This window comes from Candidimonas nitroreducens (assembly GCF_002209565.1).
Taxonomy (GTDB): domain Bacteria; phylum Pseudomonadota; class Gammaproteobacteria; order Burkholderiales; family Burkholderiaceae_B; genus Candidimonas; species Candidimonas nitroreducens.
The window spans coordinates 279,230-336,900 of sequence record NZ_NJIH01000008.1; the positions used below are offsets into that span (position 1 = coordinate 279,230).

45 protein-coding genes, 1 tRNA gene and 4 pseudogenes (2 of these 50 running past the window's edge) are annotated in these 57,671 nt (G+C 64.0%); 36 read left to right on the forward strand and 14 right to left on the reverse strand.

The features are described 5' to 3' along the window. Nucleotides 1–1,166 carry the 5' portion of an aspartate aminotransferase family protein gene (locus CEY11_RS15320; protein ID WP_198958909.1) on the reverse strand. The gene continues 160 nt to the left of window position 1, outside the view, so only the first 1,166 of its 1,326 coding nucleotides appear in the window; its start codon is at nucleotides 1,164–1,166; its stop codon lies beyond the left edge, outside the window. Between the two features lie 384 nt (nucleotides 1,167–1,550). Here CEY11_RS15320 and CEY11_RS15325 point away from each other — a divergent pair, with 384 nt between their 5' ends. Then, the gene (locus CEY11_RS15325) at nucleotides 1,551–2,966 is read left to right on the forward strand and encodes an aminotransferase-like domain-containing protein (RefSeq protein WP_088604374.1); all 1,416 of its coding nucleotides are present in this window, start codon (nucleotides 1,551–1,553) and stop codon (nucleotides 2,964–2,966) included. Nucleotides 2,967–3,104: 138 nt separating this feature from the next. On the opposite strand, the gene CEY11_RS15330 is transcribed toward CEY11_RS15325, so the two are convergent. The 3 genes from CEY11_RS15330 to CEY11_RS15340 all read right to left on the reverse strand — a co-directional run bounded on the left by CEY11_RS15330 (nucleotide 3,105) and on the right by CEY11_RS15340 (nucleotide 4,939). Continuing rightward, entirely contained in the window at nucleotides 3,105–3,599 is a 495-nt protein-coding gene (locus CEY11_RS15330) for a dihydrofolate reductase (protein ID WP_088604261.1), read from the reverse strand. Nucleotides 3,600–3,713: 114 nt separating this feature from the next. After that, entirely contained in the window at nucleotides 3,714–4,508 is a 795-nt protein-coding gene (locus CEY11_RS15335; protein WP_088604262.1) for a thymidylate synthase, read from the reverse strand. A gap of 8 nt (nucleotides 4,509–4,516) precedes the next feature. After that, nucleotides 4,517–4,939, reverse strand: a complete 423-nt coding sequence (locus CEY11_RS15340) for an OsmC family protein (RefSeq protein ID WP_088604263.1) — start codon at nucleotides 4,937–4,939, stop codon at nucleotides 4,517–4,519. Between the two features lie 295 nt (nucleotides 4,940–5,234). On the opposite strand from CEY11_RS15340, the gene CEY11_RS15345 reads away from it, so the two are divergent. From CEY11_RS15345 to CEY11_RS26010, 15 genes and pseudogenes are all read left to right on the forward strand, one after another. Then, nucleotides 5,235–6,893, forward strand: a complete 1,659-nt coding sequence (locus CEY11_RS15345) for a cbb3-type cytochrome c oxidase subunit I (RefSeq protein ID WP_088604375.1) — start codon at nucleotides 5,235–5,237, stop codon at nucleotides 6,891–6,893. Nucleotides 6,894–6,895: 2 nt separating this feature from the next. After that, nucleotides 6,896–7,492: a cbb3-type cytochrome c oxidase subunit II gene (locus CEY11_RS15350; protein ID WP_088604264.1), complete on the forward strand. Its 597-nt coding sequence runs from the start codon at nucleotides 6,896–6,898 to the stop codon at nucleotides 7,490–7,492. 87 nt (nucleotides 7,493–7,579) lie between these two features. Continuing rightward, complete coding sequence (locus CEY11_RS15355; RefSeq protein WP_088604376.1) at nucleotides 7,580–8,131, forward strand: c-type cytochrome; 552 nt, start codon at nucleotides 7,580–7,582, stop codon at nucleotides 8,129–8,131. Nucleotides 8,132–8,239: 108 nt separating this feature from the next. Further along, on the forward strand, nucleotides 8,240–8,983 hold the full coding sequence (locus tag CEY11_RS15360; RefSeq protein ID WP_088604265.1) for an SCO family protein: 744 nt from the start codon (nucleotides 8,240–8,242) through the stop codon (nucleotides 8,981–8,983). Continuing rightward, nucleotides 8,980–9,615 carry a hypothetical protein gene (locus tag CEY11_RS15365; protein ID WP_088604266.1) on the forward strand — a complete coding sequence of 212 codons (636 nt, stop codon included), beginning with the start codon at nucleotides 8,980–8,982 and terminating at the stop codon, nucleotides 9,613–9,615. The genes CEY11_RS15360 and CEY11_RS15365 overlap by 4 nt, the downstream gene beginning before the upstream one ends. A gap of 38 nt (nucleotides 9,616–9,653) precedes the next feature. After that, nucleotides 9,654–10,343, forward strand: coding sequence for a 2-polyprenyl-3-methyl-6-methoxy-1,4-benzoquinone monooxygenase (gene coq7 / locus CEY11_RS15370; protein WP_088604267.1), 690 nt, complete (start codon nucleotides 9,654–9,656; stop codon nucleotides 10,341–10,343). A 609-nt stretch (nucleotides 10,344–10,952) separates the two neighbouring features. Continuing rightward, on the forward strand, nucleotides 10,953–12,098 hold the full coding sequence (locus tag CEY11_RS15375; RefSeq protein ID WP_088604268.1) for an MraY family glycosyltransferase: 1,146 nt from the start codon (nucleotides 10,953–10,955) through the stop codon (nucleotides 12,096–12,098). Nucleotides 12,099–12,289: 191 nt separating this feature from the next. Next, on the forward strand, nucleotides 12,290–13,564 hold the full coding sequence (tviB, locus tag CEY11_RS15380; protein ID WP_269845288.1) for a Vi polysaccharide biosynthesis UDP-N-acetylglucosamine C-6 dehydrogenase TviB: 1,275 nt from the start codon (nucleotides 12,290–12,292) through the stop codon (nucleotides 13,562–13,564). Between the two features lie 68 nt (nucleotides 13,565–13,632). Next, the gene (locus CEY11_RS15385) at nucleotides 13,633–14,658 is read left to right on the forward strand and encodes an NAD-dependent epimerase/dehydratase family protein (RefSeq protein ID WP_088604270.1); all 1,026 of its coding nucleotides are present in this window, start codon (nucleotides 13,633–13,635) and stop codon (nucleotides 14,656–14,658) included. 3 nt (nucleotides 14,659–14,661) lie between these two features. Next, complete coding sequence (murJ, locus tag CEY11_RS15390) at nucleotides 14,662–16,011, forward strand: murein biosynthesis integral membrane protein MurJ (protein ID WP_088604271.1); 1,350 nt, start codon at nucleotides 14,662–14,664, stop codon at nucleotides 16,009–16,011. Nucleotides 16,012–16,098: 87 nt separating this feature from the next. Beyond that, nucleotides 16,099–17,205 (forward strand): glycosyltransferase family 4 protein, encoded by a 1,107-nt coding sequence (locus tag CEY11_RS15395; RefSeq protein WP_088604272.1) that lies wholly within the window; start codon nucleotides 16,099–16,101, stop codon nucleotides 17,203–17,205. 10 nt (nucleotides 17,206–17,215) lie between these two features. Further along, nucleotides 17,216–19,135: an asparagine synthase (glutamine-hydrolyzing) gene (gene asnB / locus CEY11_RS15400; RefSeq protein ID WP_088604273.1), complete on the forward strand. Its 1,920-nt coding sequence runs from the start codon at nucleotides 17,216–17,218 to the stop codon at nucleotides 19,133–19,135. Then, a pseudogene (locus CEY11_RS15405) lies at nucleotides 19,132–20,238 on the forward strand (glycosyltransferase family 4 protein); the annotation flags it as partial. The gene asnB and the pseudogene CEY11_RS15405, both read left to right, overlap by 4 nt. Nucleotides 20,239–20,562: 324 nt before the next feature. Continuing rightward, nucleotides 20,563–21,510: pseudogene (locus tag CEY11_RS26005) on the forward strand (glycosyltransferase); the annotation flags it as partial. Nucleotides 21,511–21,684: 174 nt separating this feature from the next. Then, nucleotides 21,685–22,839 (forward strand): glycosyltransferase family 4 protein, encoded by a 1,155-nt coding sequence (locus CEY11_RS26010; RefSeq protein ID WP_332888371.1) that lies wholly within the window; start codon nucleotides 21,685–21,687, stop codon nucleotides 22,837–22,839. 141 nt (nucleotides 22,840–22,980) lie between these two features. On the opposite strand, the gene CEY11_RS15415 is transcribed toward CEY11_RS26010, so the two are convergent. Further along, on the reverse strand, nucleotides 22,981–24,507 hold the full coding sequence (locus CEY11_RS15415; RefSeq protein WP_233154905.1) for a phosphomannomutase/phosphoglucomutase: 1,527 nt from the start codon (nucleotides 24,505–24,507) through the stop codon (nucleotides 22,981–22,983). A 202-nt stretch (nucleotides 24,508–24,709) separates the two neighbouring features. Between CEY11_RS15415 and CEY11_RS15420 the strand changes: the two genes are divergently transcribed. Then, nucleotides 24,710–26,125, forward strand: a complete 1,416-nt coding sequence (locus CEY11_RS15420) for an FAD-binding oxidoreductase (RefSeq protein ID WP_088604274.1) — start codon at nucleotides 24,710–24,712, stop codon at nucleotides 26,123–26,125. 69 nt (nucleotides 26,126–26,194) lie between these two features. Here the strand turns inward: CEY11_RS15420 and fahA are convergent, their stop codons facing one another. From fahA to mutM, 6 genes are all read right to left on the reverse strand, one after another. Then, nucleotides 26,195–27,514 (reverse strand): fumarylacetoacetase, encoded by a 1,320-nt coding sequence (fahA, locus tag CEY11_RS15425; protein ID WP_088604275.1) that lies wholly within the window; start codon nucleotides 27,512–27,514, stop codon nucleotides 26,195–26,197. A 38-nt stretch (nucleotides 27,515–27,552) separates the two neighbouring features. Beyond that, nucleotides 27,553–28,854, reverse strand: a complete 1,302-nt coding sequence (gene hmgA / locus CEY11_RS15430) for a homogentisate 1,2-dioxygenase (RefSeq protein ID WP_088604276.1) — start codon at nucleotides 28,852–28,854, stop codon at nucleotides 27,553–27,555. Between the two features lie 20 nt (nucleotides 28,855–28,874). Beyond that, a complete protein-coding gene (locus CEY11_RS15435) occupies nucleotides 28,875–29,081 on the reverse strand; it encodes a DUF2783 domain-containing protein (protein WP_088604277.1) in 207 nt (68 codons plus the stop codon). Beyond that, nucleotides 29,078–30,763 carry an FAD-dependent oxidoreductase gene (locus tag CEY11_RS15440; RefSeq protein WP_088604278.1) on the reverse strand — a complete coding sequence of 562 codons (1,686 nt, stop codon included), beginning with the start codon at nucleotides 30,761–30,763 and terminating at the stop codon, nucleotides 29,078–29,080. Before CEY11_RS15440 ends, CEY11_RS15435 begins: the two co-directional genes overlap by 4 nt. Nucleotides 30,764–30,823: 60 nt before the next feature. Then, nucleotides 30,824–31,780 (reverse strand): MBL fold metallo-hydrolase, encoded by a 957-nt coding sequence (locus tag CEY11_RS15445; protein WP_088604279.1) that lies wholly within the window; start codon nucleotides 31,778–31,780, stop codon nucleotides 30,824–30,826. A 264-nt stretch (nucleotides 31,781–32,044) separates the two neighbouring features. After that, on the reverse strand, nucleotides 32,045–32,875 hold the full coding sequence (gene mutM, locus CEY11_RS15450; protein WP_088604280.1) for a bifunctional DNA-formamidopyrimidine glycosylase/DNA-(apurinic or apyrimidinic site) lyase: 831 nt from the start codon (nucleotides 32,873–32,875) through the stop codon (nucleotides 32,045–32,047). Nucleotides 32,876–32,973: 98 nt separating this feature from the next. Between mutM and CEY11_RS15455 the strand changes: the two genes are divergently transcribed. From CEY11_RS15455 to CEY11_RS15490, 8 genes are all read left to right on the forward strand, one after another. After that, nucleotides 32,974–34,749 carry a tetratricopeptide repeat protein gene (locus tag CEY11_RS15455; RefSeq protein ID WP_233154906.1) on the forward strand — a complete coding sequence of 592 codons (1,776 nt, stop codon included), beginning with the start codon at nucleotides 32,974–32,976 and terminating at the stop codon, nucleotides 34,747–34,749. A gap of 12 nt (nucleotides 34,750–34,761) precedes the next feature. Further along, nucleotides 34,762–35,340, forward strand: coding sequence for a lipoprotein insertase outer membrane protein LolB (gene lolB, locus CEY11_RS15460; protein WP_088604282.1), 579 nt, complete (start codon nucleotides 34,762–34,764; stop codon nucleotides 35,338–35,340). Between the two features lie 72 nt (nucleotides 35,341–35,412). Then, a complete protein-coding gene (ispE, locus tag CEY11_RS15465; RefSeq protein ID WP_088604283.1) occupies nucleotides 35,413–36,321 on the forward strand; it encodes a 4-(cytidine 5'-diphospho)-2-C-methyl-D-erythritol kinase in 909 nt (302 codons plus the stop codon). A 1-nt stretch (nucleotide 36,322) separates the two neighbouring features. Next, nucleotides 36,323–36,399: transfer RNA gene (locus CEY11_RS15470), tRNA-Gln, on the forward strand. A 116-nt stretch (nucleotides 36,400–36,515) separates the two neighbouring features. Beyond that, on the forward strand, nucleotides 36,516–37,466 hold the full coding sequence (locus CEY11_RS15475; protein ID WP_198958910.1) for a ribose-phosphate pyrophosphokinase: 951 nt from the start codon (nucleotides 36,516–36,518) through the stop codon (nucleotides 37,464–37,466). A 113-nt stretch (nucleotides 37,467–37,579) separates the two neighbouring features. Then, nucleotides 37,580–38,203, forward strand: a complete 624-nt coding sequence (locus CEY11_RS15480; RefSeq protein ID WP_088604284.1) for a 50S ribosomal protein L25/general stress protein Ctc — start codon at nucleotides 37,580–37,582, stop codon at nucleotides 38,201–38,203. A 274-nt stretch (nucleotides 38,204–38,477) separates the two neighbouring features. Further along, complete coding sequence (pth, locus tag CEY11_RS15485) at nucleotides 38,478–39,077, forward strand: aminoacyl-tRNA hydrolase (protein WP_088604285.1); 600 nt, start codon at nucleotides 38,478–38,480, stop codon at nucleotides 39,075–39,077. Nucleotides 39,078–39,314: 237 nt separating this feature from the next. Continuing rightward, nucleotides 39,315–40,181 (forward strand): CPBP family intramembrane glutamic endopeptidase, encoded by an 867-nt coding sequence (locus CEY11_RS15490; protein WP_088604286.1) that lies wholly within the window; start codon nucleotides 39,315–39,317, stop codon nucleotides 40,179–40,181. 314 nt (nucleotides 40,182–40,495) lie between these two features. On the opposite strand, the gene CEY11_RS15500 is transcribed toward CEY11_RS15490, so the two are convergent. Next, nucleotides 40,496–40,708 carry an addiction module protein gene (locus CEY11_RS15500; protein WP_088604287.1) on the reverse strand — a complete coding sequence of 71 codons (213 nt, stop codon included), beginning with the start codon at nucleotides 40,706–40,708 and terminating at the stop codon, nucleotides 40,496–40,498. 262 nt (nucleotides 40,709–40,970) lie between these two features. On the opposite strand from CEY11_RS15500, the gene ychF reads away from it, so the two are divergent. The 8 genes and pseudogenes from ychF (at nucleotide 40,971) to CEY11_RS15550 (ending at nucleotide 54,384) form a co-directional block, all read left to right on the forward strand. Beyond that, nucleotides 40,971–42,062, forward strand: coding sequence for a redox-regulated ATPase YchF (ychF, locus tag CEY11_RS15505; RefSeq protein ID WP_088604288.1), 1,092 nt, complete (start codon nucleotides 40,971–40,973; stop codon nucleotides 42,060–42,062). 207 nt (nucleotides 42,063–42,269) lie between these two features. Continuing rightward, nucleotides 42,270–42,398, forward strand: a pseudogene (locus CEY11_RS15510) (Arm DNA-binding domain-containing protein); the annotation flags it as partial. Nucleotides 42,399–42,733: 335 nt separating this feature from the next. Continuing rightward, a complete protein-coding gene (locus tag CEY11_RS15515; protein WP_088604290.1) occupies nucleotides 42,734–43,780 on the forward strand; it encodes a Fic family protein in 1,047 nt (348 codons plus the stop codon). A gap of 147 nt (nucleotides 43,781–43,927) precedes the next feature. Next, entirely contained in the window at nucleotides 43,928–47,041 is a 3,114-nt protein-coding gene (locus tag CEY11_RS15525; protein WP_088604292.1) for a BPTD_3080 family restriction endonuclease, read from the forward strand. A 1-nt stretch (nucleotide 47,042) separates the two neighbouring features. Continuing rightward, nucleotides 47,043–49,961: a site-specific DNA-methyltransferase gene (locus tag CEY11_RS15530; protein WP_088604293.1), complete on the forward strand. Its 2,919-nt coding sequence runs from the start codon at nucleotides 47,043–47,045 to the stop codon at nucleotides 49,959–49,961. Between the two features lie 16 nt (nucleotides 49,962–49,977). Next, nucleotides 49,978–51,435, forward strand: coding sequence for a hypothetical protein (locus tag CEY11_RS25185; RefSeq protein ID WP_143322865.1), 1,458 nt, complete (start codon nucleotides 49,978–49,980; stop codon nucleotides 51,433–51,435). Further along, a complete protein-coding gene (locus CEY11_RS15545; protein WP_088604296.1) occupies nucleotides 51,432–52,289 on the forward strand; it encodes a DNA adenine methylase in 858 nt (285 codons plus the stop codon). Before CEY11_RS25185 ends, CEY11_RS15545 begins: the two co-directional genes overlap by 4 nt. A gap of 16 nt (nucleotides 52,290–52,305) precedes the next feature. Next, nucleotides 52,306–54,384, forward strand: coding sequence for a UvrD-helicase domain-containing protein (locus tag CEY11_RS15550; protein ID WP_088604297.1), 2,079 nt, complete (start codon nucleotides 52,306–52,308; stop codon nucleotides 54,382–54,384). A gap of 79 nt (nucleotides 54,385–54,463) precedes the next feature. Here the strand turns inward: CEY11_RS15550 and CEY11_RS15555 are convergent. Beyond that, nucleotides 54,464–54,961 (reverse strand): annotated as a pseudogene (locus CEY11_RS15555) (integrase domain-containing protein); the annotation flags it as partial. A 201-nt stretch (nucleotides 54,962–55,162) separates the two neighbouring features. On the opposite strand from CEY11_RS15555, the gene CEY11_RS15560 reads away from it, so the two are divergent. Both CEY11_RS15560 and CEY11_RS15565 read left to right on the forward strand, forming a co-directional pair. Continuing rightward, a complete protein-coding gene (locus tag CEY11_RS15560) occupies nucleotides 55,163–55,456 on the forward strand; it encodes a type II toxin-antitoxin system HigB family toxin (RefSeq protein WP_088604299.1) in 294 nt (97 codons plus the stop codon). Nucleotides 55,457–55,467: 11 nt separating this feature from the next. Continuing rightward, nucleotides 55,468–55,860, forward strand: a complete 393-nt coding sequence (locus CEY11_RS15565) for a helix-turn-helix domain-containing protein (protein WP_088604380.1) — start codon at nucleotides 55,468–55,470, stop codon at nucleotides 55,858–55,860. A gap of 115 nt (nucleotides 55,861–55,975) precedes the next feature. Here CEY11_RS15565 and CEY11_RS15570 read toward each other — a convergent pair whose 3' ends face one another. Next, nucleotides 55,976–56,635 carry a cysteine hydrolase family protein gene (locus CEY11_RS15570; protein WP_088604300.1) on the reverse strand — a complete coding sequence of 220 codons (660 nt, stop codon included), beginning with the start codon at nucleotides 56,633–56,635 and terminating at the stop codon, nucleotides 55,976–55,978. A 142-nt stretch (nucleotides 56,636–56,777) separates the two neighbouring features. Here CEY11_RS15570 and CEY11_RS15575 point away from each other — a divergent pair, with 142 nt between their 5' ends. After that, nucleotides 56,778–57,671: the 5' portion of a GlxA family transcriptional regulator gene (locus tag CEY11_RS15575; protein WP_088604301.1), read on the forward strand. Its footprint extends 75 nt past the window's final position; 894 of the gene's 969 nt are visible here — the first part of the coding sequence; it begins with the start codon at nucleotides 56,778–56,780; its stop codon lies off the right edge, out of view.

Consider the following 57,671-nt stretch of genomic DNA (forward strand, 5'->3'; position numbering starts at 1 on the left):
CCCGGGGCGCCTTCGCGCGGCTGCAGCTCGATGCCGGCGACCAGGCCGAGGTTGCGCACGTCGACCACGTGGGGCGCGTCTTCCAGCTGGTGGGCGGCCTGCTCGAAAGCCGCGGACAGGTCGGCGGCGCGCTTGAAGAGCTGTTCGCGCTTGTAGATGTCGAGCGTGGCCAGGATCGCCGCGGTGGCCAGCGGGTGGCCCGAATAGGTATAGCCGTGGAAGAATTCGATGCCGCTGGCGGTGGCGTCGACGATGGTGTCGTGGATCGCGCGCTTGACGGCGACCGCGCCGGCCGGCACGGCGGCATTGCTGATGCCCTTGGCCATGGTGATGATGTCCGGCGTCACCGAGAGGCGTGCAGCGGCCGTGGGGGCGCCCAGCCGCCCGTAGGCGCAGATGACTTCGTCGAAGATCAGCAGAATGCCGTATTTTTCGGTAATGGCGCGCAGCCGTTCCAGGTAGCCCTTGGGAGGAATCAGCACGCCGGTCGAGCCGGCCATGGGCTCGACGATGACGGCGGCAATGGTCGAGGCGTCGTGCAGCGCGACCAGGCGCTCGAGTTCGTCGGCCAGGTGCGCGCCCCATTCCGGCTGGCCGCGCGAATTCGCGTTGTGTGCCAGGTCGTGGGTGTGGGGCAGGTGATCCACACTGGGCAGCAGGGCGCCCGAGAAGGCTTTGCGGTTGGGGGAAATGCCGCCCACCGATATGCCGCCGAAGCCCACGCCGTGATAGCCGCGTTCGCGCCCGATGAGCCGGGTGCGCTGCCCCTCGCCGCGCGCGCGGTGGTAGGCCAGCGCGATCTTCAGTGCGGTGTCGACGGATTCGGAGCCCGAATTGGTGAAGAAGATGCGATCCAGGCCGGCCGGCATGATCTCGGCCACGGCGCTGGCGGCGCGAAACGAGTCGGGGTGGCCGATCTGGAAGCTGGGCGCATAGTCCAGCTCGGCTGCCTGGCGTGCGATGGCCTGGACGATTTCCTCGCGCCCGTGGCCGGCGTTCACGCACCACAGGCCCGAGGTACCGTCCAGAATGCGGCGCCCGTCGTGCGAGGTGTAGTACATGCCCTTGGCCTGGGTCAGCAGGCGGGGCTGTCCCTTGAACTGGCGGTTTGCCGTGAACGGCATCCACATATGCGACATATCGGGAAGGGTGGCTGGACTGCTCATGGTGGTTCTCTGCTGGGTCTCTGTGATTGATGGGTGGCGTTTGGTGCCTGGCGTTTGGCGTAGGCTTGTGCCTGGCGAAATGAGGCGGACGGCGCATCGGCGCAAGCCCGAAGCTGTAGGCTGCAAGCCCGACGCCGCACGCCCGAGGCCGCAAGCCAGAAGCCGCAAGCCAGAAGCCGCAAGCCAGAAGCCGCAAGCCAGAAGCCGGCCGGCCCGGCTCGCGCTCACGACCGCGCTCAGCTCGATATTCTCCTCAGCCCCGCCGGGCATTGAAATATACAGTAATCCGATATTTTTATAACTGTATTGGTAGAATTGTGAAAACTGTATAGGCCTGTGCCCATGAACCCGCCCATGAACCCGCCCATGAGCCCCATGACTCCCATGATGTTCTTCCAGCCGATACGCGGCGGCGGCGCGCCGACGCTGGTGGATCAGGTTGCGCAGGCGCTGCAATCCGCCATGGAAAGCCAGCTGCTGCGCCCCGGCATGGCATTGCCTTCGGTGCGGCAGTTCGCGCGCAACCACGGTCTGAGCACCTACACCGTGGCTGCCGCCTATGGCAGGCTGGCGGCGCAGGGCTGGCTCGCGGCACGGCCGGGCTCGGCCTATCGCGTGGTGCCACGGGCTGCTGCGCGTGCGGCGGTGCGCGCCGCGCCCTGGCGCCCGCCGAAAATGGGCGAATCGTGGCTGTTGGCCGATGTCTTTGCCGATCATTCCATCCCGATCAAGTCTGGCTGCGGCTGGCTGCCGTCCGAATGGCTCAACGAGGCCGGCCTGCAGCAGTCGCTGCGCCAGCTGGCGCGGGTGCCGGCGGCGCAGATCGCGGGCTACGGGCATCCCTACGGCTATGCGCCGCTGCGCGAGCACATGCTGGGGGTGCTGGCCGAGCGCGGCGTGGCCGCGCAGCCGGCCCAGATCGTGCTGACCCAGGGCGCCACCCAGGCGCTGGATATCGTCATCCGCACGCTGTTTCGCGCCGGCGATACCGTGTTGGTGGAGCTGCCCTGCTATGCGAACCTGCTGCCCTGCCTGCACCTGGCCGGCCTGCAGATTCTGGGCGTGCCGCGCACGGCCGACGGCCTGTGCGTCGAGACCCTGCAGCGGCTGGCGGCGTCCCATCCGGTCAAGGGCCTGTTCGTCAATACGGTGCTGCACAACCCGACCGGCACCAGCTTGAGCATGGCCAATGCCTTCCAAGTGCTGCAGGTGGCCGAGCGCCATGGTTTCTGGGTGATCGAAGACGACGTCTCGCGTGACTTGCTGCCGGGCATAGGGCCCATGCTGCTGGCGCTGGCGGGCACGCGGCGGGTGGTGCACGTATCCGGCTTTTCCAAGAGCATCACGCCTTCGGTGCGCGTGGGCTATATCGTTGCGGCGGACGAACTGGCCGCCGCGTTCGTGCGCACGCGCATGGCCATGTCGCTGACGCCGGCCGAAATGCTGGAGCGCACGGTCTATCAGGTGCTGCGCCAGGGGCGCCATCAGGCGCATCTGGCGCGCGTGCGCGACCGCCTGGGCGAGGCGCACGAAACGCTGTGCGGGCTGATGGACGAGCATGGCTTCGAGGTATACGCGCGGCCGGGCGCCGGGCTGTTCCTGTGGGCGCGCCCGGCGGGAGCCTGGCGTGAACGGGGTGCGGCGCGGCTGGCCGAGACTGCGCTGCGCGACGGCATCTGGCTTGCGCCCGGAGGCTATTTCGACCCTACGGGCGCCGATGCCGGCTGGCTGCGCTTCAATGTGGCCTATTCGCTCGACCCGCTGCTATGGAAGTTCATGCGCCGCGTGGGGGCGGCTTGACTCTACGGGGCGCTACGGGTTTGCAATCTGCAATCACAAGGGCACAAGGGCACAAGGGCACAAGGCGCGCAGCCGCAGGCCGTACCAGTCATACGGCAAGGCGCGGCAACGCAGTTCTCTTTCGATTGCCAGTCCGCGTCAGGGGGCCGGTCGCCGGTAGGTCACGAAGTCGTAGGCATAGCCGTTTTCGGGCTGCTGCGCGAGGCGTTCGGTTTCCTGCCATTGGCCGGGCTCGAGCGGCGGGAAATGGGCATCGCCCTCGACTTCGGCGTGCACTTCCGTGGCCACGATCTCGTCGGCCAGCGGCAGCGCCAGCTTGTAGATCTGCGCCCCGCCGATGATGCTGACGCTGTCTTCGTCCTGGCAGCCGCGCAGGGCCTCGGCAAGCGAACCGTAGACACTGGCGCCCGCCGCGGCGAACTGCGGCTGGCGGCTGATGACGATGTTGCGCCGCCCCGGTAGCGGCCGGCCCAGCGATTCCCAGGTCTTGCGCCCCATGATGATGGGGTGGCCCAGCGTGGCCTTCTTGAAATGCGCGAGGTCGCCCGGCAGGCGCCACGGCAGGGCGTTGTCGCGCCCTATGGTGCGGTTGTCGGAATAGGCGACGACGAGTTTGACGTGTGGGCTGGTCATGAAAGAATTTTTTTACGGGTTTGCCATCAAGGCGATAACTGCCTTGCTTCGCCTTGTCGTACTACGCGTACCGCCTGCGGCTTCGCGCCTTGTTATCGCCGGCAAGCCCGTGGTTCATACCGCGACGGGCGCCTTGATGTGCGGATGCGCCTGGTAGTCCAGCACTTCGAAGTCCGCGTATTCGTAGTCGAAGATCGAGGCGGGCTTGCGGCGGATGTGCAGCCGCGGGTAAGGGTAGGGTGCGCGCGAGAGCTGCAGCTGGGCCTGCTCGAAGTGATTGCTGTAGAGGTGGCAGTCGCCGCCTGTCCAGACGAAATCGCCCGGCTGCAGGTCGCATTGCTGCGCCACCATGTGCGTGAGCAGCGCATAGCTGGCGATATTGAAGGGCACGCCCAGGAAGATGTCGGCGCTGCGCTGGTACAGCTGGCACGACAGGCGCCCGCCCGCCACGTAGAACTGGAAGAAGGCGTGGCAGGGCGGCAGCGCCATGTGCGGGATGTCGCTGACGTTCCAGGCCGAGACGATGAGGCGGCGCGAATCGGGGTTCTGGCGGATCTGCTCGATGACCTGGCTGATCTGGTCGATGTGGCCGCCGTCGGGCGTGGGCCACGAGCGCCACTGCACGCCATAGACCGGGCCCAGCTCGCCCTGCGCGTCGGCCCACTCGTCCCAGATGCTGACGCCGCGTTCCTGCAGCCAGCGCACGTTCGAGTTGCCGCTTAAAAACCACAGCAGTTCGATGAAGATGCTTTTGGTGTGCAGCTTTTTGGTGGTGACCAGCGGAAAGCCCTGCGCCAGGTCGAAGCGCATCTGGTGGCCGAACACCGAGCGGGTGCCGGTGCCGGTGCGGTCGGTCTTGGCCTGGCCATGTTCATAGACATGGCGCATGAAGTCTTCGTATTGGTGCATGGGGTCTTTCAGCCTTCCACGACCGTGGTCGAGCAGGTGATCTCGGCGGTCTTGGCCAGCATCGCCGAGGCCGAGCAGTACTTTTCGTGCGACAGCTGCACGGCGCGCTCTACCGCGGCCTGCGGCAGATTCTTGCCCGTGATGGTGAAGGCGAAATGGATCTTGGTGTACACCTTGGGATCGGTTTCGGCGCGCTCGCCGCTGAGCTTGACCTGGCAGCCCTTGACCGCGTGGCGGCCGCGCTTGAGGATCAGCACGACGTCGTAGGCGGTGCAGCCGCCGGTGGCCGCCAGCAGCATTTCCATGGGGCGCGGCGCCAGGTTGTGGCCGCCGCCGTCGGGCGCGCCGTCCATGGCTGCGATGTGGCCGCTGCCTGTCTTGGCCACGAACAGCATGCCCTCGGGGCCGCCCCAGTCTACCGTGCATTCCATTTGCGATTCACCTTTTTGTCGATACGGCCGGCCTTCGTCGCGCGGCGGCGATAAATATCCGGATTATGCATGTGGGCATGGTTCCACAGCCGCGCCGGCCGAATTACACTTACGGCGACCCATTTTAAAGCACTGGCCGGCACACGCATCCGGCGCAAAAGTTCTATTGAGTCCGCGCGGGAGGGCGCATCGGCTAGGCGCATATGCCTGTGCACTGCCTGAACCACGCTCCCCCTACCGCGCGCACTCGTTGCGCAAGACGTTTTCCGCCGTGCCCAATTCGGAGTTGTATGCCATGGATACGGTCACTACACTGCTGCTCGCCTTCATCATTTCCGTCACCGGCCTGTTCATTTTCATCTGGTCGCTGCGCAAGAATCTGTTCGACGCCGATCCGGCGGCCGCGCGCGTCATCTTTTCCGAAGGCGAGGTCGGCCGGGTCGAAGAGCCCGCGCTCACGGCGCAGCAGCTGGCCAGCCTGCAAGACACCGTCGGCGAGCACCGGCTGCCGGATGATCCGGAACGGGCCGCGCGGCTGCATAAAGAACTGGAAGAGCGGCTGCAGGCCGACCGCTCCACCTCGCTGGTGTCCTTCGTTTTTCTGTCCTGTGCCATTGTCTGGCTGATTATTGCCTCGAGCGCCGGTCTGATCAGCTCGATCAAGCTGCATCAGCCCGATTTCCTCACCAGCCAGGCCTGGCTCACTTTCGGCCGCCTGCGCACCATGCACTTGAACGCCGTGGCCTACGGCTGGTGCCCGATGGCGGCCTTCGGCGTGGCCATCTGGACCATTCCGCGCCTGCTCAAGACCGAGCTGGTGGGCGGCCGCTTCGCGCTGCTGGGCTGCATGCTCTGGAATGCCGGCCTTATCGCGGGCCTGGGCAGCATTGCCGCCGGCTTCAATTCCGGTCTGGAGTGGCTGGAAATCCCCTGGCAGATCAGCATCCTGCTGGTGGCCGGCGGCGCGCTGATCGGCCTGCCCCTGGTCTATACGCTGCAGAACCGGCGCGTCAAACACTTGTATGTGTCGGTGTGGTACATGGGGGCGGCGCTGTTCTGGTTCCCGGTGCTGTACCTGGTGGCCAAGATCCCCGGGCTGCACTTCGGCATGGAAGAGGCCACCATGAACTGGTGGTTCGGGCACAATGTGCTCGGGCTCTACTACACCCCCATCGCGCTGGCCACCATTTATTATTTCCTGCCCAAGATTATCGGCCGCCCGATCCAGTCGTACAACCTGTCGCTGCTGGGCTTCTGGGCGCTGGCCTTCTTCTACGGGCAGGTGGGCGGGCACCACCTGATCGGCAGCGCCGTACCGGGCTGGCTGATCACGCTGTCCATCGTCCAGAGCATCATGATGATCGTGCCGGTCATCGCCTTCTCGGTCAACCAGCACCTGACGATGCGCGGCCATTTCAAGACGCTGATCTATTCGCCGACGCTGCGCTTCATCGTACTGGGCGGCATGATGTACACGCTCAGTTCGCTGCAGGGCTCGTTCGAGGCGCTGCGCAGCATCAACACCGTTACCCATTTCACGCACTTCACCGTGGCCCATGCGCACCTGGGCCTGTATGCCTTCTTCACCCTGGTCATGTTCGGTGCCATGTATTTCGTCATGCCCCGCGTCATGTCCTGGGAATGGCCCTACCCCAAGCTGATCGCGCTGCATTTCTGGCTGGTGGTGATCGGTTTCGGCATTTATTTCGTCGGCCTGACCATAGGCGGCGTCTTGCAGGGCCTGGACATGCTCGACCCTTCCAAGCCCTTCATGGATTCGGTGCGCGTCACCATTCCCTATCTCGAGGCGCGCAGCGTGGGCGGGGGCATCATGACCCTGGGCCACCTGGTGTTCGCATTCCACTTCATCGCGATGGCTCTGCGTAACGGGCCGGCGCGTATCGGGCCCGCGCTGTTCCACAGGCGCGCCGCCGCTGCTACCCAAGGAGCCTAACCATGGAAAGCGAAGTCAAGCTGCTCAGCGGCGCCATGGTAACCCTGGCGCTGGCCACCGCGACGCTGGTGATCATGCCTTTCATGCAATTGTCCGACGTCAAGCCGTCGCCGGGCCTGAAGCCCTATACCTCGGCCGAACTGCGCGGCCGCGAGGTGTACATCGCCAACGGCTGCCTGTACTGCCATTCGCAGCAGCCGCGCAGCCAGGCGCAGACGCCGGCCGACTTCAAGCGCGGCTGGGGCCGCGCGCCGGTGGCCGGCGATTACTACTACGACGCGCCGCCCTTGCTGGGCACCATGCGCACCGGCCCCGACCTGTTCAACATCGGTGCGCGCCAGCCCAGCGCCGACTGGAACCTGGGCCACCTGTACGAGCCGCGCGCCTACACCCCGGGAAGCATCATGCCCGCCTATCCCTTCCTGTTCGAGGTCAAGGACAAGGCCGATCCGGGCGACCGCGTGGTGAATCTGCCGCCCGGCTATGCGCCGCCGGGCCAGGTCGTGGTGGCCAAGCCCGAGGCGGTCGATCTGGTCACGTACCTGCTGTCGCTCGACCATACCTATCCGGTCAAGAACGAGCTGACGAAGGACAAATAGTCGTCCGGCGGAATCGATGGGGCAGGGCCCCGCAGGACAAGGAGAAGCACAGTGGCTGAACATGATACCGACGCGCAAGAGCGCGAAATGCCGGAGCCTTCGGAAGGCAGCCGGCCCATACCCTGGGCGGTCATCGCGGTAGTGGCCGTGGTCTTTCTGTCGGCGGTGGGCTACCTTTGGGTAACCCCGCAAAGCAGCGACCCCAGCCTGGGCGACCATCGTGTCGCCGCCGACTTTGCGGTGGCCAAGGCCGCCGGCGGCAAGGCCGACGGCGCGCAGATCTATGCCTCGCAGTGCGTGGCCTGCCACCAGGCCACCGGTGCCGGCCTGCCCGGCGTGTTCCCGCCGCTGGCCGGCTCGGAATGGGTCGAGGGCAAGCCCGAAGTCATGGCGCGCATCGTGCTGCACGGTGTCACCGGCACGCTGACTGTCAAGGGCGCGAAATACAATGGGCAGATGCCTACATTCAAAGACAAGCTCAGCGATGCAGAAATCGCCGCGGTGCTCACGCACGTGCGCACCAGCTTCGGCAACCACGCCGCGCCGGTGGATGCCGCACTGGTCAAGAAAGAACGCGACGAGACCAAGGCCCACGACAAGCCCTGGAACGGCGATGCCGAGCTGGACGCCATGCGCTAGGGCCGTGGCTTCGCGGCAGGGGTATGGCGCTGGCTGCGCCCGCGCCCGCTGCCGCGGACGCACCGCAATGGCGTCTGCCGCCGCTCGTCCCCGGCTGCAGGCTCGCGGATGAGGCTCGCCGTCTCGCTGCTGCTGGTGTGTCTGCTGGGCCTGGGCGCCATTTATGCGCAGACGGACGGCTTTACGGTCGTCACTGCCGAGTCCGCCCGCCGGCTGTCGGTAGAGCATCACCCGCGCCCCATACCCGACGCCGGCCTGGTGCTGGAGTCCGGCGCCTCGGCGCCGCTGCTGCAATGGCTGCAGAGCGACGGGCGCATCGCCATCGTCGACTTCATCTACACGCGCTGCATTTCCATCTGCGCGGCCCTGGGTTCCGAATTCCAGCAGTTGCAGGCGGCGCTGCGCAGCCGCGGCCTGGGCGATCGCGTGCGCCTGCTGAGCATCAGCTTCGATCCCGCCGATAGCGCCGACGACCTGGCCCGCTATGCCCGCGGGCTGCATGCCGATCCGCAACTATGGCAGTTTGCCGGCGCGGCCGATGCGCGCCAGCGGCGCGCCCTGCTCGATACCTTCGGGATCGTGGTGGTGCCGGCCCCGCTGGGGCAGTTCGTGCACAATGCCGCCCTGCACGTGGTCACGGCCGACGGCCGGCTGGCGCGCGTGGTCGACTACGACGATCCCGACCAGGCCCTGCAGGCCGCTGTCGCGCTGGCCGGCCGCGCCGGGCCCGCCTGCCCCACCGGGGGCCGGGCCGCCTGGCTGTCGGGCGCCGGACGTGCTGCTGCTGCACATTCGGGCGAGCCGGCCGCCGCTGCGGCGGGAGCGCCGCGCAGCCAGGAGGGCGGCCAATGAAGCGCCTCCGGGCCGGCGGCCACGCGGCGTGGCGGCGCCCCGCGCTAGCCGGCGCAATACTGCTGCTGGCCGCGCTGGCATTCCTGCGGCCGCTGACTTCATCCATGGCCTTGCACATGTTCGTGCATATTCCTCTGATACTGTGCGCGGGGCTGTGCGCGGGCCAGGCGCTGGTCGCCGCCGCGCTGGCGCACCCGGATGGCCGCCTGAACGGCCTGCTGCGGCGCTGGGGCCGCTGGGACGACCTGGGCGTGCCGGGCCTGCTTCTGGCCAGCCTGGCCGGCGCCTATTGGATGATCCCCAAGGCCCTGGATCAGGCCCAGGCATACGGCTGGGCCCAGGCCATGAAGTTTTTTGTGCTATTTGTATTAGGAGTGATACTGCTTGACTCGCTCAGAAGGGCCAATATGGTGGTCAAGCTGTTTTTTCTCGGCGGCTTCTGCTGGATGGCGGCGGTAGTGGGGCTGTTGTACCAGAACGACACGACGCGGCTGTGCAATTTTTATCTGGCCGGCGACCAGGTAGTGGCGGGGCGCGGCCTGGTGCTGCTGTCGATACTGCTGCCCCTGGCGTGTTTGCTGCGCTACCGGAAGCGGCTGTTCAACGGCCCGGGCGAAGAAGGGCAGTCCTGAGCGAGTGGGTACTGATAGCAAGCAAGGATGGAACGAATATGAGTAGCAATCCGCAAACCCCGGCGCCTGTGGTGGCGCCCCTGTCGCGCCGCAGCGGCCTGTTGGACGCGGTGCTGGCGGAATGCGGGCGCGCCCTGCAGGTGCTGGGGGGCACCGCGCAGGCGGCCAGGCCCAATCCGGCGGCGGGAGATGCCGCACAGGACGATGCCGCGCTGTCGGCGGCCGAGCGCAAGCACGCCGCGGGCCTGATGCGCGTCAACCACGTCGGCGAGGTCTGCGCCCAGGCCCTGTACCGCGGCCAGGCGGTATTCTGCCGCGACGAGCAGGCCCGCGCGGTACTGCGCCGCGCGGCCGCCGAAGAGGTCGACCACCTGGCATGGTGCCGCCAGCGGCTGGATGAACTGCAGAGCCGCCCGAGCTGGCTCAACCCCTTGTGGTATGCGGGCTCTTTTTCGCTCGGGCTGGCGGCCGGCTACGCGGGCAAAGAGAGGAACCTGGGCTTCATGGCCGAAACCGAGGCCCAGGTCGAGCAGCATCTGCAGGGGCATCTGGACGTGCTTCCCTTGGGTGATGCGCGTTCGCGCGGCATTGTCGAGCAGATGCGTCAGGACGAGGCGCAGCATCGCGCCACGGCTCAGGATCATGGCGGCCGGCCGCTGCCGCTGCCGGTGCGGCTGGGCATGCGGGCCATGTCCAAGATCATGACCACCACCGCTTACCGGGTGTGAAGGCCCGCGCTCTTGCGCCGGCCGGTGGCCGTTCATTGCGTGCGGGCCGCCGGCTTCGGCCTGGCAATGGACGGGGCGTTGGCTAGGGCTGAAGCAAAGGGCCAGGGCAAAGGGCCAGGGCAAAGGGTTTATTTGTAATAAATTGTTCTTCGGCTCAGGCCTGTCTTGGCGCATAAGCCACGACATGATGGAAAAAAGCAACACAATGCGCGAATATTGATTTTTTCCCCGATCGATCTTGCATCGCACAAAAAAACGCTATACACTTTAGTTATCGGATGTCGAAACGCGATTGTAGAGGAAAACCCGAGAGGGAAAACCCCAAGCGCGCGGTCTCAAGCAAGTAGCAGTGCTTTCGTAGCCCGACATGCCACGGTTGTCTCCTCCACCCTCCTCCTTTGGTGGATTTAGCCCGAGATCGCAAGATCTCGGGCTTTTTTTTAATTTTTTTTCGGCTCGGCTGCCTGGGCACCTGAAATCCCGATGCCGCCGGAGCGGGACAATTGCCACAGCGGCCCCATTTTTTTGTTGCATTTTTTCCGAGGGGTCTTCGCGGCGTGTTACAAATACGTCCGATAATATGAAGTTCTCTACCGTGCAGGGGGGGTTGTGGCCTCGCATCAAACCTGGGATACAGTAAGCTGGCTATATATCTGTATCGTGGCATTCACCATCGGCGGCCTGATCGTGGCATCAGAGCGCTGGCACGGTGCTTACACCGGCGATTCCGATCTGCACAAGCCGCAGGCCTCGCACGCGCGCTCGACGCCGCGGGTGGGCGGCCTGGCGGTGCTGGCCGGCAGTCTGGCCGGCTTGCTGGTGCTGGGCCCGAAGAACATGACGCTCACCTGGCTGTGGCCGGTGCTGTTCGTGGCGGCGCTGCCGGTGTTCGTGGCTGGCCTGCTGGAAGACATCACCAAGGACATCGGCTCGGGCAAGCGCCTGCTGGCGGCCTTTATTTCCGCGGCCATCGCCTGGTGGCTGCTGGGCGGGGTCTCGCGCGTGGGCTTGTGGCCCATAGACTGGATCCTGGGCTTCTGGCCGATTTCCCTGGTCTTCACCATGGTGGCGGTGGGCGGCTGTACGCACGCCTTGAATATCGTCGACGGCATGAACGGGCTGGCCGGCATGGTGGCCACGCTCATGGCTTTGTCGCTGGGGCTGGTGGCCTTGCAGGTGCAGGACATTCCCATCTTCCTGATCGCCGCGGCGCTGGCCTCGGCGACCCTGGGCTTCCTGGTCTGGAATTTCCCTTTCGGCCGCGTCTTCCTGGGCGACGGCGGCGCTTATTTCCTGGGCTTCATGCTGGCCGAGCTGGCGGTGCAACTGGTGGTGCGCAATCCCAGCGTGTCGCCGTTTTACGCGCTGGCGGTGCTGTTCTACCCGGTCTTCGAGACCCTGTTCTCGATCTGGCGGCGGCGCTTCAAGCGCGGCACGCCGGTCGACCAGCCCGATGCGCTGCATCTGCATCAACTGGTGTTCCGCCGGCTGGTGCGCGTCACCTTCAGCCGCGACAGCCGTCACGCGGTGCCGGCGCTGTGCAACGCCATGACCTCGCCCTATTTGTGGGTGTTGACGCTGATCGGCCTGGTGCCGGCCACCATCTGGTGGGACAACGCCTGGGCGCTGTGCGCCAGCCTGCTGGTCTTTTCGCTGGTTTACATCTGGCTGTATTCCAGGCTGGTGTCGTGGCGCCGTCCGGCGTGGCTGCTGCTGCCCTCGCTGGGTCGCGAACACCACAAACGCGACAAGTAGCAAGGGTGCCGCATGGGTATGGACAGCGCCGCCGTGGGTGGCCGGCGCGTTTAAAACGAATAACAGATGCATAGATAATTCCGGTTTTGCATGCCGGCCCCCTTGCATCGAACCTTTCATTAAACTGTAGGGTAGGGGCCGATGCCGGCGGGCAATACTTCTTTTTCGACGCAATGCGTGGGAGATCCAAGTTGCAAATTCAAGATGTGAACCTTGCGGTGGTTGGGCTGGGCTACGTGGGCCTGCCCCTGGCAGTCGAGTTCGGCAAGAAGCGGCCGGTACTGGGCTTTGACATCAATGCGCGCCGTATCGCCGAACTGCGCGAAGGGCGTGATCACACGCTCGAGGTCGATGGCGCCGAGCTGGCGCAGGCCAAGCACCTGAGCTTTACCGACGACGCCGGGCAACTGGCCCGCGCCAATGTATTCATCGTCACCGTGCCCACGCCCATAGACGAGTACAAGCAGCCCGACCTGACGCCGCTGGTGCGCGCCAGCGAGACCATAGGCAAGGTGCTCAAGCGCGGCGACGTGGTCGTCTACGAGTCCACGGTGTACCCCGGCGCCACCGAAGAGGTGTGCGTGCCGGTGCTGGAACGCATGTCGGGCCTGCGCTACAACCAGGACTTTTACGCCGGCTACAGTCCTGAGCGCATCAATCCGGGCGACAAGTCGCACCGCGTCTCGACCATCAAGAAAGTCACCTCGGGCTCGACGCCCGAAACCGCCGAGCTGGTCGACGCGCTGTATCGCGAGATCATCGTCGCCGGCACTCACAAGGCCAGTTCGATACGTGTGGCCGAAGCCGCCAAGGTCATCGAGAACACGCAGCGCGACGTCAATATCGCGCTGGTCAACGAGCTGGCGCTGATCTTCAACAAGATGGGCATCGACACCCAGGCGGTGCTCGAGGCGGCCGGCACCAAATGGAATTTCCTGCCGTTCCGGCCCGGGCTGGTGGGCGGCCACTGCATAGGCGTCGATCCCTACTACCTGACGCACAAGGCCCAGGCCATCGGTTATCACCCCGAGATCATCCTGGCCGGCCGGCGCCTGAACGATTCCATGGGCGGCTATGTGGTGTCGCAGCTGGTCAAGGCCATGACCAAGCGGCGCATCCAGGTGCAGGGTTCGCGCGTGCTGGTCATGGGCCTGACGTTCAAAGAGAACTGCCCCGACCTGCGCAACACGCGCGTGGTCGACATCGTGCGCGAGCTGGGCGAGTACAACATCGAGGTCGATGTCTACGACCCCTGGGTCGAGGCGGCCGAGGCGCAGCACGAATACGGCATCACTCCGGTGGCGCAGCCGGCGCAGGGCGCCTACGACGGCATCATCCTGGCGGTGGCGCACCGGCAGTTCACCGATATGGGCGCGGATGCAATGCGCGCGCTGGGCCGGCCCGAACACGTGCTGTACGACTTGAAGTATGTGTTTCCCGCCGACCAGTCCGATCTGCGCCTGTAGCGGCCAGCCGCAAATACGAAATGCCCGCTGCGGGGCGGGCGGACGAACTTCATCGAAGGTTGATTGCAATGAGTACCCATTACCAGGAATTGATGGCCAGCCTGCGTACCAAGCCGCGCACGTGGCTGGTGACAGGCTGCGCCGGCTTCATCGGCTCGAACATCCTCGAAACCCTGCTGACGCTGGATCAGAATGTGGTGGGCCTGGACAACTTCGCCACCGGCCACCAGTACAACCTGGACGAAGTGCGCCAGACCGTGTCCGCCGAACAATGGGCGCGCTTTACCTTCCATGAAGGCGACATACGCGACCTCGATGCCTGCCGCAAGGCGACGGCCGGAGTCGACTTCGTGCTGCACCAGGCGGCGCTGGGCTCCGTGCCGCGATCGCTGTCCGACCCCATCACCACCAATGACGTGAACGTCGGCGGCTTCTTGAACATGCTGGTGGCGGCGCGCGATGCCAAAGTGCAGGCCTTCGTCTATGCGGCCTCCAGTTCCACCTATGGCGATCACCCCGACCTGCCCAAGGTCGAAGACCGCATCGGCCGCCCCTTGTCGCCGTACGCCATCACCAAGTATGTCAACGAACTGTACGCCGACGTGTTCGCGCGCGCCTACGATTTCGGCAGCATAGGCCTGCGCTACTTCAACGTGTTCGGCAAGCGCCAGGATCCCAACGGCGCCTATGCAGCGGTCATTCCCAAGTGGGTGGCGGCCATGATCCGCGGCGAAGACGTGGTGGTCAACGGCGACGGCGAGACCAGCCGCGACTTCTGCTTCGTCGAGAATGCGGTGCAGGCCAATCTGCTGGCCGCGCTGGCGCAGCCCGAGGGCGTCAATCAGGTCTACAACGTGGCCTACAACGCGCGCACCAGCCTGAACGAGCTGTTCGAATATCTCGCCCGCGCGCTGGCCAACAACGGCATCGTCTACGACAAGCAGCCGGTGCACGCCGATTTCCGCGCCGGCGACGTGCGTCATTCCCAGGCCGACATCAGCAAGGCGCGGCGGTTGCTGGGATACGACCCTCTGCACGACATCGTGCAGGGGCTGGAGGTGGCCATGCCTTGGTACACGCAATTCCTGCGTTAATTCTTGAATACGTTCATACGACGATTATCGAACCTGCACTCCGACCATCGGCGCATCGCCCAGGGGGCGGCGCGAGTCGCCTTCTTCCTGCTGCTGGGAAAGTTCGCCGGCGCGCTCAAGGAAATGGCGGTGGCGTACCGCTATGGCGTCAGCAGCGTAGTGGACGCCTACCAGTTCACCATGACTATGGCGAACTGGCTGCCGGTCACGCTGGTGGGCGTGCTGTCGGTGGTGTTGATTCCGGTACTGGTACGCATACGCTACCAGGATCCGGTCGCGCGCGCGCGCTTCCTGCGCGAGCTGCAGGCCTGGGTGCTGGTGCTGGGCGCGGCGCTGGCGCTGTTGATCTACATGGCATGGCCCTGGGTGCTGAGCATCGCGGGCAAGGGGTTGTCGCCCGAGGTTCGCGGCATGAGCTCGCAGCTCATTCTGGCCTTCGCGCCCGCGGCGCTGCTGACCGTGATGACCGGCGTCAGCGCCGCGCGGCTGCGTGCGCACGAGCGCCACATCAACACTTTGCTCGACAGTGTGCCGGCGCTGCTGATCCTGCTGTGCATCCTGGCATGGCCGGTGCGCGATGTACGGCCTCTGCTGTGGGGCACGCTGCTGGGCTATCTGCTGCAGTCGGCCTGGCAATTGTGGCTGGCCAGAAAGGCCGACGGCATGTGGGGGCGGCCCTTGTTCACGCTGCGCTCGCCGCACTGGCCCGACCTGGCCACGGCGGCCGGTGTGATGCTGGTGGGGCAGGTGGCCATGAGCTTCGTCGGGCCCATCGACCAGTACACCGCGGCCAATCTGGGGGCCAATGCCAACGCCACCCTGGGTTATGCCAGCCGCCTGCTGTCGCTGGTGCTGGGCATAGGCGCCGCCTCGGTGGGGCGCGCGGCGCTGCCGGTGCTGTCGGACATCCAGGGCCGCGGCGACCCGGTGCGCGCACGGGCCACCGCATTGAAGTGGTCGTGCCTGATGGTGCTGGCCGGCGCCGTGGTGTGCCTGGTCGGCTGGCTGCTGGCGCCGTGGGGCGTGGCGCTGCTGTTCCAGCGCGGCGCCTTCACTGCGCAGAATACCGTCGCGGTGTCTCAGGTGCTGCGCTGGGGCCTGCTGCAGCTGCCCTTTTATTTCGGCGTGCTGATGCTGGTGCAGCTGCTGGCGAGCCAGAACCGCTATCGCGTCATGGCGGCCATCGCGGTGGCCAACTTCGCATTGAAGGCGGTCATGAACCTGGTGCTGGCGCCGCGCATGGGTGTCGAAGGCATCATGCTCGCCACCAGCATCATGTATGTGCTTTCCTATACGTGTTATGTCGTGGCTGCCTGGGTTCTGTCGCCGGACGCGGCGCAGGGCCGGCCATGAACCGGCCGTAAGCCGGCCCTGCGGGCATTTTTAACAGATTCATTGCGGATACCAATTTTGAAGCCAGCGGTTCGTACGCCTCATTTGATGATAGTGATCCATTCCCTGAACGGGGGTGGGGCCGAGCGCGTGGCGGTCGATCTGGGCGCTTACTGGGTCGAGCGCGGCTACCAGGTCACGCTGGTGACGCAGTCCGATGCCGCCACGGATGCCTATGCGCTGCATCCCGCGGTGCGCCGTGTGGCGCTGGGCACGGCCGGCGACAGCGGCGGCGGCCTGCGCGGCATGCTGGCCAATCTGCGCCGCGTGCTGGCGCTGCGCCGCCTGATACGCCGCAGCCGACCCACCGTGGTGCTGGGCATGATGACCACGGCCTCGGTGCTGGCCGTGCTGGCGGCGCGCCGCCAGCCCTGCCGGGTCATCGCCACCGAGCACACGCATCCGCCTTCGCAAGAGCTCAGCCCCATGTGGCTGCGGCTGCGGCGCCGCACCTACCCGCGCGCCGCGCAGGTGGTGGCGCTTACCAAGGGTACGGCGCAGTGGCTGGAGCAGCATGTGCCGGGCTGTTCCGTGACGGTAATTCCCAATGCCGTGCGCTGGCCGCTGGAGCCCGGCGAGCCGGTGCTGGAACCGCCCGACCGCCGCGGCCGGCGGCGCCTGCTGGCGGTCGGGCGGCTGCATCCGCACAAGGGCTTCGACCTGTTGATACAGGCATTCCAGATGGTGGCCGATCATGTGCGCGACTGGGATCTCGTCATCCTGGGCGAGGGCGGCAGCCGTGGCGAGCTGCAGCGGTGCATCGACGAGGCCGGCCTGCAGGATCGCATCAGCATGCCGGGCCGGGTGGGCAATATCGGCCAATGGTACGAGCAGTCCGACCTGTATGTGCTGAGCTCGCGCGTCGAGGGTTTGTCCAACACGCTGATCGAGTCCATGGCCTGTGGGCTGCCGGCGGTGGCCTTCGATTGCGACACGGGGCCCAGGGAAATCGTGCGCAACGGCATAGACGGGGTGCTGGTGCGCCCGGTCGAAGATGCCGAGGCCTTGGCCGCGCATCTGTACGGGCTGATGACGAATCACGAACGGCGCGCGGCCCTGGGCCGGCGCGCCGTCGACGTGCGCGACCGGTTCTCCATGGTTCGGGTCATGGCATTATGGCACCATGTATTTGAGCCCGCGCAGGGGCGGGAATAACGGACTGGCTATGTGTGGAATCATTGGCGTGTGGGGCCCCATGATCAACAAGCAGGCCGAGCTGGAGCGCGGCTGCTGCAGAATGCGCGAGCGCGGCCCCGACAGCACGGGCTATTGGCATGACACGGAAGCCGGCCTGGCGCTGGGCCACGTGCGCCTGGCCATACTCGATCTGTCCGAGGCTGGCCACCAGCCCATGGTGTCGCACTGCGGGCGCTACGTGCTGGTGCTCAACGGCGAGATCTACAACCACCTGGAACTGCGGGCCGAACTGGAAGGCCGCGGCCAGGCGCCGGACTGGCGCGGGCATTCCGACACCGAGACCATACTGGCCTGTTTGGCGGCCTGGGGCGTCGAAGAAACGCTGTATCGGGCCACCGGCATGTTCGCCATGGGTCTGTGGGATAGGCAAGACCGCAGCCTGTCGCTGATGCGCGACCGCATGGGCGAGAAACCCTTGTACATGGGCTTCGCCGGCCAGAGCTTCGTGTTCGGTTCGCAGCTCAAGGCGCTGAGCGCCATGCCGGGCTTCTCGCACGAGATCGACCGGCGCGCGCTGTCGCTGCTGGTGCGCCATAACTACATACCGGCGCCCTGGAGCATTTACCGCGGCATGCGCAAGCTCGCGCCGGGTTCATGGGTGCGCCTGACCCGCGAACATTGCCTGCGCCGCGAGTTTCCTCCGGTGCGCGCATACTGGTCGGCGCAGACCGTGGCGCAACAGGCCCGCGAGCAAGAGCTGGATTTCGAGACCGAAGGGCAGGCCGTGGATGCGCTGGAATCCGTGCTGGGCGCGTCGGTGCAGCGCCAGATGCTGGCCGACGTGGGCCTGGGCGCATTCCTGTCGGGCGGTATCGATTCCTCGGTGGTCGTGGCGCTGATGCGCGCGCGCGGCTCGGGGCAGGTCAATACGTATTCCATCGGCTTCGAAGAGCCCGGCTACAACGAAGCGGAGCACGCCAAGGCCGTGGCGGCGCATTTGGGCACTGCGCACACCGAGCTGTACGTCAGCGCGGCCGACGCCCTGGCCACGGTGCCCGATCTGGCCGCCGTCTACGACGAGCCCTTCGCCGATTCGTCGCAGATCCCCACGCTGCTGGTATCGCGCATGGCGCGCCAGCATGTCACGGTGGCCCTGTCGGGCGATGGCGGCGACGAACTGTTCGGCGGCTATGCGCGCTACTTCCGCGCCCAGCGCTGGTGGCACAGGCGCGAGTCGCTGCCGGCGCTGTTGCGCCGGCCTCTGTCCGAACTGGGCCGCCTGGGGGCCGCGCTGCTGCCGGCCGGGCAACTGCACGACCAGGCGCTCAAGGCGGTGGCGCTGGCCGGCGCGCCGCACGCCGGGCAGTTCTACCGCCAGTTCGTGTCGTACTGGAAGGATCCGCGGCAGGTGGTGCGCGGCGCCTACGTGCCCGATACCGCCTTCGACCGGCAGATGGGCGAAGGCAATTTCTTCGAATACATGATGCTGCTCGATGCCCTCACCTACTTGCCGGACGACATCCTGGTCAAGGTCGATCGCGCCGCCATGTCGGTCAGCCTGGAAACCCGCGTGCCGATGCTGGATCACCACGTGTTCGAGTTCGCCCAGCGCCTGCCGCTGCACTACAAGGTGCGCGATGGCAGAGGCAAATGGCTGCTGCGCCAGCTGCTGTATCGCCATGTTCCGGCGCATCTGGTCGATCGGCCCAAGAAAGGTTTTTCGGTGCCGCTGGGGACATGGCTGCGCGGGCCGCTGAAGGACTGGGGGGCGTCGCTGCTGGAGCCTTCGCGCTTGCTGCGCGAAGGCCTGTTCGAGCCCGGCGCGGTGCAGCGCAAGTGGCGCGAGCACCAGTCGGGCGTGCGCAACTGGAGCCAGCACCTGTGGAGCATCCTGATGACGCAGGCATGGCTCGACTCTAAAACAGGCACGGCGGCGCGGGTGCGATGAAAATCGTCTTCCTGGTCAGCTCCATGCATGCCGGCGGGGCCGAGCGCGTCGCGGCCACGCTGGCCAGCGCCTGGGCGCAGCGCGGCGAAGAGGTGACGCTGGTACCCACTTATACCGGCAGGGGCACGTGCTTTTATCCGCTGTCCCCGCAGGTCGAGCTGCTATGGCTGGCGGATCGCTGCGGCGGCGGCCCCCGGGCACTGGCCGGTGCACGCAAGCTCGCCGCCTTGCGCAGCCTGCTGCGCGAACGCCGGCCCGATGTCATCGTCTCGTTCCTGACCAACGTCAACGTGGTGGCGCTGCTGGCCTCGCGCGGGTTGGGCATACCCATCATCGTCTGCGAGCGCACCAATCCGGCGGCCAGCGACAGCGCCGGCCGGCTGCTGCGCCTGCTGCGCCGCTACACCTACCCCTGGGCCGATCTGGTGACGGTGCAGGCGCAGGCCAGTCTGCGGCCTTTTGCCCGTATGGTGCCCGGCATGCGCCGCCTGGAACAGGTGCCCAATCCCATGCCCGCCGAGCTGTACGATGCGCGCCTGGCCGCCTGCGTTCCGGATGTGGACGGGCGGCGGCGCCTGGCCGCCATGGGCAGGCTGGTGCCCGCCAAGCAATTCGACGTGTTGATACAGGCCTTCGCCGGGCTGGCCGAGCGCCATGCCGACTGGGATCTGGTGATCTGGGGCGAAGGGCCGATGCGCGCGCAGCTGCTGCGCCAGATCGGGCAGGCCGGGCTGGCCGGCCGCATATCGCTGCCGGGCCGTACCGCCGAACCCTGGCGGGAACTGGCGCAGTCGCATGCTTTCGCCCTGACGTCGCGGGTCGAGGGCTTTCCCAATGCGCTGCTCGAGGCCATGGCCCTGGGCCTGCCGTGCCTGGCCGTGGATTGCCCCAGCGGCCCGCGCGAGATGACGCGCGACGGCGAGGACGGCCTGCTGGTGCCCCTGGACGACGCCGCGGCCTTGGCCGCGGGCCTGGATCAACTGCTGGGCGACGCGGCCCTGCGCCAGCGCCTCGCCGCCTCTGCGGCGGTATCGGTGCGCCGGCGCTACAGCCTCGAGGCCGTGCTGGCCCGCTGGGATCAGCTCATCGCCACCGCCCGCGGTACGCGGGTCGAAGGGGTGGTAAGCGGCCTGGGCGCACCGGGCCTTGGCCAGGATGCCGCATGGCCGCAGGGCAGCCTGCCGCCACACCAGCTGCCTGCATACGGCACAGCGCCGGACAGCAAGTTGCCAGGTAGCGATGCCGCAGACAGCAATGCACCGGCCGGCACGCCGCCGGACGGCGCTCCTCCGGATGGCGTACCCCTGGATAGCGCACCGCCAATAAGCGCGCCGTTGCCGCCACGGGAAGCCGGCCCTGCGGGCGCCCGCGGCCGTCCATTCACCGTGGCTCACATCATTTCGGGGCTGGGCCAGGGCGGGGCGGAAACCGTGCTGTACCGGCTGGTGACGGCGCCCACGCAGAGCGGGCGTCACGTCGTCGTCTCCATGATCGGCGACGGCGTGTTCGGCCCGCGCCTGCGCGAGGCGGGCATCGAGCTGCATACGCTGGACATGCCCGCCGGACGGCTCACGCCGGGCGGCTTGTGGCGCCTGTACAAACTGCTGCGCGGGCTGGCTCCCGACGTGGTGCAGACATGGATGTATCACGCCGACCTGATTGGGGGCGTGGCGGCGCGCCTGGCCGGAATACGCGCGGTGTCCTGGGGCATACGCAATTCGGGCGTCAATTTGCAGATGGGCAGCGGCTCGGCACGTCTGGTGGCGCGGATCTGCTCATGGCTTTCGGGCCCGGTGCCGGGTGTCATCGTGGCGTGCGCGCGCAGCGCGGCACTGCAGCACCAGGCCTGGGGCTATCGTGCGGAACGCTTGCGGGTGATTCCGAACGGCTACGATCTGTCGCGCTGGCGTCCGCGGCCCGAGGCGCGCGCGGCCTTGCGCAAGGCCTGGAACGCCGCGCCCACGGACGTGCTGATAGGCAGCGTGGCGCGCTGGAACCCGCTCAAGGATCACGCCAACCTGCTGCAGGCCTTCGCCCTGAGCCTGCGCATGCGTCCCGGCCTGCGCTGCGTGCTGGTGGGCGCGGGCATGGACGAGGGCAATACCGAACTCATGGGCATGCTGGATCGCCTGGCGATCCGCGATCGGGTGCTGCTGCTGGGCCAGCGCACCGACGTGCCGCAGATCATGAATGCGCTCGACGTGCACGTGCTGTCCAGCCGCGCGGAAGGTTTTCCCAACGTAGTGGCCGAGGCAATGGCGGTGGGCCTGGCCTGCGTGGTGACGGATGTGGGCGACGCCGCGCAGATCGTGGGTGCCGAGGGCTGGGTGGCGCCGCCGGGTGATGCGCTGGCCTTGTCGGGAGCGCTGAACGAGGCGTTGGCATTGCTGGGAACCGAGGCCATGGCGCAAAGGCTCGAGCGAGGGCGCCAGCGCGTGCATGCCGAATACGGCCTGGACGCCATGGTGGCAGCTTATGCCGCGCTGTGGCGGCGGCTGGCGGCGGATCGCCCCAGGCGCGGGGCCGCGCCGCCCCGGGCGCAGCCGCAGGTGCTGCCGCGCCTGCTGATCGCCGTCAACAATCCGGCCTTCTTCCTGTCGCACCGGCTGCCGATAGCGCTGGGCGCGCTGCGCGCGGGCTACGAGGTGCACGTGGCGACGATGGACGGCCCCAGCGTTGCGCGCATCCGCGAACTCGGCCTGTACCACCATGTCATCCCCATGACGCGCAGCGGCGCCAATCCGCTGGGCGAGCTGCGCACCCTGTGGGCCCTGTGGCGCCTGTTCCGCCGCTTGCGCCCCGACCTGGTGCACGCCGTCACGATCAAGCCGGTGCTGTATGGCGGCATGGCCGCCAGGCTGGCGCGCGTGCCGGCCTTCGTGGCCGCCATCTCGGGGCTGGGCTATGTCTTCGCGGCGCCGCCGAGCCGCTACGATCTGTTGCGTGGCGCGGCCTGCTTCATGTATCGCCTGGCGCTGCGGCACCCGAACAGCCGGGTCATTTTCCAGAACGACAGCGACCGCGAGATGCTGGCCCGCATCGGCGCCATTGTGCCGCAGCAAGTGCTGATGATCCGCGGCTCGGGCGTGGATCTCGACGCGTTCCCGGCCGTGCCCGAACCCGATGGGCCGCCGGTGGCCATCATGGCGGCACGGCTGCTGGCCGACAAGGGCGTGCGGGAATTCGTGCAGGCGGCGCGGCTGTCGGCGGGCCATGTCAGCGGCCTGCGCTGGCAGCTGGTGGGCAGCCCCGATCCGGGCAATCCGGCCACCATCACCGATGCCGAGCTGCAGCAATGGAGCCGCGAGGCGACGGTTCAGTGCCTGGGGCAGCGCAGCGATATTGCCGCGCTGTATGCGGCGGCGCATATCGTCGTGCTGCCATCCTACCGTGAAGGTCTGCCCAAATCGCTGGTCGAGGCCGCCGCCTGCGGACGCGCGGTCGTCACGACCGACGTGCCCGGCTGCCGCGATGCGATCGAGCCCGATGTCACCGGCCTGCTGGTGCCGGTGCGCGATGCCGCGGCGCTAGCCGCCGCGGTGCAGCGCCTGGCCGGCGACGACGCGTTGCGCCGCCGTTTCGGCGCGGCGGGGCGCGGCCTGGCCGAGCGCGAGTTCGATGTGCGGCATGTGGTGCGGGCGCATTTGAATGCCTACGACGCCTTGTTGGGGCGGCATACTCAGCCAGAGCAAGGCGCCGATTGAATGCCTGTGGCGGCCGCCACGCTTGGCCCTGGGCCGCTATTTTTTGTGCGAGCCTGCTGCGGGCGCGCCTCATAGCAATCCGCTTTCAAAGAGATAAGAATCCCCTGCACGAATTCTTATATTTTTGATTGCAGATGCGTATCAGAAGGGCAGCTGTGCCTGCGGCGCCAGCGCCAGCAGCGCCTGCCGGAACTCGCCCTGTATGCGTCGCAGCGCCGCCTCGCTGTCACCTTCGAAGCGCAAGACCACGACCGGCGTGGTGTTGGATGCGCGCGCCAGGCCGAAGCCGTCCGCGTATTCGGCGCGCACGCCGTCTATGGTCACGAGCTCGCGGGCCGTGGCGAATGCCGCCGAACCCTGCAGGCGGGCAACCAGCTTTTGCGGTTCGCCTTCCTGCATTTCCAGTTTCAGCTCGGGCGTGGAAATGCCTTGGGGCAGGGCCTCGAGTTCCGCGGACGGGTGGTCGCCGCGCGACAGGATCTCCAGCAGGCGCGCGCCGGTATACAGTCCGTCGTCGAAACCGTACCAGCGCTCCTTGAAGAAAATGTGGCCGCTCATTTCGCCGGCCAGCGGCGCGCCGGTCTCGGCCAGCTTGGCCTTCATGAGCGAATGGCCGGTGCGCCACATCAGCGGCCGGCCGCCCGCCGCGGCGATTTCCGCGGCCACGTGGCGGCTGCATTTCACGTCGAAGATAATGGTGCTGCCCGGCGCGCGCCGCAGTATGTCCCGCGCGTACAGTATCAGCTGGCGGTCGGGCCAGATAATCTGGCCGGATCGGGTCACCACGCCGAGCCGGTCGGCGTCGCCGTCGAAGGCCAGCCCCAGCTCGCAGTCGCTGCCGCGCACGTGCGCGATCAGGTCGGCCAGATTGGCTGGCTCGGCCGGGTCGGGATGGTGATTGGGGAAATTGCCGTCGACCTCGCAGTACAGCTCGTCCACCTCGCAGCCCAGGGCCTGGAACAGCCTGGCCGCGGCCACGCCGCCCACGCCGTTGCCGCAGTCGATGGCAATTTTCATGGGGCGCGCCAGTTTCACGTCGCCGGCGATGCGGGCGATATAGGTGTCGATGAGCTCGGGCAGGCGCGATTCGGCGGTGCTGGCCACCGTCGCGCCGCTAGCGTCGGCAATGCCGCCAGTGCTGGCTGTATCGGCTTCGACTGCACCGGCGGAGCCTGGGCCGTCTGTGGCGGCGTCGGGCGCGCCAGCCGCATTGCCCGCGGCGTCCGCCACGCCTGTCGCGGCCCGCGGCGCGCCGGGCTCCATCATGGCCTGCCGCAGTTCCTGGATCTGTGCGCCGTGCAAGGTCTGGCCGCCCAGCATCATCTTGAAGCCGTTGTATTGCGGCGGATTGTGGCTGCCGGTAACGGCCACGCCCGAGCCGCCAGCCAGCGTGCAGGCGGCGAAATAAACCAGCGGGGTGGGCACCAGCCCGGCGTCCAGCGGGCTCGCGCCGGCCGCGGCCAGGCCGGCGCGCAGCGCGCGGGCCAGCTCGGGACTGCTCAGGCGGCCGTCATGGCCCACGGCCACCGTTGCCAGGCCCTGCGCGGCGGCGCGCCGGCCCAGCGCATGCCCCAGGCCATATGCGAAGGCGGCATTGATCTGCCCAGGCACGATGCCGCGGATATCGTAGGCCTTGAAGACTTCGGGGGCGGGTTGCTGCTGATCCATTGTTTTCCTGGTGAGCGTGGGCCGGTGCCTGCCTGGTCGCGCAAGCCTTGATATAGCCGGGTATTGTACGAAGTGTATGGAGGACGCCGGCGCGGCGCCCGGGGGAAGAACAAGACAACAGGGTGTGACAGGGGCTGGGGCCGCCCCATGGTGGCTAAAATAACTATCCGTTTGAATAATCGCGCAAGCCAGGAGAGCCCGCATGCCGGCAGTGGACGAGTTGAAGCGTATCGTGGGAGAGCCCCACGTTCTGCAAGGAGAACAGGCCGAGCCTTATCAGGTCGACTGGCGCAACCGCTATGCCGGCCGGGCGCTGGCGGTCGTGCGCCCCGGCAGCACGCAAGAGGTTGCGGAAGTCGTGCAATGGTGTGTCGCGCAGCGTGTGCCCATCGTGCCGCAGGGCGGCAACACCAGCCTGTGCGGCGCGGCCACGCCCGACGGCTCGGGCTCGGCGATCATTCTGTCGCTGGCGCGCATGAACCGCGTGCGCGGCATCGACACCGACAATGACACCATGGTCGTAGAGGCGGGCTGCGTGCTGCAGGCCGCCCAGCAGGCGGCGCGCGAGGCCGGCCGGCTTTTCCCACTGAGCCTGGCGGCCGAAGGTAGCTGCACCGTGGGCGGCAATCTGGGCACCAATGCCGGCGGCACGCAGGTGCTGCGCTATGGCAATACGCGCGAGCTGGTGCTGGGGCTCGAAGTGGTTACGGCCGAGGGCGAAATCTGGCACGGGCTGCGCGGGCTGCGCAAGGACAACACGGGCTACGATCTGCGCGACCTGTATGTGGGCAGCGAAGGCACGCTGGGCGTCATCACGGCGGCCACGTTCAAGCTGTACCCGCAGCCGGTGGCGCAATGCACGGCCTTGCTGGGCCTGGCCTCGGTGCGCGACGCGGTGGCGCTGCTGTCGCTGGCGCGCCAGGGCTTCGGCGCCAGCCTGACCGGTTTCGAACTGATCGGCGGCAACTGCCTGCATGGAGTGGTGCAATGCTATCCCCAGCAGCGCATTCCTTTCGAGGGGCCGTCCGCGCAGCTGCCCTGGTATGCCTTGCTGGAGCTGTCCGACAGCGAAAGCGCAGAGCACGCGCGTGCGCGCTTCGAGGCCGTGGTGGGCGAGGCCCTGGAAGCCGGCCTGGTCAGCGACGCCGTGATCGCCGAAAGCATGGCCCAAAGCCAGGCGCTGTGGCATTTGCGCGAAAGCATTCCGCTGGCGGAAAAGGCCTTCGGCAAGAATGTGAAGAATGACGTGTCGGTGCCGGTGTCGCGCATGGCGGATTTCGTCGAGACCACCAATGCCGCGCTGCAGGCCCGCTTCCCCGGGGTGGAGCACATCATCTTCGGCCACCTGGGCGACGGCAATCTGCATTACAACGTGGCGCGCGGCCAGGCGTACACCGAGCAGGCGCTGCTCGGCCTGCAGGAAGATATCTACGCAGTGGTCTATGAAAGCATACGCCAGCACGGCGGCTCGATCAGCGCCGAGCACGGCGTAGGACAGCTCAAGCGCGACGTGCTGCCGCTGTACAAGGATCCGGTGGAACTGGCGCTGATGAAGCGCATCAAGCAGGCCCTGGATCCCTTGGGTTTGATGAATCCAGGCAAGGTGCTGCAAGGGTGACGGCTGCGCCCGTCTACGGAGTTATCCGGGCCGGGCGCAGATCTGCAGTGTATCAACGCGTAAGCCCTCTCAGGGCCTGGCAGGCAGCACCATGCCCGCGCATTCGCCGAGGGTGATGGCCGGGTAGCCGGCCTTCTCGCAGCGCGCACGCAGTATGACTTCGTCACCGTCTTGCAGGAACAGGCGCTGTTCGCCCCAGGTGAGTTCGATGGGCTTCTTGCCGCCCTGGTTGATTTCCAGCATGGAACCTTCCTGGCCGGCGGCCGGCCCCGACAGCGTGCCCGTGCCCAGCATATCGCCGGGCTGCAGGTTGCAGCCGTTGACGGTGTGGTGGGCCACGACCTGCGCCACGCTCCAGTAGGCTTCCTTGAAATTGCTGCGCGACAGTACCGCGGGTTCGGCCTTGGCCGCGCGGCTTTTTTCGGTGGACAGCAGCACTTCCAGGCCGATGTCGAAGGCGCCGGCAGCGGCGTTCTCGGCGTCGGACAGGTACGGCAGCGGCTGCGGATCGGAAGCCGCACGGGTGGTGGCCGTGCGGAAGGGGGCCAGGGCCTCGAGCGTGACGACCCAGGGCGAGATCGTGGAGGCGAAGTTCTTCGACAGGAAGGGCCCCAGCGGCTGGTATTCCCAGGCCTGGATGTCGCGCGCCGACCAATCGTTCAGGATGCACAGGCCGAACACGTGCGATTCGGCTTGCCCGACGGGTACCCGCTGGCCCTGGGGGTTGCCCTGGCCGATGAAGATGCCCAGCTCGAGTTCATAGTCCAGGCGCTGGCAGGGGCCGAAGTTGGGCGCGGCGCCTTCGGCGGCGGGGCGCGTCTGGCCTACCGGGCGGGGAAAGCGCTGGCCCGAGACGCCGATGCTGGAGGCGCGCCCGTGGTAGCCGATGGGCACCCACTTGTAGTTGGGCAGCAGCGGGTTGTCGGGGCGGAATTGTTTGCCCACCGAGGTGGCGTGGTGCAGCGAGATATAGAAGTCGGTGTAGTCGCCGATGTGCGCGGGTACGCTCATTTCGGCGTCGCTCTGCGCGACCAGCAGCGGTACCAGCAGCGGTTGCAGGGACGACTCGGCGCGCAGGGCGCGCGACAGGGCCAGGCGTAGCGCCGACCAATGGGCCTGGCCGAGCGCCATCAGGGCATTGAGGCTGTCGCCGGTGCAGGCGGCCAGCGCTTCGGCCGCGGCGCCTGAGAATGGTCGGGCCTCGGCCAGCGCGGCCAGATCCAGGATCTGGCTGCCGATGGCCACGCCGGGGCGGAACGCTTCGGCGCTGTCGAGGCGGCGGAACACCCCGTAGGGCAGGTTCTGAATGGGAAAGCCATTGCCTGCGGCGTTGGCCGATTCGACCCAGCTGCGTAGTTGGGGATCGTGGGTTTCGTTCAGGTAAGTCATGGATTGCGATCCTGGTTCTTGGGTGAATTAAGCCGGCGTTACGGATGCTCGGGGTGGAAGTGCTTCTGCAGCCCTTGCCAGGCCTGGTAGTAGTCGGCTTGCAGAGTGGGCGCGGCCAGGGCCTGGGCGCTGGGGCGTATGACGCGCCGGGTCTCGAACATGAACGCCATGGTATCGCGAATATAGTGCGGCTTGCCGGTGTCGGCGGTGCTGGCCTTGGCGAAGGTCTCGGCGTCGGGGCCGTGCGGCGTCATGCAGTTGTGCAGGCTGGCGCCGCCGGGCAGGAAGCCTTCGGCCTTGGCATCGTAGACGCCTTCGATCAGGCCCATGAATTCGCTGGCGATGTTGCGATGGAACCAGGGCGGGCGGAAGGTGTCTTCCATGACCAGCGTGCGCGGCGGGAAGATGGCGAAATCCATATTGGCCGTGCCCGGGGTGTCCGACGGCGAGGTCAGCACCGTGAAGATGCACGGATCGGGATGGTCGAAGCTGATCGAGCCGATGGTGTTGAAACGGCGCAGGTCGTACTTGTAGGGCGCATGCGTGCCGTGCCAGGCGACTACGTCCAGCGGCGAATGGTTGATGCTGGCGCGCCACAGGCCGCCGTTGAACTTGGCGTACAGGGTGTAGTCGTCGTCGAGATCTTCGTACCAGGCCACTGGGGTCTGGAAGTCGCGCGCATTGGCCAGGCCGTTGGAGCCTATGGGGCCGAGTTCGGGCAGGCGCATGGGGGCGCCGAAGTTCTCGAGCAGATAGCCGCGGGCCTCGGCGTCGAGCAGTTCGACACGCAGGCGTACGCCGCGCGGAATGACGGCGATCTCGCAGGGCTCGAGGTCGATCAGGCCCAGCTCGGTGGCCAGCCGCAGGCGGCCCTGCTGCGGCACGATCATCATTTCGCCGTCGGCGTTGTAGAAGAAGCTGCCCTGCATGGAGTGGTTGGCCGCATACAGGTGTATGCCTATGCCGGCCTGGTCGTCGGCGTTGCCGTTGCCCGCCCAGGTGTGCACGCCGTGAATGAAGTCGGTGGCGTCGGTGGGCATGGGCAGGGGGTTCCAGCGCAGCTGGTTGGGGGTGCACGGCCCCTTGCCGAAATCGTTGTGCCAGTGGGCGATGTCGCCGGCCGGTTCGAAGGGCTGCTGCACGGCCGCGGGGCGTATGCGGTACAGCCACGAGCGGCGGTTGTCGGCGCGCGGGGCGGTAAAGGCCGTGCCGGACAACTGTTCGGCATACAGGCCGTAGGGGCACTGTTGCGGGGAATTGCGGCCTTGCGGCAGGGCGCTGGGCAGGGCCTCGGTCGCGTGGCTGTTGCCGAAGCCGGTTTGGTACTGAAGTGTGCTCATGAGTACGACTCCTGTGAGGGTCAGTTTGCGGGCCGGGCTATGTCGCGCGCCTTTTCCAGGGCTACGCGCAATACATCCCGGTCGCCTATGTGGTTGGCCAGCAGCAGCACCAGCGCCGCGTTCAGCTCGTGGCTCTGGGCCGTGTCCAGATCCCGGTGCGCTTCGATGAGGTCTTCGTAGAAATCGTCCGGAGAGACGATATTGCTGTGGGTGTTCAGGGTATTCATGCCGGAGTGTCCTCGAGGTGGCCGCTGGCGCGGCGCAGCGCGGCGCGGATGGCCGGTTCGTGGCAGGCGCGCCAGCGCGCGGCGATGTGCTGGTCGGGGCGTATCAGGTAAGTGGTGTGCTCGCGCGCGTCGTAGCGCCGCGCCAGCACGCCCTGCGCGTCGACGACCGTGTGCAGCCCGCTGCGCGCGGCCTGGCCGGCGCAGGCCGGCGCGGCCACCAGGATGACCTGTATGCCCAGCGGATCGCGGCGCAGTTCGTCCAGCTGCTGCAGGGTGGCCTGCGGCGGCAGGCCGGAACGGCAGAATATGACTACCGTGTAGCGGCCGTCCAGGCACGACAGCCACCAGGCATCGCGGCCCTCTACCTGCACGGGCGCGTCGGGCGCCACCACGCCCAGCGGCAGCAAATGGGTGAAGCGCTCGGTGTCGGGTGTGTTCAGCGGCGTGTCGGTATAGGCCGTGGCGGTGGACAGGCGGCCGCTGTTGACCAGCGCGCGCGCGAATTCATAGTGCTTGGCCAGCTTCAGCACGGTGTTGCGGAACAGCAGGCTGATCTCGCTCTTGGGCGTGATGAAATCGGTGGAGTGCGTGGAATGGCGGATGTTCTCGTCGGCGGCCAGTTCGCGCTCGGCGGCATAGCTGTCGATCAGTGCCTCGGGCGCCAGGCCGCGGGTGACCAGGTGCAGCTTCCAGGCGAGGTTGTCGGCGTCCTGTACGCCGCTGTTGGCGCCGCGCGCGCCGAAGGGCGAGACGCGGTGCGCCGAATCGCCGGCAAACAGCACGCGGCCGTGCCGGAAATGATCCATGCGTTCGCAGGCAAAGGTGTAGATGCTGACCCATTCCAGCTCGAAGGCGGTGTCTTTGCCCAGCAGGGCGCGGATGCGCGGCAGCACGTTTTCGGGCTTGACCTCTTCGACCGGGTCGGCGTTCCAGCCCAGCTGGAAGTCGATGCGCCAGATGTTGTCCGGCTGGCGGTGCAGCAGCACCGATTGATTGGGATGGAAGGGCGGGTCGAACCAGAACCAGCGTTCGGTGGGAAATTCGGCCTGCATGCGCACGTCGGCGATCAGGAAGCGGTCGCGGAAGATGCGGCCGTGGGCTTCCTGGCCCAGCATCTTGCGCAGCGGCGAGCGCGAGCCGTCGCAGGCCACCAGCCAGTCGGCCGTGAGCGTGTAGGGGCCGTCGGGCGTCTCGACCGTGAGCAGCACGCCATCGGCGCGGTTCTCGACGCCGACCGCCTTGTGCTTCCAGCGCAGTTCTATGCCGGGATGCGCCGCGGCCTGTTCGCACAGAAAGCCTTCGCAATAGTATTGCTGCAGGTTGATGAAGGCGGGGCGCCGGTGGCCCGGCTCGGGCAGCAGGTCGAAACGCCATACCTCTTCGCCCTTGAAGAACACCTTGCCGACGTTCCAGGACACGCCCTTGTCGACCATTTTCTGGCCGACGCCGAGGCGATCCCAGACATCCAGGGTGCGCTTGGCGAAACAGATGGCGCGCGAGCCGGTCGACAGGCGATAGTCGTCGTCGAGCACCACTACTTTGCTGCCGCGCTGCGCTAGATCCAGCGCCAGGCTCAGGCCCACCGGGCCCGCGCCCACGACCACTATGGGGTGGTGGCCGGCGGCGTCGGACGGTTGCGGCCGGTATTCGAATTCCAGGGCCTGGTAATCGGTGTCTCCCACGCCAGTTCTCCTCGTGTCATCGCCGGCGCGCCCGTAGCCGCGCCGGTCGGGTCACTGCATTCAGTTGCCTTCGAGCTGCTTCCACATTTCCAGGTCGCGTTCTGCGGTCCAGATGCGCGGATCGTCGTAGCCCGTGGCCTCGTCGTAGGCGCGCGACACGTCGAAAGGCATGCAGTGGTCGAAGATGACCCATTCGGCGTAGCGCGGCTTCATGAAGTCGTAGGTTTCGCGGTAGATGGTCTTCAGGTCTTTGCCTTCGGCCACGCCGTTGTTGACACTGGCGTACAGGTCGGTGATGAAGGCGCGGGTGCCGGCCAGGCCCTTGCGCACTTCGGCGGCCGACTGCAGCGACGGGCCGCGGCCGGGCACCATTTTCTCGGCGTTGAATTCGGCCAGGGTGTCCAGCGTGTGCGGCCATTCGCGGAAGTAGCAGTCGCCGGCATAGGGGGTGGACTGGTATTCGACCAGGTCGCCGGCGAACAGGATTTTTTGCTCGGGCAGCCAGGCTATGGTGTCGCCCTTGGTGTGGCCGCGGCCCACTTGCAGGATCTGCACTTCGAGGTTGCCGAGGTTGACGGTCATTTCGCCGTCGAAGGTGATGGTGGGCCAGGTCAGGCCGGGAGGAATCGATTCGACGTTGCGGAACAGGCGCGGGAAGCGGCCGATTTCGCTGGCCTTGTCTTGTTCGCCGCGTTCGACAATGAGGTCGTAGGTGTCGCGGCTGGCGAGGATTTCCTGCGCCTTGTAGGCCGCCGCGCCGAACACGCGCACGGCATGGTAGTGCGACAGCAGTATGTATTTGATGGGCTTGTCGGTGACTTCGCGGATGCGGTCGATGACCCCCTGGGCCATGACCGGCGTGGCCTGGGTGTCTATCACCATGACGGCGTCGTCGCCGATGATGACGCCGGTGTTGGGGTCGCCTTCGGCGGTATAGGCATAGGCGTTGTCCGACAGCTTGTCGAAGGATACGACCTTGTCTTCCAGGTCGGCGTGGGAAGCGAATTGTTTGCTCATGGGGCGGTCTCCAGTGGTTTGAGGAAGTATAGGTTGATATTCGTTTTTATGCAATGCATTTGTTATAGACGAATTTAACTCATGCCGATCCGATCCGATCCGATCCGAGCCGAGCCGAGCCGAGCCGAGCCGAGCCGGGCGGGGCGGGGCGGGACCGACCCTGGCCGGGTAGGCTCCGCCGGACAGACCCCGCCGGGTAGACCCCTCCGGGCAGGCCCGGCCAGGTAGGCCCGGCCGGGCCGGACTCAGCCGCCCGGGCCTGATTCAGTTGCGCTGGCAGGACGGACAGTAATAAGTAGCCCGCTGGCCCTGGACGATGCGGCGGATCGGGGTGCCGCAGACTCGGCACGGCTGGCCGTCGCGTTCATACACCGCGGCATGCAGCGTGAAATAGGCGCCCGGCTCGCCGCTGGCGTCCACATAGTCGCGCAGCGTGCTGCCGCCCGATTCCAGCGCGTCGCTGAGGGTCTGGCGGATGGCGTCGAGCAGCCGCGCGCAGCGTGCCGGCGACAGCCGGCCGGCGCGCGTGCGCGGATGGATGCGAGCCCGGAACAGGGCTTCCGAAGCATAAATATTGCCGACGCCCACCACCACCTGGCCGGCCAGCAGCGCCTGTTTGATGGACAGCGTCTTGCCGCGCAGGCCGGCGTGCAGTTTTTGCGCGGTGAAGCCGGGGTCGAAGGGTTCCATGCCGAGCCGCGCCAGCAGCGGGTGCGCCTCGAGCGGGCCGTCGGCGGCCGCATGCCACAGCACGGCGCCGAAACGGCGCGGATCGTGCAACAGGAAGCGCGCGCCATTGTCGAACAGCCATTCGGCGTGGTCATGCTTGCGCCGCGGTTCATCGGGCGCCACGCGGCGCAAGGATCCGGACATGCCCAGGTGCACGATCTGCGTGCCGTGTTCGAATCGAATAAGCAAGTATTTGCCGCGGCGTCCGCACTCCAGTACCGCCTTGCCGCCGATCAAATCCGGCAGGCCGGCGGGAATCGGCCAGCGCATGCGCGCTTCGTGCACGATGAAGCGGGTCAGTATCCGGCCCGGCATGACCGTCGCAATTCCGCGACGGGTAGTTTCGACTTCTGGCAGTTCGGGCATGAGGGGGTGCTAAGATCTGTCAATTCCAGTGTGTGATTTTGCCATTTTGCGCTATGGTTGCGGGCGGGAAAGGCAATGGCTTTGCTTATATCCAGTTAATGAAACTTCCGACTTCCTTGCCCTGGCTCGTTGCGGCCATGCTGTGCCTGCTGTGTTCTGTTCCGAGTCATGCCCGTCAGCCTGCGGTGGCGCCGGCGCAGACCGAGCAGATACACCTGCGCGAGGGCAGCCTGCCCGATGTCACGCTTACGGCCGACATCATGTACCGCATCCTCAGCGCCGAGATAGCCGCGCAGCGCGGCCAGTACGACTTGGCCAGCCGCACTCTGCTGGATCTTTCCAAAGACACGCTGGATCCACGCCTGGCCAAGCGCGCCTTCCAGTTGTCGATGGCCGGCCACGACTTGCCGCGCGCCTTGGCGGCCGCAAAGCAATGGGCGCTGCTGGCCCCCAACGATGCCGAGGCGGTGGCCGCTTCGCTGGCCCTGGCGGCGTCCAACGGCCAGACCGCCGGCCTTGCCACGGCGCTGTGGAACCGCATCGACAAGGCCACCGACAAAGACCGCGCCATTGCCCAGGCCGCGGCCATCGTCGGCAAGATGACCGACAAGAAGGTGGCGCTCGAGGTGCTGGATCAGGCCTTGCACGAACCCGTGCGCTCCCTGCCCATCGCTCATCTGGCCCTGGCCGACGCGGCCTGGGCCGCGGGCGACGCCGATCGCGCGCTGGCCGAGGCGCGCGAGGCGCAGGAGCTGGATCCCGATTCCGAACAGGCGGCGCAGCGCGTGCTGGAATACGGCCTGAAGGTCGACCCCGGCGAGGCCATCAATACGGCGCGGCTGTTTGCCGTCCAGCATCCCGACGCGCGCAAGCTGCAGCTGCTGCTGGTGTCGCGCCTGGCCGACCGCAAGGATTTCGATTCCGCGCTGGAGCTCATCCAGCAGATGCGCGCCCGCGCGCCCGAGGACTTCGACCTGCAGTACACCGAGGCCGAGGTCGATTTCCGCGCCGGACGCTACGATCGCGCGCAGGCTCTGCTCGATGACTACATCAGCGTGCAGACCCAGCGCCGCCAGTCCATCAACGACAATGCCACCAATGCCGCGTCGGACGCTTCCGACGCGCGCCTGCTGCTGGTGCAGATCGCCGAGAAGCGCGGCCGCTTGAAAGACGCGATCCAGCAGCTCGGGCAGATCGAAGACCCCACCCTGAAGTTCCAGGCGCGCGTCCACATGGCGGTGCTGCAGGCGCGCATGGGCGACCTGGCGGCGGCCCGCAAGACCATTGCGGCGGTGCATCCGCAAGACAACCACGAACGCACCGTGCTGGCGCTGACGCTGTCTTCCATCTATCGCAATGCGGGGCGTACCGAACTGGCCACCGAGGTGCTGGTGCAGGCCGACAAGGCCATGCCCGACACCTCCGAGATTTTGTACGATCTGGGCATGCTCTACGAGCGCCAGGGCAAGTTCGATCAGTTCGAAAAGCTGATGCGGCGCGTGATCGATCTCGACCCCGACAACGCCAACGCCTATAACTCGCTGGGCTATACCTACGCCGACCAGAACACCCATCTGGACGAGGCCCAGGATCTGCTCGAGCGCGCCCTGCAGCTCGAGCCGGAAAACCCGTTCATTCTGGACAGCGTGGGCTGGTATCTGTACCGCACCGGCGACAATAAGGCCGCGCTCGACTACCTGCGCCAGTCGTATGCGCTGCTGCCTGCGGCCGACGTCGCCGCCCACCTGGGCGAAGTCCTGTGGAAGCTCAAGCGCCACAGCGAGGCGCGCAAGATCTGGAGCGCCGGCTTCAAGAAAGACCCCAAGAACGACACCTTGCTCAAGACCCTCAAGCGCTTCAATGTGAAGCTGTAATCCGGGAGTGCCATGCTGGGTATTTCATTTCTACGCTATCGCGCCTGGCTGGTTTGCGGCCTGGCGTGCCTGCTGGCGGCCTGCGCCACCCCGCAGCGCATTGCCGGCGGCACGGCGCATGCCTTCGACCGGGTGGGCCGCTTCGCGCTCAGCGCCACCGGTTATGGCGCCCCGGCACAGGCGGTGCAGGGCGGCTTCGCCTGGAACGACGACGGGCGCACGCTGCGGCTGGATCTGTCCAATCCGCTCGGCAATATCCTGGCGCGCGTCGAGGTACGCCCCGGCGTGTCGGTTCTGACGCGCGCGGACGGTACGCAGCAGCGCGCCGCCGATCCCGACGGGCTGGTCGAGCAGGTGCTGGGCAGCGCCATCCCGGTGGCCGGTTTGCGCGACTGGCTGCGGGGCAGTACCGGCAGCCGGCCGGTGGACGGCCTGCGCAAGGACGAGGCCGGCCACATCGGCGGTTTCGAGCAGAACGGCTGGCATGTCGAGCTGTCCAATTACGATACGCAAGGGCCCCGCCTGCTGCGGCTGACGCGCGATGCCGCGGGCCGGCACATCAGCGTGCGGCTGGTCGTGGACGGCGCTTAGCTTGCGCTTGCATGCGTGGGCTCGCGGCCGTGCTTGCTGCGCGCCGCGCCAGGCCATGGAATTCTGGATGACATGAGGCTATACGACGTTCCGGCTCCGGCCAAGCTGAACCTGTTCCTGCACGTGACCGGCAGGCGCGCCGACGGCTATCACCTGCTGCAGACCGTGTTCCGCTTCATCGGCCTGTGCGACACGCTGGACTACGAGCGCCGCGGCGACGGCCGCATCGAATGCGAGAACGGCATTGCGGGACTGAACCCGGATGACGATCTGGTGGTGCGCGCCGCCCGTGCCCTGCAGCGTGCCACCGGCACTTCTTACGGCGCGCAGATCCGCTGCCGCAAGCAGATTCCCGCCGGCGGCGGCCTGGGCGGCGGCTCTAGCGATGCCGCCAGTACGCTTATCGCGCTGAACCGCCTGTGGCAGACCGGGCTGAGCCGCGCCGAACTCATGGCGCTGGCCCTGCCTCTGGGGGCGGACGTGCCGGTGTTCGTGAACGGTTGCAGCGCCTTCGCACAAGGGGTGGGCGAGGAACTCGAAGCCGTGGATCTGCCCGAGCGCGCCTACGTGGTCATACAGCCCTGTCAGGCGGTGCCCACTGCTGGGGTGTTTGCCGCCCCTGAATTGACAAGAAATACACCCTCTGTCAAAATGGCGGTCTTTTCCGAATGGCAACAGACTGGCGCCAAAGGCAATATGCTTTTTGGCCGCAACGATCTGGAACCGGTGGTTTGCGGCAGATACCCCCGCGTGCGCGAGCTGGCCTCGTGGCTGCGGCAAGCAGGGTTGAATGCCAGGATGACCGGGTCGGGTTCCTGCTTCTTCGTAGAGTTTGTAACGATGAATCAGGCGCAGTTTTGCCAAGAAGAAATAGCCGGTAAAATTATTCGTGCGGGCGCCGGCAGGCCGTTATTGGCTGAAAATGCCTGGGCATGCCCGGGTTTGCATGATCATCCGCTGCGACACTGGATACAAGGTTAATTGGGGAATCGCCAAGCTGGTTAAGGCACTGGATTTTGATTCCAGCATGCGAAGGTTCGAATCCTTCTTCCCCAGCCACTTTTCTTGGCCTCACGGCCGCGAAGGGCTAGCAAAAAGCTGTTGAGTCGGCCTCGTTCGGGGTGCTGGTCAACGGCTTTGTCGTTTAAGGCCCCCCGCAATTTCTACCATCGATCATGGCAAACGACAGATTCATGATTTTTACGGGCACCGCCAATCCCCGGCTGGCGGTTGATGTCGTCAATCATCTCGACATGTCTTTGGGCAAGATGGCCGTCGGCCGCTTCTCCGATGGCGAAGTCATGGTGGAAATCAACGAGAACGTGCGCGGCAAAGACGTTTTCGTGCTGCAGCCCACCTGCGCGCCCACCAACGACAATCTCATGGAAATCATGGTCATGGTCGACGCGCTGCGGCGCGCCTCGGCCGGGCGCATCACCGCCGCCATGCCGTATTTCGGCTACGCGCGGCAAGACCGCCGGCCGCGTTCGGCCCGTGTGGCGATCTCGGCCAAGGTGGTGGCCAACATGCTGCAGGTAGTGGGCGTAGACCGCGTCATGACCATGGATCTGCACGCCGACCAGATCCAGGGCTTCTTCGACATACCCGTCGACAACATCTACGCCGGCCCCATACTGCTGGGCGACATCTGGCGCCGCAGCTATAAAGACTTGGTTGTGGTCTCGCCCGACATCGGCGGCGTGGTGCGCGCCCGTGCGCTGGCCAAGCAGCTCGAAGCCGACCTGGCCATCATCGACAAGCGCCGCCCGCGCGCCAATGTGTCCGAGGTCATGAACATCATCGGCGAGGTCGACGGCCGCACCTGTATCATCATGGACGACATGGTCGATACCGCCGGCACGCTGTGCAAGGCCGCACAGGCCCTGAAAGACCGTGGCGCGGTTTCGGTCTATGCCTATTGCACGCACCCGGTGCTTTCCGGCGCGGCGGTGCAGCGCATCGTCGAATCGGGCCTCGACGAACTGGTGGTGACCGACACCATTCCCTTGTCCGACGCGGCGCGCGACTGCGGTAAAATCCGCCAGCTTTCGTGCGCATCGCTGCTGGGCGAAACCATATTGCGCATCTCGAACGCCGAATCGGTCAGCTCCCTGTTCGTAGATTGAATTCCGTGCCTTGCCCGCTGGTCGCGGTGGGCAAGGCCGTTGTGCGCTGCGCATTTCGCGCTGCGTTTTTTTAACTGGGCACTACAAGCCCATTGCTTTTTTCGGAGTACTTCATGAAATTCAACGCCACAGAGCGTAGCGTACAGGGTACGAGTGCGAGCCGCCGCCTGCGCCGCGCCGGCCGTGTCCCCGCCATCGTGTACGGCGGCACTGCCCAGCCCCTCAGCGTCGAGCTCGACCACAACGAGATCTACCATGCCCTGCGCAAGGAATCGTTCCACGCCTCGATCCTGACCATGGACTTGGGCAGCAAGAGCGAGCAGGTGCTGCTGCGCTCGGTGCAATGGCACCCCTACAAACAGCAAGTGCTGCATGTGGACTTCCAGCGCATCGACGCCAGCCAGGCGCTGCACACCAAGGTGCCCCTGCACTTCGTCAATGCGGATCAATCGCCCGCCGTCAAGCTCAGCGGCGCCATCGTCACGCACCTGCTGACCGAGCTGGAAGTCACCTGCCTGCCGTCCAACCTGCCGCAGTACATCGAGGTCGATCTCGGCAACATGCTGGGCGGCTCGATCCTGCACCTGTCCGACATCACCCTGCCTGTGGGCGTGACCTACGTGCCGCACGGCGCCGATGCCAACCCGGCCCTGGCCGCGGCGCACGTCAAGGCCGGCTCGGATGCGGGCGATGAGACCGCTACCGGCGAAGCCGCAGCCGACAAGCCCGCGGAATAAGTCCGGGCGCGGAGGTCGAGCCGCGTAGGCCGGGCTGTGTAGCCTGGCTTGCGCACCGGCGCCTCCGCGGTTCGCTGCGGCCCAGTTTCCTGCTGCTTTGTCTTGCATTGCGCCTGGAACAGGGCACCGCGGCGCGGCCGCCCCGCGCAATTCAGCCCCCGCACGGCTTTGCCGTCGGGGGCTTTGCTTATCGCTTCCCGCTTCCGCTTCACCGCTTCATTGCCACCGGGCATGGCGGCCGCGCCGCCATGCCCCAGGCATTACAATCGCGTCCATGTCCGCTGCTCCTATACGATTGATTATCGGCCTGGGCAATCCCGGCCCGGAATACGAAGTCACCCGCCACAATGCGGGCTTCTGGCTCGCCGACCATCTCGCCGACGATCTCAAGACCTCGTTCACGACCGAAAAAGCCTTTTTCGCGCAGGTGGCCAAGGCGCGCGTCGACGGCGAGGCCGTAATACTGGCCAAGCCCACTACCTTCATGAACCGTTCAGGCCAGGCGGCGGGCGCGCTGCTGCGCTTCTACAAGCTGGCGCCCGAACAAGTGCTGGTGCTGCACGATGAACTCGACCTGCTGCCCGGCCAGGTCAAGCTCAAGAAGGGCGGAGGCCACGCCGGCCACAACGGCCTGCGCGACATACAGTCCGCCTTCGGCAGCCCCGACTTCTGGCGACTGCGCATAGGCGTGGGCCATCCGCGCAGCCTGGGCCTGGCGCAGCAGGTGGTGGCCTTCGTGCTCAATGCGCCGCGCCGTGAAGAGCTCAAGGAAATCGAAGGCGTCATCGACCGCTGCCGCGCCATCGCGCCCGATCTGCTGCGCGGCGAATTCCCGCGCGCCATCAACCAGCTGCACGAGGCCAATCGTGCCTGACATGGGCCGGCATGGGGTGTGCACCGCGCTGCGCGCCGATGCGCCTCGCGTTGGCCCGCGCCGTGTTGGTCAGCCCCGTGGCCGCTGGTATCGTGGCCCGGTTGCGGCTTCCGAGTCCGTCATGCGATCTCTCTTCTGCCCCGCGCTTGCAATCAATGCGCTGCCGCGCAGCGGGCCGGCCGCACTGCGTGCCGCACCTCCCAGCCGCGGCTGCGGCCATATACCCCGCGGGCGGGTATGAGCCGGCCCTCTGCAGGCAGCACGCAACGCGGCCGGCGTTGGCGCGACGAATTCCGCGATTTCATCGGATTCATCCGGCAGCCCGCCTTCGGGCCACGCCTGCCTGGCAGACGGCTGGGCGACGGCTGGTGGGAGGACTGGTTCCCCGTCGTGCCATGGAAGCGCCTGCTGCAATGGGCCGGCTTCCTGTGGTGCATCAACCTGTTCTTCCTGGGCCCTATTGCCGTGGCCGCCGCCGGCCTGGGCGGCGCCGCCCATAGGCTGGACATCGCCCACATCCCTTGGCTGCAGGCCCTGATCTGGGCGCCGCTGGTCGAGGAACTGGTCTTCCGCTACGGCCTGCGCCACTCCGCGCAGGCGCGCTGGCAGGTGCCTGCGGCCGTCGTCGCCATGCTCTACGGGCCCCAGTTCTGGACGATGTGGCTGGTCGCCGTCATCTTGCTGCTGTGCTGGCTGCCGTACCTGCGCGGCCCTGCGGGCAGGGCCGCGGCCGGTGCGCCAGCAGACACGCCCGCGCAGCCTGGCACCAAGGCGGGCCCGCTGGCAAAACTGTTGCGTCGCGCGCGTGAGCCCATGTCCTGGCGCAACAGGCTGCGCTACCGGCGCGGCTTTCCCTGGGTCTTCCACCTGGCCATGCTGGCCTTCGCCGCCGTGCATCTGCACAATTTCTCCATGCCGCATACCCCGTACTGGCTGATGCCGCTGCTGGTGCTGCCGCAATGGATGACCGGCCTGGTGCTGGGCTGGATCCGCACACGCCGCGGCATAGGCGCCTCCATGTTGCTGCACGGCCTGTTCAACAGCGGCCCGCTGCTGATGGTGTGGATCCTGCTGCATTCACCTGCCGGGCGGATCGTCACTTGAAGCAGCAGAGACGGTCGCATCAACCTATATCTGTAAGCGACTGGGTTGTTCGGTTGGGGGCCTGTCGGCAATCCAATACACGCCAGACCCGAATTTCCGTGTCTTCCATGCGATAGTAGATGGCATACGGAAAGCGGTTCGACAGGGCTCTGAAATAGCCGAAAAATCTTTGATGGATGCCCGCATAAAGAAGCAAGCATCTATGTCGGAAAACAGTGAATCCAGGAAGTATTCCCCCAAACCTTCCTGTTGTTTTTCATAGAATCGGCGTCCTGCGTCGAGGTCTTCGATCGCCAACGACAGGATGCGGATTCTCACGATTGGGCGCGTCGGCGAAGTAAGCTCTTGGCTTCGGCCCAATCCATCATTTGGGCTGAGCCTTTCGCCTGTTCAACCTCCGCGTGGCGCAGCGCATCATCGTGCCAAGCGGATGGGGGAAGCTCGGCCGCATCAGCAGTGAGATCGCGCCACAAGGCCTCCATCATCCGGAGCTTTTCAGCGCGCGAGAGTTTTTCGAGGGCAAACATGATAGGCAAGCCCTTCCTTCGGGCGCCATGGAGCGCCCCCCTTCTGCATTTTAGCGATTCGCTATAGATCGTCTACCTGCCGCTTTGGCGTAGCGGGTTAAAATCGTCCTTTCCGTAGGCAAAACATGGCCAAAATCCTTCAGGACGGCTGGTTTTGCTGCCAACATACCCGACCCGGGCTGTTCTTCCCATCTCTTGGGTCGAGCACTGGCCCGTGCGTCTAGTGCATTCAGTCTAGTGCATTCATATACATAGGATCTCCATGGCTCTGCAATGCGGCATCGTCGGCCTGCCGAACGTCGGCAAATCGACTCTTTTCAACGCCCTCACCAAGGCCGGCATCGCCGCCGAAAACTATCCCTTCTGCACCATCGAGCCCAATGTCGGCGTGGTAGAAGTGCCCGACGCGCGCCTTGCGGCCCTGGCTGAGATCGTCAAACCCGAGCGCATCATGCCCGCCGTGGTCGAGTTCGTCGACATCGCCGGCCTGGTGGCCGGGGCCTCCAAGGGCGAGGGCCTGGGCAACCAGTTCCTGGCCAACATCCGCGAGACCGACGCCATCGTGCACGTAGTGCGCTGCTTCGAAGACGAGAACGTGGTGCACGTGGCCGGACGCATCGACCCGATCTCCGACATCGAGGTCATCAACACCGAACTGGCCCTGGCCGACCTGGCCTCGGCCGAGAAGGCCCTGAACCGCCACCAGAAGACCGCGCGCGCCGGCGACAAGGAAGCCATCAAGATGGTCGCCGTGCTCGAGCGAGTGATGCCGGTGCTCAACGAGGCGCGCCCGATCCGTTCACTGGATCTGGACGAAGACTCCATGGCGCTGCTCAAGCCGCTGTGCTTCATCACCGCCAAGCCCGCCATGTACGTGGCCAACGTCGCCGAGCACGGCTTCACCGACAACCCGCACCTGCAGGCCGTGCAGAAATACGCCGAGGCCGAGAACGCCCCGGTGGTGGCCATCTGCGCCGCCGTCGAAGCCGAGATCGCCGACCTCGACGACGAAGACAAGCAGATCTTCCTGGCCGACATGGGCATGGAAGAGCCGGGCCTGAATCGCGTCATCCGCGCCGGCTTCCGCCTGCTGGGCCTGCAGACCTACTTCACCGCCGGCGTCAAGGAAGTGCGTGCCTGGACCATACACGTCGGCGACACCGCCCCCAAGGCTGCCGGCGTCATCCACACCGACTTCGAACGCGGCTTCATCCGCGCCCAGACCATCGCCTATGACGACTACATCGCCGGCAAGGGCGAGCAGGGCGCCAAAGAGGCCGGCAAGATGCGCGCCGAAGGCAAGGAGTACGTGGTCAAGGACGGGGACGTGATGAATTTTTTGTTTAACGTGTGATCAACGTCTGACGATTTTTGCCGGGCCTCGGTGGCGCTCAGTAGCGCTTGGTGGACAGATTGACCCGTTTTAAATCAATGGGCTGCATAAACAATACGGTCTGCTGAGCGTTCCTATTGTTCATCAAGGTCCAGAAAATTCGGGGGTCGCGTTGGGGGTACTCGTGTTCAACCGTGGGGGTACTTTTCCCCGCAGTGGAGTCCAACGATGCCCGAGAATCTACTCACCGACCTCAAGGTCAGGTCGGCCAAACCGACTGATCGAGACTGGAAACTTTCAGACGGCGGGGGCTTGTTCCTGCTGGTCAAGCCCGCCGGCGGCAAGCTCTGGCGGTGGAACCGGGTGTTGCAGAACGAATGGACAGAGCGGCCTTTTCCTTTTCTGGATAGGGCCGTTGTCCCTTGAGAGCCGTTCCCTTGCCATTTGCCTTTGCCCAATGCTGAGCGCTAGGAATGGGGTAAACAACGGGGTAAGTGGGGTAATTTTGACTTTATTGCCCCTTTTTGAAATTCATTCGCTCATTTCCTTCCTGGACGGCCATGCCAGCCCCTCACGACCGGTCCAGTTCAGGAAATGGGGTAGTCAAACACCGGTAATGAGGCATTTCTAGAGACATTGCCCCATTTAATGGCTATGATTACCCCATTTAGACAGCCTGGGCTTACATTTCCATGCACTCGCTCACACCCGAGTACCTTACCGCGCTTCGCTTCGATGGCACTCAGGCCGCCACGTTGCGCACACTGGGCGAGTACCAGGGTAAGCAGCAGCTCTACGCTGCACAGTCGCCCGAAGCCCTCAAGGGCCTGCGCCAGATCGCGGTGGTGGAGTCCACTGAGTCGTCCAACCGGCTGGAAGGTGTTGTCGTAGCGCCTTCGCGGCTGAAGTCTCTGGTCATCCGCAACGCAACACCAAAGAGCCGTTCCGAACAGGAGATCGCCGGCTACCGTGATGCCCTGGCGCTGATCCACGAGTCCGCCACGCACATGCACTTCAGCGAGGGTGTTGTGCTGCAATTACATACCCTACTGTACCGCTATATGCCGCAGGCGGGCGGACGCTGGAAGGCCACCAATAACGACATCATCGAGCGTCACCCGGATGGCACTTCGCGTCTGCGTTTCCAGCCGGTGGCTTCGCATCTTACGCCGATGGCCATGGCTGATCTGACAGGGCGCTACGCCACTGCACTGGACCAGCACCTGGCCGACCCCCTGGTGCTAGCACCGCTGGCGATGCTGGACTTCCTGTGCATCCATCCGTTTCCCGACGGCAACGGTCGCATGTCCCGCTTGCTGACCTTGCTGCTGCTCTACCACTTCGACTATGCCGTGGGTCGCTACATCAGCTTGGAACGCATCTTCGAGGACACCAAGGAAGGCTATTACGAGACGCTGGAAGCCAGTTCGCAGGGCTGGCACCAGGGGCAGCACGACGTTAAGCCCTGGCTCGACTACTTCTGGGGTGCCTTGCTGCGGGCCTACCGTGAGTTCGAGGAGCGTGTCGGCACCATCGAGCGTGGCCGTGGCAGTAAAGGCGACCGGGTGCGTGCGGAAGTCCTGGGACGCACTCTGCCGTTTTCGATTTCCGAAATCGAAGAAGCCTGTCCAGGCGTGAGCCGGGACATGGTGCGATTGGTGCTGCGGGCGATGAAATCAGAGGGGTTGATAGAGTCAACAGGTAAAGGAAGAGGGGCGAAATGGACCAAACAAGGGTAAGGGGATCATGATGGAATTGATCGGCAACATCAGCCGCTTGCTGGGTGATGACTTCAAGCAAACCTTCCGACCAGGGACACGGGTAAGGAACGCTGCCTCAAGCTCTGAATCTCCTCGAAAAAATCTAGATATCAGGGGACTAAAAAAGTGAGTGATCAGTTCTTCGCCCAACCCATTCTGAATTCGCCGTATGAGTATCCGGCCAGGCATTGGGAACTGGACACCAGCGGTCAGCCGACCCAAGAAATCATCTCCAGCCGCCGCCGCGCCGACTTCATCACACCGATCCCCAAACCGCGCAAGAAGAGAGGTGAACACGAGCAGGCGGGTCTGTTGTTTGATGAAGGCAAGGGCCTGTCCACTGCTAAGCAGGCTTATGACCACACCGCCATCATCAATGCTGTCCGGCAGGAAGTGGATGCCTGGCGTAAGCTACCCCCGTCGCAGTGGCGCGTCACCCCCGAAACAGCCCGTTTACTAGAACATTGGCGTAACCACAAGTTCATAGGTGTGCGCCCGTTCTTCTGCCAAGTCGAAGCGGCCGAGACCGCCATCTGGCTGACCGAGGTCGCTCCTCAGCTTGGCAAGAACGGCGAACGCTTCCTTGATCACCTGAAAAAGGCCAGCGACGATGCCAATCCCGGCTTGATGCGTCTGGCGCTGAAGCTAGCCACCGGTGCAGGTAAGACCACGGTCATGGCCATGCTCATTGCGTGGCAGACGGTCAATGCCGTGCGGCATCCGCAGAGCAAGAAATTCACCCGTGGTTTCCTGCTGGTTGCACCTGGCCTGACCATCAAGGATCGTTTGCGTGTGCTGTTGCCCAATGACGCAGACAGCTACTACGCCAGCCGCGAGATCGTGCCGCGCGACATGCTGTCCGATTTGGGCAAGGCCAAAATCGTCATCACCAACTACCACGCTTTCAAGCTGCGCGAGCGCATGGGGTTGTCCAAGGGAGGCCGCCGTTTGCTGCAAGGCCGTACTGGCAGCGGGCTGGACACGCTGGAAACCGAGGGCCAGATGCTCCAGCGGGTCATACCGGAATTGATGGGGCTGAAAAATATCCTAGCCATCAACGATGAGGCCCACCACTGCTACCGCGAAAAACCCGCATCCGACGACGACTATGTCGACGACAAGGGTAACCCTCTGACTGGCGATGACCTCAAGGCTGCCAAGGAACACGTCAAGGACGAGAACGAAGCAGCACGGCTGTGGATTTCTGGCCTGGAAGCAGTCAACCGCAAGCTGGGCCTGCAGCAGGTGATCGACCTCTCGGCCACGCCGTTTTTTTTGGCTGGGTCCGGCTATGTGGAGGGCACCCTTTTTCCTTGGACGATGAGCGACTTTTCGCTGATGGACGCCATCGAATGTGGCATCGTCAAATTGCCGCGAGTGCCGGTGGCCGACAACATCCCCGGCGCGGAAATGCCCATCTACCGCGAACTCTGGAAGCACATCGGCAAGAAGATGCCGAAGAAGGGGCGCGGCAAGAACGCCCAGCTCGATCCGTTGGCCATTCCGGTGGAATTGCAGACCGCGCTGGAAGCCCTGTACGGGCACTATCTCAAAACCTACGACGCGTGGAAGCAGGCTGGCATCAATGTTCCGCCATGCTTCATCGTGGTGTGCAACAACACTGCAACTTCCAAGCTGGTGTTCGATTACATCTCCGGTTTCGAACGCACGAATGAAGATGGCTCCGTCATGCCAGTGGAGGGGCGTCTGCAACTGTTCCGCAACTTCGACGAGCACGGCAACCCGTTGGCGCGCCCGAAAACCTTGCTGATCGACAGCGAGCAACTCGAATCTGGCGAGGCGCTGGACGATAACTTCCGGGGCATGGCCGCGGACGAGATCGAACGCTTCAAACGCGAGATCATCGAACGCACCGGTGATCGCCGCCAGGCTGAGAACCTGAGTGACAGCGAACTGCTGCGCGAGGTGATGAACACCGTTGGCAAGCAGGGTCGCCTGGGTGAGCAAATCCGCTGTGTGGTGTCGGTGTCCATGCTCACAGAAGGCTGGGATGCCAATACCGTTACCCACATCCTCGGTGTGCGTGCATTCGGCACCCAACTGCTGTGCGAACAGGTGATTGGGCGTGCACTGCGTCGCCAGTCCTATGAATTGAACGAGCAAGGCCTTTTCGACGTGGAGTACGCCGACGTATTCGGTATCCCCTTCGACTTCACAGCCAAGCCTGTCGTCGTCACGCCGCCCAAGCCCCGCGAAACAGTCACAGTCAAGGCACTCCGCCCGGAGCGCGACCATCTGGAAATCCGGTTCCCGCGCGTGCAGGGCTATCGCGTCGAGCTGCCAGAAGAACAACTCGAAGCCGAATTCAATGACGATCACCACCTCAGCCTGACGCCTGACATGGTCGGCGCAACCAAGACCCATAACGCTGGCATCATTGGCGAGGCGGTGGAACTGGATATCAAGCATCTGGGAGACGTGCGCCAGTCCACTCTGCTGATGGAGTTGACCAAGCACCTGTTGTTCGGGCATTGGCGCGATCAAGGCCAGGATGCACCGATTGCCTTGTTCGGTCAGCTCAAACGCATCGTGCGCCAATGGCTAGACGAATGCCTGGAATGCAAGGGTGGTACCTACCCGGCGCAGTTGATGTACCGCGAACTGGCGGACATGGCCTGCCAGCGCATCACCAAGGGCATTACCGCGAAGGAACTGGAGAAAGGCCGGCAGGTCAAGGCCATTCTTGACCCGTTCAACCAGACCGGCAGCACCGCGCATGTGCGCTTCAACACCTCCCGCCCGGGCAGCGAACGCTGGGAAACCCTCGGGGTGGAAAACCAGCCAAAGAACCAGGTCAACTGGGTCATTCTGGACAGCGGCTGGGAAGGCGAATTCTGCCGAGTCGCCGAGTCGCATCCTAAGGTACTGGCCTACACCAAGAACCACAACCTTGGCCTGGAAGTACCTTACCGCTTCGGCTCAGCCAACCGTATCTACATCCCGGACTTCATCGTGCAAGTGGACGACGGTGGCGGCAAGAACGCCCCGTTGAACCTGATCGTCGAGATCAAGGGCTACCGGCGCGAGGACGCGAAGGAAAAGAAGTCCACCATGGACACCCACTGGATTCCCGGCGTGAATCACCTCGGTACGCATGGCCGCTGGGCCTTCGCCGAGTTCGGCGATGTGTACGAAATGCAGGACGACTTCGCCAAGGAGGTCGAGGCAAAGTTCAACCAAATGATTGAAGCGGCTGCGCCGGGAAACAAGGAACACTGAAATGGCAACCAAGAAAACCCAGAAGCCCGGCAAGAGCATCGAACAGATCACGCATACCGAGGCCAAACGCAAGAACATCCCGACGGTGGAGCACCAGTCGGTGATGCAGCAGCATGAGCAGGCGCCGGTGCAGGTGGCCTACCCGCGTGCCAACCGGCAATGGCTGGAGGAGCTATGCGCCCTGCACGACGCGGGCAAGGCATCCTCGGAGTTCCGGCAGCGGCTCAACCGTGACCTGGACCCGCAACTGATCTGGCGCGGCAAGGACCAGCAGGACTGGTCCGACCTCGTGGTCAATGCGGCACCGCTATACATCCAGGAGAAGGTCAAACCCAAGGCGTTGATCGACGACCTGCGCCGCCAGACTGAAGCCCGACGCGAGGCCGCCGCGCCGAAACAGGACACGCTGGACCTGTTCGGCGACTTCAACGGCCTGCCCGAAGGTGCGGATCGTACCGAGTTCTACCAGCACGAAGGCCACTGGCAGAACCGTATGATCCTGGGTGATTCCTTGCAGGTTATGGCCTCCCTTGCCGAGCGCGAGGCCTTGCGCGGCAAGGTGCAGTGCATTTACTTCGATCCGCCGTATGGCATCAAATTCAACAGCAATTTTCAGTGGAGCACCACAGACAAGGCGGGAACTACATCGGATTCATCCGACAAGATCAGCCGCGAACCTGAGCAAGTTAAGGCATTTCGTGATACGTGGCGCGACGGTATTCATTCATATTTAACATATTTGCGAGACAGGCTTACCGTAGCTCGGGAGCTACTAACCGAGTCGGGATCAGTTTTCGTTCAAATTAGTGACGAGAATGTTCATCGAGTGCGCACGCTACTCGATGAGGTCTTTGGCGAAGACAATTTCATTGCGCTCATTCCGTTTCGCAAGAAGACTATGCCCTTTGGAGCCACATTCTTGGAGCAAATGGATGATTTTTTGCTCTGGTATGGAAAGAACCGATCTCATACCAAATACCGAACGCTGTTTACTGAAAAAGACATACGCGGAGATCAAGACTGGACTTGGTTTTTAGACGGCGCAGGAATATCGCAAAAGATGTCTACCGAACAACATCGAACCCACTTTGGTTTGCCTGTTGGGGCCAAAGTTTTTCGGTTGAAGTCACTAGAACCGTCTGGAAATATGGAAAGCGGAAAGTTCGCGTATCAGTTTCAAGGAGTCAAGTACGACTGCCCCAAAAACGGATACGGAACGACACCTGCTGGGATGCGGGTACTTGAAGCCTTGAATCGCCTTCAAGTCAAAGGACAATTGCTGAACTATCGATTGTTCTTAGATGATTATCCGGTGTCTGCTTTAACGAGTCCGTGGCAAGACACGGTTGGTGCTGACGATAAAAGATACGTTGTTCAGACCAATACTCTGGTTGTGCAAAGATGCTTTCTCATGACCACTGATCCCGGCGATCTCGTTCTCGACCCAACTTGCGGCAGCGGCACCGCCGCCTACGTCGCCGAACAATGGGGCCGTCGCTGGATCACGATTGATACCAGCCGCGTCGCTCTGGCACTCGCCCGCGCCCGCATCATGGGCGCACGCTACCCATTCTACCTGCTCGCTGATTCCCACGAAGGCCAGTTGAAAGAAGCCGAAATCACCCACAGCGCGCCATCCATCCAGCCGACCTACGGCAATATCGCCCACGGCTTCGTCTACGAGCGCGTGCCGCACATCACCCTAAAATCCATCGCCAACAACACCGAAATCGACGTCATCTGGGACAAATTCCAGACCGTGCTGAAGCCGCTGCGCGAAGCCTTGAACAAGACTCTGGGCAAGCAGTGGCAGGAATGGGAAATCTCGCGCGATGCCGACGCTAAATGGAGCGAGGCCGCGAAAAAGCTGCACGCCGGCTGGTGGCAGCAGCGCATCGCCCGCCAAAAGGAAATCGACGCCTCCATCGCCGCTAAGGCCGAGTTCGAGTACCTCTACGACAAACCTTACGAGGACAGGAAGAAGGTGCGCGTGGCCGGCCCCTTCACCGTGGAATCGCTGTCGCCGCACCGCGTGCTGGGCGTGGACGAGGAAGACAACCTGATCGACCACGTGGCCGAGACCCAGGCCGAATACGGCCAGGACTTCGCCAGCCTGATCCTGGCCAACCTGCGCACCGCTGGCGTGCAGCAGGCGCACAAAGCTGACAAGATCGAATTCACCGCGCTGGAGCCGTGGCCGGGCGACTTGATCTGCGCCGAAGGCCGCTACCTGGAAAACGGGCAGATAAAGCGGGCCGGCATCCTGGTTGGCCCGGAATTCGGCACCGTCACCCGCGCTGACCTGGTCGATGCTGCCCGGGAAGCCGGCGATGCCAACTTCGATGTGCTCATCGCCTGCGCTTTCAACTACGACGCACCGGCCACCGAATTCAGCAAGCTGGGCCGTATCAACGTACTCAAGGCGCGTATGAACGCCGACCTGCACATGGCCGAAGACCTGAAGAACACCGGCAAGGGCAACCTCTTCGTGATCTTCGGCGAGCCGGATGTGGATGTGCTGGATACGCAAGGCCGCAGCATCCGCAAATACGACGGCAAGCGTGACGTCATCAAGGTGCCAGCCGACGGGCAACTGGTGGTCAAGATCAACGGAGTGGATGTGTTCCACCCTAGCACCGGCGAAGTGCGCAGCGACGGCGCAGACGGCATTGCCTGCTGGTTCTTGGACACCGACTACAACGAAGAATCCTTCTTCGTCCGCCATGCCTACTTCCTCGGTGCGAATGACCCATACAAGGCACTGAAGACCACCCTCAAGGCCGAAATCGACCCCGACGCTTGGGCAACGCTCAACAACGACACCTCGCGTCCGTTCCCGAAGCCCAGCACCGGGCGGTTTGCGGTGAAGGTCATCAATCACCTCGGGGATGAGGTGATGAAGGTTTTCAAAATACTTTGACTACATAGGAGGCGCCATGGCAACCGGCGAATGGAAAATCAAACAAATCTCCGTCACAAGCTTACATCTGGATCCGAAGAATCCCCGATTGGGTGTTGCTTCGCGCGGCGCATCACCGCGAGAGTTGATACAACTTCTCTTCACACACGACAAAGCGATTGATGTTGCTCAAAGCATTGCTTTGCGCGGCTTCTTCCCGAACGAGCCACTTCTAGCCATTCGCGAAGACAACAAATTTATTGTCGTTGAAGGAAACAGGCGACTTGCTGCGCTCAAAGCACTTCGCGAGCCAAGCTTGCTGGACGGTGCAATCGAAAGGCAAGTTGAGCGTTTGGCTAGGCGCATCGGCAACATGGATTCGATCGTCAAGGTTCCCGTCATCATCGCTCCCAATCGCAGATCTACTGATCGCCAAATCGCCGGCAAGCATGTTGGAACACCCGTCTTGCCTTGGCAATCTGAGAATCGGGCGAGCTTCATCCTCGAAAAGATTGCAGAGGGATATGATAATCAAGAGCTTCTCGATGAGCTTGGATTCTCGGCCGCGGACATCCAGGCTGCACGGCAGACCAAGGCCATAGCTGACATTGCACGGGCGTTGGAGCTTCCAGAGGAGATTGCTGCCAAGTTGAATCATCCAAGGACGAAGATATTCACAACATTGGAACGTATCTTCGAATCGACTGTTGGACGAGGTTATCTCCATGTGGAGCCAGATCCTGACCATGGCATCAGAGGTGTGACATCGAAACAGGAGTTTTTGAAAGGCTTCAAGAAACTGGTCACAGATGTCGCAGCCGGACGCGAATCATCCCGGACGCTGAATAACAATGAAGATATTAAGCGATATTTTGAATCGTGGAATGCTGAAGATCGTCCAAAGAAAAAGAAGGATGGGTTCACCCCGAGTGATTTGGTGAGTGGAACCTCTTCAGCTGTAACGCCCAAGCCACCGAAAAAACCTGAAGAGAAGCCGAAACAAGCTAGCATTCATGCCTCCATTCTTCCGAAATCACTGAAAGTCAGTTTTGGCAACGAAAGACTGATCGATATCAGATCAGAGTTGGTTCGATTGAAGCGAGCAGACTTCCCAAATGCCGGTGCGGTTTTGTTGCGTGTATTCTTCGAGCTTGCGGTTACGCACTATCTTGAGCGCACAGGTGCCCTTGATCGGATTACACAAGAACTCAAGGAGAAGGGTAAACTTCAGTTTGACACCCCACAAATGAAGCAGTTGATTCCCGAGATTACAAAAATTGCAAAAGCAAAACTGGATAGAAATGATGCCTCCAAGGTGGAGAAGGCCATCAAGTACGATTCTTCCGCTCCATTTACGCTTAGCGATTTGCATGCATTTGTTCACCAAAATTCGGAGTTGCCTGGTGAGCGTGATATCTTGCAATTCTGGCTCCGAACAGAGCCACTTTTTCGGCTAATGCTGGAAAAAGATGAAACTCTTGAGGTCAAAAAATGAGAACAAGCAGCCCGCTTCGATATCCTGGCGGAAAATCTGCAATGGCCGATCTGCTACGACGGATCAGGAACCTAAATCAGCTTGGTGAATTCGACTTGGCTGAACCATTTGCTGGTGGAGCTGGTGCGTCTTTATCTCTTCTCTTTCAAGAAGAGGTTCCTTGCATTCACCTGAATGACGCAGATCCTGCAATATTCGACTTTTGGTGGACGTTAAAGAATCGGCCTGCGCCATTTTTAAGCATGATCGACACTATCAACGTAGATATGCAAGAGTGGGTGCGACAACGATCTATATATAAAAAGAAGAGTCCCCCATCTCGACTTCAGAGAGGTTTTTCCGCGTTTTATCTTAATAGATGCAATCGCTCGGGAATCATAATGAATGGCGGCCCAATTGGCGGCATCAATCAAACCGGAAAATGGAAGATAGATGCGAGATTTAACAGAAACGATCTCCGGCGTAGATGCGAGAGGATTTCAGAATACAAGGATCGAATCCTCATTACTGGCGATGATGGATTGAATTTTATAAAATCCGTCAATCGAAAGAAAACCCTTTTGTTTATAGATCCGCCATATTTCGTCAAAGGTAGTCTTCTTTATCTTAATTTGCTAAATCCGGAATATCACGAAGAATTGGCTGAAGAGTTGAAGGCTTCATCTGATTTAAAGTGGGTCGTTACGTATGACGATTGCCCGGAAATACGCCGACTCTATGAGGGGTGGGCGAATGTTCGTGAGTTTTCGCTACGATACGCAGCTGCTGAACGAAGGCGGGGGAAGGAAATATTGATAACACCAAAGGGTATGATTCTCCCAGACTCTCAAGAGAGCTTGGCAATACAGTGGTAATAACTGATTAATAGAAATGCAATTTCGCATCGCTGACACTTTCACCACTAGTCTGGCTCGCCTGACCGGCGATGAACAAAAGGCCGCAAAGACCACTGCCTTCGATTTGCAGATGGATCCTGCCGGCAACGGCATGAGCTTCCACAAGCTTGACAGAGCCAAAGATCCGAACTTCTGGTCGGTGCGTGTCAGCCGCGATATTCGCCTGATCGTCCACAAGACCGCTGGCAGTCTGCTGCTCTGCTATGTCGATCACCACGACAAGGCCTATCAATGGGCCGAGCGGCGCAAGCTGGAAGTGCACCCGACCACCGGTGCAGCGCAGCTTGTCGAGGTCCGCGAGCGTGTCGAGGAAATTCTCGTTCCGAAATACGTCGAAGACAACAGACCGGTCGCGCAGCCGAAGCCCAAGCTGTTCGCAAAATATGGCGACGCCCAGCTGCTGGCCTATGGCGTGCCGCAGGAGTGGCTGGCCGACGTGAAGGCTGCCGACGAGGATTCGCTACTGGAACTGGCCGACCACCTGCCTGGTGAGGCGGCCGAAGCCCTACTTGAACTGGCGACAGGCGGCACGCCGGCGTTGCCGGAAGTGGCTGCCAAGGGGGCAGATCCATTCCAGCACCCGGACGCGCAGCGCCGCTTCCGCATCATGTCCGATATGGACGAACTGGCCCGCGCCCTGGAATACCCGTGGGACAAGTGGACGGTGTTCCTCCATCCAGCGCAGCGTCAGTTGGTTGAACGTCATTACAACGGCGCGGCGCGTGTGTCTGGCTCGGCGGGCACGGGCAAGACCGTGGTTGCTTTGCACCGGGCTGTGCATCTGGCGCATCAGGACGAAGATGCGCGCGTTCTACTTTCCACGTTTTCGGACACGTTGGCCAATGCCTTGCGCGGCAATCTGTATCGGCTGATCTGGAACACGCCCAAGCTCGGCGAACGTATCGACGTGGCCGCCATGGATGCTCTTGGCATCCGCTTGTATGCGGCGGAATTCGGCAAACCGGTATTTGCCAGCCGTGATGCAATTTCCACGCTGCTGAAGGCGGCTGCCACGCAGGTCGAAGGCCTGAAAGCCAACGCTGCGTTTGTGCTGTCCGAATGGGAAGACGTGGTAGACACTTGGCAAGTGGAAAGCTGGGAGGCATACCGCGACGCCAAGCGGCTGGGCCGCAAGACGCGCCTGCCGGAGGCTCAGCGCGCCTTGTATTGGCAGGTGTTCGCCAAGGTGAAGGAGCAATTGAAGCAGGCCGGCAAGATCACTGCGGCCGAGATGTTCGCCAAGCTAGCGGAGGCAATGCCCAAGCGCAAGCATCCGGTATTCGACTACATCGTGGTGGATGAGGCGCAGGACATCGGTGTGCAGCAATTGCGCTTTCTTGCGGCGATCGCCGGCAACCGCGCCAATGCCCTGTTCTTTGCCGGCGATCTTGGTCAGCGCATCTTCCAGACTCCGTTCTCGTGGAAATCTCTTGGTGTGGATGTGCGTGGCCGTTCGCGCACGCTCAATATCAACTACCGCACCTCGCACCAGATTCGCTCGCAGGCCGACCGGCTTCTCGGCCCCGAGGTCTCCGATGTGGACGGAAATGTCGAAAGCCGCAAGGGCACGATTTCTGTATTCAACGGGCCGGAGCCGACCATTTGCAGCTACGCCGATGCCGAGGCGGAAAGCCAGGCCATCGGCGTATGGTTGCAGCAATGCAGTGCCAGCGGTGTGCTGCCGCATGAAATCGGCGTATTCGTTCGATCCGACAGCGAACTGTCACGCGCACAGGCGGCAGTTAAGGCCGCAGGCTTGCAGGGGCGTGTGCTCGGCAAGGACATGGCGACGGAAGAGGGCTTCGTCAGTATCACCACCATGCACTTGGCCAAGGGCATGGAATTCCGTGTGGTTGCGGTAATGGCCTGCGACGATGAAATCATCCCTTCACAGGTGCGCATCGACACTGCTGCTGACGAGGCCGAGCTGACTGAAATCTACAACACCGAACGCCAGTTGCTGTACGTGGCTTGCACCCGTGCCCGCGACCAATTGCATGTTTCAGCAGTGAAACCTGAGTCGGAATTTCTGGAGGACTTACTGCAGAAGTAGCTCCACGCGCTTAGGATGCTCTAGGTGGTGGTGGTGTGCATTGACTGTGTCGCCCCAGGTGCTTGCGCAGCGTGCGACCTTAGCTTCCCAGATAGACCGCCGTCACCTTCACCCGCTCGTGCCCAAGTTCACGACTGATACGTTGCCGGACTTGTTGGTCGGCCAGGCGTCGTGATAGGTTGAGTTGAGCCGCGCTAGGTCCACCTGCGGCCGGTGACTTCCACCCTGTCAGTATTTCATACCGCATCTGTGCATACCGATGGCGCAGCCCATGCATATTGCTCAGACCCGCCGCCTTGCACTGCCCATCGTAGACGTGCCGTTGCTGGATGTAGGTCTTGTTTGCCGGGATCAATGATCCCAGGCCTGCCAGGCGATGGACCTCATCCAGTACCGCACGCTGTTCCGGCGTCGTGATTGGCACCGTCCGATCACGACCACCTTTTGCCCACGATCCCTTGATGGCGATATGGTCGCCACGGTCGGCATACCGGGGTTGGAACTTGATGGACTCTTCCCGCCGCAAACCGAAAGCCGCCTGCAAACGCAGGCTCATACGAACTTGAGGATCGGTGACTACAAGACGAAAGTGATGTGAACGTGGACGAGTCCTCCTCACTGGAGGTGGTCGCGCATAAACCGAGCCTTCACGGCCATCGCCGTCCGCCAGTATGATGGCGAGATTGAAAAGATTCCTGGCTCGCCGTTGGAGCCGAGCCTTTTTTCTCCTCGTGCTTGCCCTAATTGCTACCATTTTGGTAGCATATTAAAGTGCGTTATGCACATAATCGCTCTTTCCACTTTACGGGTGTTCTGGGGCGTCTACCCCGATGCTGAAACGCCGCTACGGTCGTGGCACGCACTGGCGAGCCGGGCAGTCTGGAAGACCCCGTCAGATATCAAAACCGCCTATGGGAACGCCAGCTTTACTGGAAACAACCGGGTAGTGTTTAACATCAAGGGAAATGACTACCGCTTGGTGACGGCGGTACGCTATGACAAGGGGCTGATGTACATCCGTTTTGTCGGAACACATAGTCAGTACGACAAGATCGACGTGGAAACCATTTGAAGAAGGCCGCCATGGAACTCAAGCTGATTCGCACGAAAAAGGACTACTGGGCGGCGTTGGCTGAGGCCGAGCGCTTGTGGGATGCTCCCGCCAAATCGCCTGCCGCCGATCGGCTGGACGTGCTGGTCATGTTGATCGAGCAATACGAACGCGAACACTTTCCGATTTCCGATCCCGACCCCGTCGACTTCCTGGGGCACGTTATGGAAGTGCGCGGCTTGACCCGCAAGGACTTGGAACCTTACCTCGGGCCGCGAGGCCGGGTGTCGGACATCTTGAATCGTACCCGCCCGCTGACGCTGGGCATGATCCGCAAACTGGCCGAGGGGCTGAGATTGCCCGCGGAGGTGCTGATTCGCCCCTACCGTTTACGCCGGCCCGCCGAGGAATCGGCTGCCGCGTGAGGCCGGGGAAGGCGCTGCCATACCCCGGCGGAAAGTCGGGCCCTGCTCGACCCCGGAAACCGGCCGTCTTCGGGGCAGGTCAGGAGCATGGCGGCTACAGGCCCGCTACTTCCGATCAGGCGGCCTGCTGTATCACGGCATCCTGCAGCAAGCCACGCGCCCGCTGGTTGGACTTGTAGATGTTGTCGCGCACGGGCGCCACGCCGCTTTGCACGCTGTGCACCCATTCCTGGGTGGACATGACTGCGGCGAAGCGCGACTGCAGCACGACGCTGAATACCCGATGGATTTCTTCCGCGCTGGCTGTGCCGGCCTGGTTGCGGTACGGTATCGCCCCCGATGCATCGAGCAGGAACTCTACCGCCGTCCCGTTGTGCAATGCATGGTTGATGGTGGAGGCATCGCAGTTGTGCGTCATGTAGCCGACTACGGTCAGTGTATCGATGCCGCGATTTTGCAGCCACTGCGCCAGATCGGTTTCGGGGTAGGCGCTGGGCAGTGTTTTGCGCAGGTAGTGGTCGTGCGGGCGTGTCGCCACAACGGGGTGCAGCTGCCAGCCTTCGCTATCGATGGCGAACAGCGGCGAGCTGGCCGGTGAGGTCTGCTGCACGACAATCACCGGTATGTTCGCCGCGTGCGCAGTGTCCATGGCGGTTCCGATATTGGCCACGGTCTGCTGCGGGTCTGGATATTCGATCGGCAGGTTGCCGGTGAAATATTCGTTCTGTACATCGATGACGATCAGGGCTCGCTTCGGGGCGGCGTTGGCGGTCATGGCGAAACTCCTCGAGATTGCAGATTGCATGGGATCGGGCATCGCGTGAGCCCGTGGACGCTATCTTCGCGCCGGGCTATGATTTGCGGAAGTGGCCTGAATACCATTTATCGACAGAATTGGGCCAAATCAGAGAGCTGCCATGCAAACCCTGGAAATTGCCGTTCTGGCCTTCAATGGCATCAGTCCGTTTCATCTTTCCGTGCCTTGCGTGGTGTTCGAAGACCGTGCCGGGGCGGGCCTGCCTTCATACCGGCTGCGAATTTGCGCGGGTGAGGCAGCGGCCGAAGGCAGCCTGCGAACCACGGCCGGGTTCGCCGTGCAGACGAATCTGACGCTGGAAGATGCTGCCGGCGCAGATGTCCTGATCGTGCCGTCGTGGCGCGATGCGCGAGAGCGCCCGCCAGCAGCCATGGTGCAAGCCGTGCGCGATGCCTACGATCGGGGCGCCACGGTGGTCGGGCTGTGCCTGGGCGCGTTCGTACTGGCGGAAGCCGGCGTGCTAGACGGCCGCGAGGCGGCTACGCACTGGAGCTCGGTCCAGGTGTTTTTGCAGCGCTATCCGCGCGTCAAACTGGTGCCCGACGTGCTGTATGTGGATGCCGATGAGGGCCGCCTGGTGACCTCCGCCGGTACGGCGGCCGGGCTGGACTGCTGCCTGCACCTGGTGCGCCGCTGGCACGGCGCCGAGGCGGCCAATCGCGTTGCGCGGCGCCTGGTGGTGGCACCGCACCGGCAGGGCGGGCAGGCGCAATACATCGAGCAGCCCTTGCACGACGCGCCGGGCGGCGATCGGCTATCCGATCTGCTGAACTGGGTGGCGGCCAATTTGGGCGAGCCGCACACGCTAGATTCCCTGGCCAGCCGTGCCGCCATGAGCCGCCGCAACTTTACGCGGCGCTTCCGGGAATTGACCGGCACGACGGTCGGGCAATGGTTGCTGGGGCAGCGCCTGGCTTATGCGCAGCGCTTGCTGGAGACGACGCGACAGCCTGTGGATGTTGTCGCGCAACGGGCGGGCTTCGGCAGTGCGGTG

Coding starts and splice junctions, on each gene's coding strand:
- CEY11_RS15325 (WP_088604374.1), top strand. CDS start 1,551: ATGATGTTCTTCCAGCCGATACGCGGCGGCGGCGCGCCGACGCTGGTG.
- CEY11_RS15330 (WP_088604261.1), bottom strand. CDS start 3,599: ATGACCAGCCCACACGTCAAACTCGTCGTCGCCTATTCCGACAACCGC.
- CEY11_RS15335 (WP_088604262.1), bottom strand. CDS start 4,508: ATGCACCAATACGAAGACTTCATGCGCCATGTCTATGAACATGGCCAG.
- CEY11_RS15340 (WP_088604263.1), bottom strand. CDS start 4,939: ATGGAATGCACGGTAGACTGGGGCGGCCCCGAGGGCATGCTGTTCGTG.
- CEY11_RS15345 (WP_088604375.1), top strand. CDS start 5,235: ATGGATACGGTCACTACACTGCTGCTCGCCTTCATCATTTCCGTCACC.
- CEY11_RS15350 (WP_088604264.1), top strand. CDS start 6,896: ATGGAAAGCGAAGTCAAGCTGCTCAGCGGCGCCATGGTAACCCTGGCG.
- CEY11_RS15355 (WP_088604376.1), top strand. CDS start 7,580: ATGCCGGAGCCTTCGGAAGGCAGCCGGCCCATACCCTGGGCGGTCATC.
- CEY11_RS15360 (WP_088604265.1), top strand. CDS start 8,240: ATGAGGCTCGCCGTCTCGCTGCTGCTGGTGTGTCTGCTGGGCCTGGGC.
- CEY11_RS15365 (WP_088604266.1), top strand. CDS start 8,980: ATGAAGCGCCTCCGGGCCGGCGGCCACGCGGCGTGGCGGCGCCCCGCG.
- coq7 (WP_088604267.1), top strand. CDS start 9,654: ATGAGTAGCAATCCGCAAACCCCGGCGCCTGTGGTGGCGCCCCTGTCG.
- CEY11_RS15385 (WP_088604270.1), top strand. CDS start 13,633: ATGAGTACCCATTACCAGGAATTGATGGCCAGCCTGCGTACCAAGCCG.
- CEY11_RS15395 (WP_088604272.1), top strand. CDS start 16,099: ATGATAGTGATCCATTCCCTGAACGGGGGTGGGGCCGAGCGCGTGGCG.
- asnB (WP_088604273.1), top strand. CDS start 17,216: ATGTGTGGAATCATTGGCGTGTGGGGCCCCATGATCAACAAGCAGGCC.
- CEY11_RS15415 (WP_233154905.1), bottom strand. CDS start 24,507: ATGGATCAGCAGCAACCCGCCCCCGAAGTCTTCAAGGCCTACGATATC.
- CEY11_RS15420 (WP_088604274.1), top strand. CDS start 24,710: ATGCCGGCAGTGGACGAGTTGAAGCGTATCGTGGGAGAGCCCCACGTT.
- fahA (WP_088604275.1), bottom strand. CDS start 27,514: ATGACTTACCTGAACGAAACCCACGATCCCCAACTACGCAGCTGGGTC.
- hmgA (WP_088604276.1), bottom strand. CDS start 28,854: ATGAGCACACTTCAGTACCAAACCGGCTTCGGCAACAGCCACGCGACC.
- CEY11_RS15435 (WP_088604277.1), bottom strand. CDS start 29,081: ATGAATACCCTGAACACCCACAGCAATATCGTCTCTCCGGACGATTTC.
- CEY11_RS15445 (WP_088604279.1), bottom strand. CDS start 31,780: ATGAGCAAACAATTCGCTTCCCACGCCGACCTGGAAGACAAGGTCGTA.
- mutM (WP_088604280.1), bottom strand. CDS start 32,875: ATGCCCGAACTGCCAGAAGTCGAAACTACCCGTCGCGGAATTGCGACG.
- CEY11_RS15455 (WP_233154906.1), top strand. CDS start 32,974: ATGAAACTTCCGACTTCCTTGCCCTGGCTCGTTGCGGCCATGCTGTGC.
- lolB (WP_088604282.1), top strand. CDS start 34,762: ATGCTGGGTATTTCATTTCTACGCTATCGCGCCTGGCTGGTTTGCGGC.
- ispE (WP_088604283.1), top strand. CDS start 35,413: ATGAGGCTATACGACGTTCCGGCTCCGGCCAAGCTGAACCTGTTCCTG.
- CEY11_RS15475 (WP_198958910.1), top strand. CDS start 36,516: ATGGCAAACGACAGATTCATGATTTTTACGGGCACCGCCAATCCCCGG.
- CEY11_RS15480 (WP_088604284.1), top strand. CDS start 37,580: ATGAAATTCAACGCCACAGAGCGTAGCGTACAGGGTACGAGTGCGAGC.
- pth (WP_088604285.1), top strand. CDS start 38,478: ATGTCCGCTGCTCCTATACGATTGATTATCGGCCTGGGCAATCCCGGC.
- CEY11_RS15490 (WP_088604286.1), top strand. CDS start 39,315: ATGAGCCGGCCCTCTGCAGGCAGCACGCAACGCGGCCGGCGTTGGCGC.
- CEY11_RS15500 (WP_088604287.1), bottom strand. CDS start 40,708: ATGTTTGCCCTCGAAAAACTCTCGCGCGCTGAAAAGCTCCGGATGATG.
- ychF (WP_088604288.1), top strand. CDS start 40,971: ATGGCTCTGCAATGCGGCATCGTCGGCCTGCCGAACGTCGGCAAATCG.
- CEY11_RS15515 (WP_088604290.1), top strand. CDS start 42,734: ATGCACTCGCTCACACCCGAGTACCTTACCGCGCTTCGCTTCGATGGC.
- CEY11_RS15530 (WP_088604293.1), top strand. CDS start 47,043: ATGGCAACCAAGAAAACCCAGAAGCCCGGCAAGAGCATCGAACAGATC.
- CEY11_RS25185 (WP_143322865.1), top strand. CDS start 49,978: ATGGCAACCGGCGAATGGAAAATCAAACAAATCTCCGTCACAAGCTTA.
- CEY11_RS15545 (WP_088604296.1), top strand. CDS start 51,432: ATGAGAACAAGCAGCCCGCTTCGATATCCTGGCGGAAAATCTGCAATG.
- CEY11_RS15550 (WP_088604297.1), top strand. CDS start 52,306: ATGCAATTTCGCATCGCTGACACTTTCACCACTAGTCTGGCTCGCCTG.
- CEY11_RS15560 (WP_088604299.1), top strand. CDS start 55,163: ATGCACATAATCGCTCTTTCCACTTTACGGGTGTTCTGGGGCGTCTAC.
- CEY11_RS15565 (WP_088604380.1), top strand. CDS start 55,468: ATGGAACTCAAGCTGATTCGCACGAAAAAGGACTACTGGGCGGCGTTG.
- CEY11_RS15570 (WP_088604300.1), bottom strand. CDS start 56,635: ATGACCGCCAACGCCGCCCCGAAGCGAGCCCTGATCGTCATCGATGTA.